A 56,362-nucleotide genomic window follows, 5' to 3' on the forward strand; every position below is an offset into this window, starting at 1 on the left:
CTGGAACTAGGGTGAATGGATATCGGCGGGCCTGGCTCAGCACTTCCTGGGCAAGAGCTTTTAAGTCCGATTCTTGAGCTCGGCAAAGATCGGCAAATTGGGTCAGCTCCCCCTTACCTTTAAAAGGCTTTAAAAGGCCCTTTAGTGAGGCAGCCTGTTGCAGTCGCTGAAAGGCTTCCTGTTGCAGTGGCCGGAAGGCGGTCTGTTGCAGCGACCCATCATTGGAGGGAATCTGGCCCATGCTCTTTAACCCTCAACGGGGTCATCGAGATGATCATCCGTCTCGGTTTGCTGCTGACCGCGGATGATCGGTGGCGCGAAATTCGAACGGCGGGTGCCTTCCAGGATGTCTTGTGGCAGCTCACCGTACCGCTCGTACATTTTGCGGGCTGCTTCAGCCTTGGCATTGTTTGCAGCGAAGTCGTCGCGGGCAGCGCCTGAGTACTTATAGATCTGGGCCAGACCAAACAGTCTCCGCAGTACCGCTGCGCCTTCGTCGATCCAGGTTTCCATATCGTGGCGCCCGACAAGGCCAACGTGCTGGGCCAACAGAATGCGTCTGACAATTTCGTCGTAGTTCGTCAGCAGGTACACAGCCTGAAATCCCAGGGGATTGGAGATGTACAGCGGGAGGCTGACAGGCTGGATCGAGAGGTTTTCGCTAATGCTGATGGCCGGTGGAAGAGAGGCCATGGCTGTGTCCAGGCGATCTTCGATGGTCTTTAACGCTTCCTTGGAATCGTTGATCTTTTCCTCGAGGAGGATCATCCACCAGTCAGAGTAGGGATCATCCTGTTGGGCGCCTCGAGACATTCGATTGACGACAGTGCAGAACCCTGACAGACCAATGATGCCGGCTTTGAGGTCATTTTTAGGGCGCCCCATCCATATACGAGCGGCGTGGTGAGTGTGAAGGGTGAGCTTCACATCGCTGCGCAGTGAACCGATGTTGAGCCGGAAGTTATCAGCCATGGTGCAGTGTTTCCTTGGGAAGAGGATTGACGTACCCATGCTGCAATTTGGCTATAGGAGACGCAGCATTAAATACGTAGCCCGATGGAAGGGGATTTGTTGAGGCTTCTATATAGGAAGAGCTGAAACTCGCCGGTGCGGACCGAATCCCTTGCGTGGCGGCCACCTCCGGTGCCGGATGCTGTCAGGGTGTTGTGGGCCACAACACTTGCCATGTCGCCGGCACGGATGCCGGATCCTGCCAAGGTGGTGCGGGCCGCACCACTTATATGGCTGCCACCTCCGGTGCCGGATGCTGTCAGGGTGTTGTGGGCCACAACACTTGCCATGTCGCCGGCACGGATGCCGGATCCTGCCAAGGTGGTGCGGGCCGCACCACTTATATGGCTGCCACCTCCGGTGCCGGATGCTGTCAGGGTGTTGTGGGCCACAACACTTGCCGTGTCGCCGGCACGGATGCCGGATCCTGCCAAGGTGGTGCGGGCCGCACCACTTATATGGCGGCCACCTCCGGTGCCGGATGCTGTCAGGGTGTTGTGGGCCACAACACTTGCCATGTCGCCGGCACGGATGCCGGATCCTGCCAAGGTGGTGCGGGCCGCACCACTTATATGGCGGCCACCTCCGGTGCCGGATGCTGTCAGGGTGTTGTGGGCCACAACACTTGCCGTGTCGCTGGCACGAATGCCGGATCCTGGGCAAGTGATTTGGGCCGAGTCACTTGCGTGGCGGCCGCGGCGTATTTCGGTTCCTGTCAGGGTGTTGCGGGCCGCAACACTTGCTGTGTAGCTGGCACAGATTCCGGTCACGACCGCTTCGCTCTGGGCCGCGTTACCACGATATTCTGGTTGTCCACCTGACATCATGGATGTGTACCCCGATTAGGCTTCAGCAGATGCAGCATTCCGCTGAGTGTGTGTTTTGCGGTTTGTATCGACTCAGGGCTACGCGTCTGCGTTAGCGTCTTCGTCGGCTGCTCTGCGCCCTCTGGCGGGGCTGAAGCGTCTTGACGCTCGGGGCTCGCTTTTGCCTTGTCGTCAGGGTTCCATTGGCTGTTGAAATCGCCGCGAACGGCCATGCCGACGAGCGTCATTAAGTATCCAAGCGGGTTTCGGACCCCTCCCGAGTCACAGCGGTGGACCCATTGTTTGATGAGCGCGGTTTTCAACTCTGCTGGAACCTTTTGCAGCGCCAGGACCGCGTTCTGTTTTTGCTCGACCGGTAGTCGATGCAGTGCACCGAGCAAATCGGCAGCGATGTCGTTTGGTGTGGGCGGTACATGTACAGAGCTTTTACAAACATCTTTGTGTGTATCTGTATACGTACTATATGAGTTCGGATGCCGAACTAAGTCCGAACTCAGTGATTTACGGCTGAGTTCGGCATCCGAACTCTGCTCCAAAGCGATTCGCTCTTCGCCTTTTTCACTGAGTTCGGTATCCGAACTCAGTGGAGATAGAGCTATATTTTGCTGAGTTCGGATTCCGAACTCAGTCGCTTTAAGAACGACTGGAGCCTGCGCTTTGGTCCAGGCCTGGCTATTCATGCGGGATTCGATGATGTCCAGCCTGCTAGGTAAGCGTTGGCCAACATCAGGATCAGCTGCAAATTCCTTCCAGGCAATTTCTGCCACTTCGCGAATCACCTTGGTCTGGTGCTGCATTGACTGCGCGAGTAGCTGCAAGTAGTCCTTGTCGAACTCTATAGCTTCGGCCGGTGTGACCGGTTCGTCGTGAAGCAGGTAGACGTTGCCTTGCACTTGTCCACTCAGATCATTGCGCACCCGTCGCCCCAGGCTAAGCCAACGGGTGAGACGTAAGGTCACTAATGCTTTTGATACAGTTTCACGCGAGGCAGGCCTACCGGGTTGCATACCCAAATATGGCCGCAGTTGGTCATAGGTAGGGAACGCCGTAAGGCCGTCGTCATTGATCAGTAGGCGAAATACCTGCCAGGTGTTTCTTTCAAGCGGGGTTAAGCGATCATCCAAAAGCAATCGGCGAGGAACCGTTTCGTGTGGGTTCCCGCTGAAAATAATTCCGGAGTAGGGGGAAGACCCTTCAATCCCCGGAGGCGCCGACTCTTTTTTCTGAAGCAAATGAGCTTCAAGGTGACCCGAGGCCGAGTCTAAAAGCGTCGACAAGGGAAGCCGAGACAACCTCATAATACAGAGTCACCTTCCACCGATGTCGCTGCAGGCTGTGCAAGTCGTTGAGAAGACACAAGCTGTAGCCTTCTCGGAAGGCCAGGGTTTGCAGGAGGGTAAAGCCCTTCCTTTATCCAGGACTGAATGCGATGCCAGATGATGGCCAGGCTGAGGTTTTCGTGGGTCTCATCTGGGCTAGTATCCTGTGGAGCATTGAGTTCCTCGGCGACCAACATGGCGATGTCCAGCAACGCGAGACTGTCGCCAAGCTCTACCTGATGCTCTTGCATTAGGTGCGTCCATCGGTACCAAAGCTGAGCGTCCATCTCCTCACTGAATTCGCGCCAACGGCCACGACGTGCCGTCACGCCGATCATTAGGCGTTGAAGGGCCACATCCTGCGGAGACAGCCCGAAGAACTGTTGCAGCATTTGAGTGGTCGCGCCAAGTCGCAGCGCACGTTCAATCATGCGCACTTCTTCATCAGAACGCTGCGCGCCTGACAGTAGTTTTTTTACCATGTCCCCATCAATGGTGACGTTGCACCAAGACACGGGAGTGTTAAGCAGCAAGCTCAGTACTGAAGGTTGTTGGAGCTGAGCCAATATCTCTGGCTCCAGGCCCATTTCGATGCAGCGCCGAAGTTGGCCATTACGCATGTGATGAAGCACCTGTGACAGGATTGCTTCATTTATTGGTGTCTTGGACATGACGACTCCCCCTTGTAGAGTCCGTGTGTTAACTGGCTGAATTCGGACCGTTGTTGGCGACTGACTGGATTTCCAGGTCAATCAAACGTCTTGCGAGACGAATAATGCGGAACAGCTTCACTAGAGCGCCGTCGCTGAGACGGCATTCACTTTCAGGGGGCTGATCTTTTGTGTGAGGCTGGCCCAGTAAGATCTGGCCCAGTCCGGCTGCGAACTCAAAGTCAGCCAACGCGTCGATTTGAAGCTTGGGTTGCTGCTGAATCATTTTCAGTACGATGGCCATCGAGCCGCTCAAAGACTGGAGCAGCGTCAAGGTATGTTGGGCTGTGGCAGTAATTTCGACTTCCGCTTCGGGGTGTCGGTAGCTGAACCCGACGCCACCATCGATATCGATAAATTGACCTGGGGCTTTGACCGAGCTGGCTATTTCGCGAGCCAATTGAGCGATGTGCTGACGCAGGGTCGCGGTATTGTCTATTTCGCGTTCGATGTACCAAAGGTCAGAAATGGGATTGAGTCCGCCAGCTTGAACAGGGATGGCCACCAAGGCATTGGAGGCGAAGTCGGGCAAGACCTCACCGTCAAGCGCAGCGAGCTCCCGTTTCATCTTGTCGACTCTGGGAGAAGTCTTCACAGGGCTCGCAACGTGCCCATCGATACGTGCTTGGCGCTCTTGTGGGCTCATTTGCTCCTGCGGAGTTGGGGCCAGTTGCTGTTGCACCCCTTGAGGTGAAGGACTCTCTTTGGAGGGCGTCGTCTTATGTGTGCTGCCCCCGAAGTAGTAGGGGGTAGTTGTAGAGGGTTCTGATTAGCCTCAATGCCATTGTTCGAAACGTTAAGTTGAGTCCCCCCCTCAAATTGCGATGCAGGGTACTGTGGCAGCTCAAGAACCGGCGTAGACCGGCGCAATTGGTCCTGGTTCTGAGTGATTTCCAACAGTATTTGCTCGTAGCCGAGGTTCAGCGGCTTTTTAAGGTGATCTATCAGTTCGTCCTGAAATCGCTGGAATAGAAATTCTTCAGCGTCGCCCTCAAACTGGGACAGTACATCTTGGAAAAGCGTATCGAAATCAAGGTGCTGCTCCTGCTCTTGATAATTGCGATCCCAGCACTGAAGAGCTGTTTTGCGCAAAGACAGAAGCTTTATGATTCTGTCTACTCCCAGTCCAGAGTACAGCGCGCCTGGAATTGCTGGCAGTAAGTACCGAATGGTGTCGTGCATACGACTCAAGTGAGACGCGGAGACCGGGTAGCCATCCGCTGACAGCCGCCGTGAAAGCTCACGTAATGAGATAGACTCCCCTGCCTCTGTTTCATACAGCGCTCTCGCTTTGTCGACCCCAATAGCCCGCTCAATGAACAGGAGCTGGCCTTGGAGGTCGTTTTCAGCCAAGTGGCCGGTGAGCGAGATGATTTCGCCCCGAACGGCGTCCCAGGGTCGAAATAGGCAGTGAAACTTGAAGTACTTCTCGTCGCCGGTCTCACGATACAACTCGTTTAAAATTGCCAGGCGAGTGTTGCCGCCGTTGCGGATCCGGTACTTATCTTCCCCAGGTTTACGAGTGACGGGAGGTGGCGTATCGAGTCCCCGATTTCGTATCGACTCTTTAATTTCATCGTACTTCGGGTTACGAGTCGTCCTTGGGTTTTCGTCATACGGCAGCGTTTCGTCGAGAGTCAACAGCATGGGGGTATCGACGATGGGGTCGCTCATTCGCGCTGCCACCGGCGACTTCGATTCAAACGCCGGCAGCAACAGCTTATCTTTCATGGTTTGGGCCAAAGACGCTTTCATACTCTGGCTCCTGGCTGCTCATAAGCCGGGCTTGCCGCCAAAAGCTGGTCAATGATTTTCAAAGCACGATCCAGAGCAGCTTCAAGTTCGGCAGTTGTCTCCAGCCGATAAACAATTTCTGAGTTCATCGACCTGGCGTTTTCACGTGCTTCCAACGCGATGCGTTCGCGCATCCCGTCGGGCAGGCGAATAACGAATTTTTCTTCATGCAGACGCTGTGGTTTGTTACTCATGGTGGGCTCCGATGCCTAGGGTAGAAAGTGTGTTCAGCGACGTTTCAACTGATCAGTGAGTTGGGTAGGTAACCCCTTGATGACTAATGAATTGGACGCCTCGTCGTACTCGATCTTGTCCCCTAGCAGATGCGCTTCAAAACTGATGGACAAGCCTTCGGCACGGCCGGTGAACCGACGGAATTGGTTGAGAGTGCGTTTATCCAGGGGGATTTCCGGCGACAGGCCGTAGTCCTTATTGCGGATATGGTCGTAGAACGCCTTGGGGCGATCTTCATCGATCAAGCCTGACAGTTCCTCCAGGCCCATGGGTTCACCGAGCTTGGCCTGGCTGGTGGCGTAGTCCACCAGGGCCTTGGTTTTCTCGCGGGCCGATTCGTCTGGCAGGTCTTCGTTTTCAACGAAGTCGCTGAACGCCTTGAGGAGGGCGCGGGTTTCGCCCGGGCCGTCGACGCCTTCCATGCAGCCAATGAAGTCGCTGAAATACCCCGAGATCTTCTTACCGTTTTTGCCTTTGATGTACGAGATGTACTGCTTGGATTGCTTGTTGTTCTGCCACTCGGACAAGTTGATACGCGCTGCCAGGTGCAACTGGCCAACGTCCAGGTGGCGTGAAGGAGTGACGTCCAGATCGTCAGTAACCACCACGCCTTCACTGTGGTGGAGCAGGGCGACAGTTAGGTAGTCGGTCATGCCTTGCTGGTAATGGGCAAACAGTACGTGGCCACCGGTGGAGAGGTTGGACTCTTCCATCAGCTTTTGCAGATGCTCGACCGCCGTGTGGCTGAAGGCGGTGAAGTCCTGGTCACCTTCAAAGTACTGCTTTAACCAGCCGCTAAACGGGTGCGCGCCGGACTCGGCATGGAAGAAACCCCAGGCCTTGCCTTGTTTGGCGTTATAGCTCTCGTTGAGGTCGGCAAGCATGTTCTCGATGGCGACCGATTCGGATAGCTCCGAATCGCGTGCCTGGAGAACAGCAGGTGTGCCATCGGGTTTTTTGTCGATCAGGTGGACGATGCAATGACGGATAGGCATTAGATTGCCTCCTGCGAGTGTAGGGTTTGAGCTCGATCAGCACGACGAATACGGGCTTTGGCGTTGAGGCCTGAGCGGTAATCGCTTGCGGTTGATGAGGTGTAAATCGATCCAAGGCCAGATTTCGTGAACTTGATATGGCCACCTTGAGTGCGAGACACCGTCCAGCCATTCGCTTCAGCAAACTTCACGAGTACACGAAGGCTCTCGCTTTTTCCGCGTAGGAGATTGGTGGTCATAGCTCTGCATCCCTGTCTGCCAGAACGTTACCGGTCTGGATCGCGATGATTTCAGCCTGATCGCCAGGAAACTTGGTACCGAGCTCATGCAAAAAGTGACGCGTAGCCTCACGTGCTCCAGGCACGCGGAACACCACGCTGCAGTGCTGAACTTCCGCGGGGTGTTGCAGGTGAGACATGACGGCCACTTTCAGCGAGCAGCACTGGAGGTAGCGGGGCACCCAAACCGACCAGAAGTAGCTGGATAGCAAGGCGCCCGCACAGAGCAGTTCAACGGTAATTGTTGCGCTGGGCGTGTTGGTCAGCTCGACGTAGCCGAGCTTCTCAAACTCCAACAGATCCTCACGCATGCTCATTGGGACCACGGTGCTGTGGTCACGAGCAAGGCGGCCGATCGCTTGAGCTAATGCGTCGAGCTCCACCGGGTTGATCCCAGATTTATGGGCATGAGCCACAGCAGAGGCTTCGAACACGGCACCGGCATGGATACTAGGAAATAGCTCGGCGCTACTGTGCATCCGACACCTCCTGAAGCTCCTCGATGTCATAGCTATTGCAAGTAGGGCAAATAAGCTCGTCCACTTCACCGCCGGGTAAGGCTGGAGCGCCACTCACTTGATGTTTCGGGTGGTGGCTATCGCATTGAAGGCACCAGTGAGTGATGCGTACGAGAGTATTCATCGCTGAGGTGTGCTTTTTCATAGTTGAGCCCCTTGCCAGCCGGCGTTGGGACTGAGGTTGGCAAACCGGGTCTGATTGGCGATGAAGGCTGTTCGTACGGTCCCAGTTGGGCCGTTACGCGCCTTGCCGAGAATGATTTCTGCAATGCCTTTGTGTTCGCTCTGAGGGTGGTACACCTCGTCCCGGTAGACGAACATAATCAGGTCCGCGTCCTGTTCAATCGCACCGCTATCACGCAGGTCTGCGTTGATCGGACGCTTATTTGGCCGTCGCTCCAGTTCTCGGTTGAGCTGGGAAAGCGCAACCACCGGGCAATTCATCTCTTTCGCTAGGGCCTTGAGGGACTGGGATATAGCGCTGATCTCGTTGGCCCTGTTTTCCTGACCTGGGCAGCGCATGAGCTGCAGGTAATCGATCAGGATCAAGCTCGGGTGTCCGAAGCGACGAGCTGCTCGACGAGATTTAGCTCTGATTACTGCAGGCGTGAGCGCTGATGAGTCGTCGATGACCAGCCGCTCTCCATAGCCATTAATACGAGAAACCGCTGCAGTCAGCTTCGGCCAATCATCATCATCGAGCTTGCCCTTCAATAGCCTGCCCAGATCGATATGGCCTAGGATGCCCATCAATCGATACATCAGTGCTTTGGCCGGCATTTCCATGCTGAAAACCTGAACTGTACGATCAAGCTTTGCCTGCAGAGCCGTATCTATGAAGTTCAAGGCCAGAGAGGTCTTCCCCATAGACGGGCGCGCGCCGAGGATGATCAGGTCGGCTTCTTGAAAACCCGACGTCAGCTCGTCCAGGTCCTCCAGGCCTGAAGGCAGGCCGGTCACGGTGATATTGCCGTTGAAATGTTCGTCTATTTGTTCGACGACGTTCGTCAGGCATTGGTTGATATTGACGAATTCCGTTGCGCTCTTGCCTTCACCCAGAGCGAACAGTTGCTGTTCAATTGATTCTTGAACATCCTCCGCACTTGCCAACGGGTCTGTCGCCTCGCGAGAGCATTGGTATCCAAGGGACATGAGCTGTCTGAGCCGAGAGCGATTACGCACGATGGATGCGTAATGCTCGATGTTGGCTACAGACGGCGTGTTTTTGGCCAGCTCGCCCAGATAGCTCAGCCCTCCGGCTTCGTCTGGCTCCTCCAACGCGTTGTGGACGGTGACGATGTCGAACGGAATGGACTTGTCAGCAAGGCTTGCCATTGTCCGGAACAGCAACCGATGGTCGTGTCGGAAAAAATCAGAGGCATCCAGTTTGTCTGCGACGAGATCCCAGGTGTTGTTGTCGAGCAGTAGCCCACCTAACACACCTTGTTCAGCCTCTACGGAGTAGGGAGGTGAGAGGTCAAGGTGATTCATTTCCCAGACTCCTGGCCTATCTGAAGAAAACCACTCCCGTTGCGTGCCCCCAGGGCTTTGACCATGTCGACTTCAACCTTCGCTGAATTGATCATGACCTGAGCAACCTCGGCAACCGCTTTGGCCCGTTCGATTTCCATTGGTCTTTCTGGGTCCAGGAGGCTCTCGATCGCGACGAACAGGTGATTACGTAGATCTTCAATCTTGTTCTTCATGTTCAACCTCCCGGATGGTGCGTTTGAGTTTGCCGATAGCGCGTATTGCGGATTTCAGCTCTTCCGGATACCGATGAATGGTGTTCCGACGCATACGTTCTGCTCTCGTCAGCAACTCCAGGTTATTCAGGGCTATATGGGCCTTGTTGCCGTCCTTGAAGCACACGCACATGTTTATAGGGACTGGTCCGTGATGCTCCTCCCAAAGCAGTACATGCACGGCTTTCCAGTCAACGGGTGGGTAACCGGTATCGGTGATTTTCTTCTGCTGATAACCGTCAGGAGTTGTGCGCAGGCTGCCAATAGGCAGCCAGTTCCCCGGTTTATTGCCGGCCTTAAACTGCGTCTGAGTCATACGGCCAGAGGAGGGGAGCCCCTTAAGGCCCTTATTCCATGGGACGGATCCCTTGGGAAAGCGGAATTCTGCGCCCAACTTGCCGTCAAGCCGGCCACAGAGACTACTGCGAAGAAACTCGGCGCTTTTGCTCAAGCCCAGCCGTTTGGCTTTGGCATAGACCTGATAGACGCTGAGCCCCAATTCGGCGGCTAGGACCTGAGTCGGTTCATTGGGATAGCGGGCAATGAGCGAGCGCTCTTCTGCCTCACTCCAAACATGGTGTTTGTGAACCGGGGCAAGCCCAAGTTGGGATCTGGCTTGTTCCAGCGCCGCCATGGCCAAAGGTGAAAGCGAATGAGTTCTCATTGGCTCCCTCCATGCCCAAGGGCTCCTTGTGACTGCTGTCCGACACCACGATGCAGCCTGGCATGCTTGCCCTGGTCCCATCCCGCTTGCAAAGAGCGGGTGTCATGACCTTTGGCTTCGATGGGCTTGATAATGGCTAGCGTTAGTTTTGGATGATGCCATTCCAGGTAGGCTTGGATCTCCAGCGCAGTGTTTTCGTCTATCCCACCTGCAAACTGGTTCACCTTAGAGGCGACGGCATTGAGCCAGCCCTCGGCAAACAGTTGGCCGCGGTGACGTTTGGTTTTCAGTTGGCAGCGCTTCTGCTGGGCAACATGAGCTCGTCGGGCTGCGACAAGCTGGTGATGCAGCGTTGAATAGGTGTGAGCTGCCAGATCGGGTGAAATACCTTTCCCCAAGAACTTGAAGGACCAGCCAAGTAGCGGATTGAAATACGCCAAGTGGCTGCAATCGAAGGCTTGGGAACAGATTGAGGCCAGGTTGTGCAGCCAATCCTGCGGTGCCCGACGGGTTTTGGTACCCACAATGGATTCTTCGATTGTATGGGCAGCGACTTCGGTGTGTTCCAAGTTGTACTGATTCATCAAATGGCGAGCTTGACGAAGTGCAATTTCCACTTCGTTTGGGGCAGCGCCTTGTGACTTGGCCAGCGCCATGAGTTTGGCGACCTTGCTGAGGACTTTTTGCTTGTCCATCATTCACCCCCTTCCTGTTGGAGGCGGGGGGAGAGCGCCTCTGACCACAGGCGAAGTGTTTCTTCCTCATCAGCAGAGAGGTGAGTCCGGGCAAGGCAGTCCGCAACCTTCTGTTTCAGGGCATCAAGGCGGTCTTGAACACTTGACCCATCGTCGTAAGCAATCTCTTGCTCAACAGCTTGCACAACGTCATTACGAAGAGAGAGAACCGTGCTTATCCAAAAAGCACTTGGGCTGGTCCAGCCAATGAGCTTTCGAGTTCTGGCAGGCGACAGGTAATCACGGAGCCTGAGATTGAACTCCCTAGGGGAATAACCATTCCTGAAAACGTCTGCTCGATTAAGCGTCAGCGCTGTTTTAAGAATATCTAGAAGAGGGTCCAAAGCCGTTGGCTCAGGAGCAAAGGGTTCTAAATATGTTTCAGCTACCAGGCGTTTGGCTTCGGCATATCGACTTTGCTGACGGCGTTTGGCTTGGTTTTCGTCGCGGCCGCGCTTTTCCTTCGCGTGCTTAATGTTCGAGTTCACTGACTCGATAAGCTTCGCGGCGTCCTGCAAAAGCTGAAGCTGGTCAACGCTCAACTGAGCGCCAATCCGACCGGGTAATTGGTAACCGCTTGTCAGGGCTCGGATTTCTCGTGCGGTTCCACTGAGCTTGGCTTGCAAGCTGCGCAATTGCTGAGCGCTGTAGTACTTGCCAACCTCTAGGATGAGGTTTGCAGTAATACTGCGGGCGTCGGTAATGGAGGGCTTCGCCATTTCAACGACCCTCCCTCACCAAGTTAGCTACCTTTTCCTCGGTCATGGCCTCGAAGCGGTCACGCCATTCTGGAAAAAGCTCAATGGCCAATTGGCGGATCACGACAAGGGCTGCAGGGGATATGCGGTTGGAAGGCTGTCTGTATTCCAAGCGGTGTACTGGGACGCCCAGGGATGAACTGTTACGAAACACCACTGCGGAGGGGACGACGCATTCCAGAACGTTGATTTCGTCATTGTCCTGGAAAATTTCCCGTACCGACTGCTCGATCATTTGCGCGTCGGTGGTTTGGTCGAGATTGTTGACGACGATCCGCACAGGAGGGATTTTCATGCCCAGGCGCCCATAGGCGCGCAGGCCGTCCAGCATCTGCATGGATCCCCGGCTGAACTCCCGTGCAGCGAGCATATTGGGCGGAAGTGGGGATATGACCAAATCAGAGGCTAGGACCACCATTTCGAGCATTGCCGACCTGGCGCCTTGGGTGTCAATCAGTACCAGGTCGAAATGATCTTTGAAGCCCGGCATCAGGTTGGCGAGTCGCAACCGTCCGTCAGGTGCTTGCAGGATCAGGCTGTTCAGTTGGTTGTTGATGTCGTTGGAAATGACAAGCGACAGGTTTGGTATCGTGGTGCTGGATATGATCTTGGCTGATTCGGTGATATTGAATGCCAGCAGGTCGTAGATGCCTCCTTGAGCTTCATCGACCAATTGGTAATACGAGGAGAGCGAAGGCTGTGCAGGATCTAGGTCGATCATGAGCACGCGCAGGCCTGCATCCGCACAAAAAGCGCCGAGGTTGGCCTCGATGGTAGTTTTGCCTACGCCGCCTTTGGTCGAAACGACCGCAGAGATTTTCATGGTTTGGAGCCTCTAATGTGGGTTCATTAGAGGCTGCGAGGCCACGGAAACAGCTATGTGTAGCGAACACGATCCTGGGCTATGAAGCACTAAAACCAATTGTCTTTTAACCAATTGGTCGTAGGTTCGAATCCCACACGACCCACCATTTTTGAGACCAGTTAAGGCTGGAATCAGATCTTAAGATCAGAGGCCAAAAGCACTGATCGAAGAAGGCGACTGAAAGGTCGCCTTTTTATTACCGGGGTATAGCGCAGTCCGGTAGCGCGCCTGCTTTGGGAGCAGGATGTCGGGAGTTCGAATCCCCCTACCCCGACCATATTAAAAATCCTCGTATCGAAAGATACGGGGATTTTTTTTTGTCTGAAAATTATCTCAGGTTCAACACAGCACCAATGTGGGAGGGGGCTTGCTCCCGATAGCGGTGGGTCAGTTAAGTATTTTTACCTGACCCACCGCCATCGGGAGCAAGCCCCCTCTCACATTAACCGAGTCCCACCAGGGGCCGAGTTGTCAGTGCAGTTTGAGTCGCGGCTCAGTCCCCCGACCGATCTTGCTTCCCAGCATCAGCATCGCCGTGCGGAAAAAGCCATACAGCGCCATCTGGTGCATACGGTACAGCGACACGTAGAACATCCGCGCCAGCCAGCCCTCCAGCATCACACTGCCGGTCAGGTTGCCCATCAAGTTGCCCACGGCGGAGAAGCGCGACAGCGAGATCAGCGAACCGTAGTCGGTGTACTTGTAGGTCGGCAGCTCCTTGCCTTCAATCCGCAGTTTCAGCGATTTGGCGAGCAATGAAGCCTGTTGGTGAGCGGCTTGCGCGCGTGGCGGAACATTGCGGTCGGTGCCCGGTTGCGGGCAGGCGGCGCAATCGCCAAAGGCAAAGATGTTTTCGTCGCGGGTGGTCTGCAGCGTCGGCAACACCTGCAGTTGGTTGATGCGGTTGGTCTCCAGGCCATCGAGGTCCTTGAGAAAGCCCGGTGCGCGAATCCCGGCGGCCCACACTTTGAGACTGGCCGGGATCACTTGGCCGCTGCTGGTGATCAGCGCGTCGGCGGTCACTTCGCTGACGGCCGAGTTGGTCAGCACGGTCACCCCAAGTTTTTCCAGGGTTTTATGCACAGGCCCGCCAATCCGCTCCGGCAGCGCGGGCAATACCCGAGGGCCGGCTTCGATCAGGGTGATGTGCATGTTTTCCGGCTTGATACGGTCCAGGCCGTACGCTGCCAGCTCATGGGCTGCGTTATGCAGTTCAGCGGCCAGTTCGACGCCGGTGGCGCCGGCGCCGACGATGGCGACGCTGATCTGTTCAATGGTGTCGGTTTGCCCGGCGTGGGCACGCAGGTAATGATTGAGCAAGCGCTGATGGAAGCGCTCGGCCTGCTTGCGGGTGTCGAGGAACAGGCAATGCTGCGCCGCGCCCTCGGTGCCGAAATCGTTAGTGGTGCTGCCCACTGCAATCACCAGGCTGTCGTAGCTCAGTACGCGCGCAGGTACCAGCTCCCGGCCTTCTTCGTCGAGGGTGGCGGCCAGTTGGATTTTCTTCTGTTCACGGTCAAGCCCGCTCATACGCCCCAGCTGGAACTCGAAGTGGTTCCATTTCGCCTGGGCGACGTAATTGAGTTCGTCTTCCGAAGAGTTCAGCGAGCCGGCCGCGACTTCGTGCAGCAGCGGTTTCCAGATATGCGTCAGGTTGGCGTCCACCAGCGTGATGCTGGCTTTGCCGCGTTTGCCCAGAGTCTTACCCAGGCGGGTCGCTAGCTCCAGGCCGCCGGCACCGCCGCCGACGACAATAATACGATGGGTCATGGGGATATCTCGCAAGGCTAAAAGAAATCGGAGCAGTTACCCTCGCGAGCGCCAGGCAGCTCATAGCGTCAGGTAACTCAAAAGGCGGCTCAGCAAACCGAGCCCGATCACCACCACCAGCACCACACCAAGGAGCAGCCACGGCCTGAAAGGCTTGCGCTCGACTCTGTGCTGGGAGAGTTGCAGGTACTCTTCGACATGCTGTTGGTCATCGGGTTTCAGGCGGCTGGTCATAAAGGCCTCGTCAGGTAGACGTTGCAAAAGGGCGCCACGTTACAGCCGGGGCATCAAAGGCTGATGCCCACATCGAACACTATGCTGCGGCCCAGGTTGTTGCGCAAGAAATCCGGCGCGTCCGGATGTGCGAACAGTACCCGCGCAAAGGTTGGGCCCACCAGCGACAGCGAGCGCCAGCCCTGGCGCAGATATTCGGTAGGCGGTGGGAAGTGGCTGTTGAGGTCCAGCACTTCGCGTTTGAGGCTGGTGAAGGCGATGAGGTCCAGTTCCCCCAGGTCCATTCCGCGTTCCTTGTAGTTATGCGCTTTTTTACGCAGGGTTGGGGCCAGGCGCAGCAGGAACTCGTGGGCAGGGATGCGCCTTGGCTTGGCTTCGCGTCGCACCAATTGGCTCAAGGAGAAGGCGCTGCGTCGGCGCAGCAATTCGTCGCGCCATTCGTCGTTCAGCCGGCGGCCTTCGTCCAATACAAAGAACACCTCGAAACTGGCGTCGCGAAACAGCACGTCCGGCGGTTCCTGTCCGGCGGCGTGAAACTCCTCGGCGCGATAGGGCACGTTCAAGCCTTGCAGCAGGCGCTGACAGACCCAACGCTCACGCTCCCATTTGCGGGCATTGGACAGGAACGCGTTGGCTTGTTCGGCTGCTACGGTGAGCAGGCGCAAATAATCTGAGTCATCCATAGGCGTAGCTTAGCGTTCAAATGATGACCGCAGGAAGACTCGTTGCGGGCCCAGCGTTGCTCAGCCTTACAGCTGGCTACCCTGTAACCTGGCGATGTAATCTGACCATCCGGCGGCGACTCTGGAAACGAGGCGTTCATGTACAGGATCAATGCGGCCAGGCCCATGACGGGCTATGAGGCGGCTAGGCAGGTGAAACGATGATCGGCGCGGCGGTACTGACGCCGCAGACCCTTGGCATCGGCTGGTTGTTGTATGCCCCGCTGGTGATCTGGGCGATCTGGCGTGCGCCTTGGGTCGAGTTGTTTGCCGACCGACGGCGCCAGCATTTGCTGTTCGGCACGGTGTTCGCGATGTTCACGTTATGGCTGGTGCGGCGGGATTTCGATACGGGGGTGTCTTACCATTTTATCGGCATGACCGCCGTGACCTTGCTGCTGGACTGGCCGTTGGCGATCGTGGGTGGGTGTGCCGCGCAGTTGGGTTTGGTATGGCTGGGGCGTCAGGATTTCGCCGCAGTCGGGGTGAACGGCCTGCTGTTGATTGGGCTACCGGTGCTGGTGACCGAAACCTGTGCGGCGCTGGTAGAGCGGGCGCAACCGCGAAACCCTTTCGTGTACATCTTCTGTTCCGGCTTTCTGGCTGCCGCCTTGTCGGCGTTGCTCTGCCTGTTGGCCGGCCTGGGACTGCTATGGTTCGATGGACGATTTGCGATGCCGGAATGGCTGGAAGACTTTGTAGGCTACCTGTGGCTGATCATCTTTCCCGAAGCGTTTATCAACGGCATGGTGATCAGTGCCCTGGTGGTGTTCTGCCCTGAATGGCTGGAGACCTTCAACCGCACCCGCTATCTCTCGGCACCGTGGAAGGATGACGATTCGCGGGGTTGATCCAGATCAAACACCGGATGGCCGCACGGGCCCATGCTCGGCGAAATTTCAGGAGCACGAATCATGAGTGTGTACGAATGGGCACGGCAAGAGTTGCGCAGGAGCCAGGATGCCGCACAGGAAATCGGGTTTGATCCGGGCCTGACCCTGCGCGCCATGCTCAGCGCGGTGGTGGAGCAGAGCAAGGGCGTGCGCAGCTTTGAAGACCTGGCCGACGAGTTGCAATACCTTGCGGAAAACCTCGACGACCAGCAGGAATACGCCTTTATGCGGCCTTAGTGGCGCGGCGGCAGGTCTTCGGAAAACAACTCGTCTTCGGCGTCCGGGGCCACCGGGATCTTATGTTCTTCAGCAGCCCAGGCGCCCAGGTCGATGAGTTTGCAACGGTCCGAGCAGAACGGCCGGTTGAGGTTGTCGGGTTTCCATTCCACGGGGGCGCCGCAGGTTGGGCAATCGACGGTCAAGGGTTGGCTCATGATCGGCCTCCACGCAAAGTAAGGTAAAAGTGGTGCAGTCGCTCGACCTCGCCGTGCAGCCAGGCAAGGTCCTGGTCATTGACCAGTACGTCATCGGCATGGTTCAGGCGGTCTTCGCGGCTCGACTGGGCCTTGAGAATGGCCTGTACCTGCTGCTCGCTGATGCCGTCGCGCTGCAGGGTACGCTGAATCTGCAGGGATTGCGGCACGTCGATCACCAGGATGCGCTGGGTCATGCTGTATTGACCGGACTCGATCAGCAGCGGAGAGACCAGAATCGCGTAGGGTGACCGGGCGCGCGCCAGGTGGTCGCGAATCTCTTCGGCGATCAGCGGATGCAACAAGGCTTCCAGCCAGAGGCGTTCTGCGGGTACGTCAAAAATCAATTTTCGCAACGCGGCGCGGTCCAGCTGGCCGTCCGGCTGCAGCACACCGCTGCCGAAATGTTCGGCAATGCGTGCCAGTGCCGGCCGGCCGGGCTCTACCACCCAACGGGCGGCATGATCGGCGTCGATCAGGTCGACACCCAACTTGGTGAAGTGTTCGGCCGCAGCGCTTTTACCGCTGCCGATCCCGCCCGTAAGGCCGAGAATCCAGGGTGTTGCAACAGGAGTGGTCATCTGAAACCGACAGACTGCAAATAGAAGTCGGTTATTTGACCACCCCAGAGCAATGCAATCCAGCCGGCAATTGCCAGGCAGGGGCCAAATGGCATAGGCACTGATGCTCGCGTCTTGCGCCAGCGCATCAGGAGCAGCCCGGCGAACACGCCGAGCAGTGACGCCATCAGCAGCGTCATTGGCAGGATTTGCCAGCCACCCCAGGCCCCTAACAACGCCAATAGCTTGAAGTCGCCATGGCCCATGCCATCCTTGCCGGTGACCAGCTTGAACAGCCAGAACACGCTCCACAGGCTCATGTACCCAAACACCGCGCCCCATAGAGCCTCGGGCAGTGTCGCCAGCAGGCCCGCGCTGTTGACCATAAGCCCCAGCCATAGCAGTGGCAGCACCAATGCATCCGGCAGCAGTTGGTGATCCACGTCGATCAGGCTCATGCCCAGCAATCCCCAACTCAGCAACAGCACCGCGCCCGCCTGCCAGCTGAAACCGAAGTGCCAGGCGACAGTCGCGCTGATCAGCGCGCATGCCAGTTCGGTGAGGGGGTAACGCGCGCTGATGGTTGCATGGCAATGGCTGCAACGCCCCTTGAGCATCAGGTAGCTGAGCACGGGGATGTTTTCCCAGGGGCGAATCCGCTGGTCGCAGCGCGGGCAGCACGAGCCGGGGTGCATGAGGTTATAGACCGGCCCCGCCGGTACGACGGGCAGGCCGAGAATTTCATGGGCCTGGGCGCGCCATTCCCGCTCAAGCATTTTGGGCAGGCGCCAGACCAGCACATTGAGGAAACTGCCAACGATCAGGCCCAGCAGCAGCGCCACGCCCACAAACACCCAAGGCTGCTCGCCGAGCAACGCGCTCAAAATGCCGACCCTAGTTGAAATACCGGCAGGTACATCGCAATCACCAACGCCCCGACGATGCTCCCCAGCACGACCATGATCAGCGGTTCCATCAGGCTGGTAAGGTTATCGACGAGGGTTTCTACGTCGGCCTCGTAGTGGCTCGCGACCTTTTCCAGCATGCGGTCCAGCGTGCCGGACTCTTCGCCGATTGCCGTCATCTGGATCGCCATGCCGGGAAACAGGCCGCTGGCGGCCATGGATTGGTTCAACTGCATACCCGTGGATACATCGTGGCGCATATGTTCGATTGCCTGTTTGAAAGGGCCGTTACCGACGGCGCCGGCCACTGAGCCCAGGGCCTGCACCAGGGGAACACCTGCCGCAAAGGTGGTTGAAAGCGTGCGGGCGTAGCGGGCGACGGCTGCTTTGTTCAACAGTTTGCCTGCCAGGGGGATTTTCAACAAACCCGCCTCCAGCCCGAGGCGAAAACCCGGCGAAACACGGTAGGCGTGGCGCCAGGCGCCTATTGCCACCCCCAGGCTCAGCGCCAGCATCCACCAGGCCTGTCGCAGAAAGTCGGAGAGGGCGATGACCCCCAGGGTAAAACCGGGCAATGGGCTGTCGACCCCGGCAAACAGGGTCTGGAACTGCGGCACCACCTGCATCAGCAACACTGCGCTGACCAGGCTGGCCACCACTAGTACGGCGAGAGGGTAGGTCATGGCTTTCTTGATTCTGGTCTTGAGCCGTTGGCTTTTTTCCAGATGAATGGCCACTCGCTCCAGCAGTGTTTCCAGGGCCCCTGCCTGTTCACCGGCGGCAATCAGGTGGCAGTACAGCTCATCGAAATAACGGGGGTATTGGCGCAGCGTGCTGGCCAGGCTGTTACCGGTGGCGACGTGTTGTTTCAAACCCTCGACCAACTCACGCAGCGCTCGGTTCTCGACGCCCTCGCGGATGATGTCGAAAGCTTGCATCAAGGGGATGCCAGCCTTCAACAGCGTCGCCAACTGGCGGGTGAACAAGGCAATGTCGGCGGACTGAATCGGCGGAGCCAGGCTTGGCAGGCCCGACGATTTCCTGCGCACACGCTCGGGGCAGATGCCTTGCTGGCGCAGTTGCGCCTTGATCAGCGCCAGGTCATGCCCCGTGGTTTGCCCGCACACCCGGCGGCCTTTGCGGTTGATGCCTTGCCAGGTGTAGATCGTTGAGGTGTCGTTCATGTCGCCTTCGCACATGCAGGTTGAGAATTTACAGCTTAGTCAGAGGGCGGATGCAGGCCAGGCTGGCGTTGGCCGATAAAATGTCAGATTGTGCGTCTGGTACGCGATGGGCCACGCAGGGATGAGTACACTGGCGCCGCTGCACAATACGGGGCGCAGGACGCGCCTTGTCATGGTTCTATTCTGGAGAGTGAAAGTGATGCGTCAGAAAGGCTTTACCTTGATCGAATTGTTGATCGTCGTGGCGATCATCGGCATTTTGGCCACGATTGGCTTGCCCATGTACACCAAGCACCAGGCCAAGGCCAAGTTCACGGCGGGGTTGGCGGAAATCAGCGCGTTGAAGGCCGGCTACGAGGATGTCATCAACCAAGGCACGGTGCCCAAGCTTGATCTGATCGGCGGCAACAGTCCCACCGCCAATTGCAAGATCGACGTGACAGGCGATGTTGCGACGGGTAGCGGCTCCATCAGCTGTGAAATCCTTGATGCGCCTGCGCTCGTGCTGGGCAAGACCATCACCTTAACGCGCAGCGCCAACACCGGCTGGACCTGTGTAACCACGGCCGATGCGCAATACGTCGCCAAGGGCTGTGGCGCCAACGGAGCATGACGGCGACCGGGCGGTGAGCGAGCCGGTTGCCGCATGTTCAATGCGGTGCTAGCTTTAGCCCACCGCCCGTGTAGCTCAGCCGGTAGAGCAGCGCACTCGTAACGCGAAGGTCGCAGGTTCGATTCCTGTCTCGGGCACCAAGGCAGCACTGTTTCAAGGGCCTGTTTCAAGGGCCTGTTTCAAAGGCAATGTTTTCAGATGATCCCAGAATGGTTCTGAAGGCCAGACGAGCGGGTATTCGCGCCCACTCTTTTGTATCTGCGCAACCTTGATGACCCAGATGCATCCCCATTCCTCGATCTAAGAGAACGACATGACCACGACTGAGATGACCCAGGAAGTTCGGCACCAAGCAGCCCTCGACAAATACCTCGAGGCAACGCCGCAGCTTAAAGAAGAGATCAAGGACCTGAGCGCGGATGACCAGCGTGATCAGGTCCAGTGGGCATTCGAGGACGAGGCAGAAAGCCAGGGCCTCCAGCCTTGGGAACTGACCCTCAAATACACCTCTACACCGGAAGAATTCGAAGCCACACGCCTTGTCTTGCACAAGGAGGCCGCCGAAGTGCTGGGCGTCGAATGGGAAGAGTACTGCGAGATGAACAACCTCGTAGTTTGAAGGCAGCCTGTAGGAGCGAGCTTGCTCGCGAAAAACGTTAACGATACCGCGTGAACTCTGAATGCACGCGGTGCCTTTGAGTTTTTCGCGAGCAAGCTCGCTCCTACAGTCAGGGCGCTTTAGATACTCAACCGCATCGACAAATCCACCGCCTTCACATCCTTGGTCATCGCGCCAATGGAGATGTAGTCCACGCCGGTCTCGGCGATGGGCAGCAGGGTGCTTTCATTGATCCCGCCGCTGGCTTCCAGCTTGGCCTTGCCCGCGTTCAGCCGCACGGCTTCGCGCATGTCGTCCAGGCTCAGCTCATCCAGCATGATGATGTCGGCGCCCGCCGCCAAGGCTTCGCGCAACTCCTCAAGACTCTCCACTTCGATTTCCACCGGTTTGCCCGGCGCGATCTTGTGGGCGGCGCCAATTGCCTGGGCAATGCCTCCGCAGGCGGCGATATGGTTTTCCTTGATCAGGAAAGCGTCATACAACCCGATGCGATGATTGTGGCAGCCGCCGCAGGTGACCGCGTATTTCTGTGCCAGGCGCAGGCCCGGCAGGGTCTTGCGGGTGTCCAGCAGCTTGACCTGGGTGCTGGCGACGAAATCCGCCAGGTATTGGGCGCGGGTGGCGACGCCGGACAGCATCTGCAGGAAATTCAGCGCACTGCGTTCACCGGTGAGCAGCGAACGCGCCGGGCCTTCAAGGTGAAACAGCGGCTGGTTGGGGCTGACACGCTCACCATCGGCGACCTGCCAATGCACTGCGACTCGCGGGTCCAGTTGGCGGAATACCGCATCCACCCAGGCGGTACCGGCGATAACGGCGGCATCGCGGGTAATGATCGTGGCCTTGGCCAGCCGTTCGGCCGGGATCAGCTGTGCGGTGATATCGCCACTGCCGATGTCTTCCAGCAGTGCGCGGCGCACGTTGGCTTCTATTTCGGCGGTGAGGTCAGCAAGACGCAGATTCGGCATAACAGGCTCCACAGACAAAGTGTCGCGATTATAGGGGTTGTGTGGATTGGAACCCAGGCTGGTCGGTCATTTAGCGCGCAGGGGCAGAGTTTGCTGGCGCAACCCCCCTCATTTGCCAGATAATCTCGCGCCTTGCAATTGGCGTCATAGCTTTGACGTCCTGATGGTGACCAGGTATTGGCAGCGCCCAGAGGGCTTGCCTGCGTTCCTTGCCCATCTCAACACCCGCCGTTTCAGGAGGCCAGGATGCACAATGACGGGAAGGTGGTGCCGATCAAGCACGCTCAAGCCACGCCATCGCCGCTCGCACGTCTGCCGGTGGTGGTGTTGCAGGTGCGTGATAAAGCCGCGCAACACCTGCAGCAGGGGTTGCAGGAACTGTTCGATAACGCCGACGACACATTGTTCGAAATGGCCGACAAGGCCCGTAGCATCGTCGACCAGCATATTTTCTTCGAGGCCATGCGCGACCTGCGCCTCAAGCGCAAGAACTTCGAACGCATGTTCATGGAACAGCTGTTTGCGGCCTTCGCCAACCTGGGCCAGGCCGATAGCGTCGGGTTGCATCCGGTGCCGGTGGTGTCCTACGAGGTGACCAGCGGTACGCGGGCGGATGCGCGGGAAAAAGCCGTAGCGCTGGAGGCGATGCTCGGTCGCGTGCAACACCGTGACGGCTTGGCGCTCGGGCAATTGAGCGCGCGGTTGAGTGAGGTGTTGGGCAGGTGCATGAGCGATCATGAGAACCCACTGGGCCCGGCACGGCTTTGCCAGTTTTTTCTGCAGGCGGGCCGCAGCCTGGGGGTGGAGATCCGGGTCAAGCTGATCATGCTCAAGCTGTTCGAGAAATATGTCCTCAGCGATGCCGACCAGCTCTATGGCGACGCCAATCAATTGCTGGTCGCTACCGGGGTGCTGCCTGGACTCAAGAGCGTGCCCTCCCGTCGTGCCGGCGGGCGTGCGGCGCGTGAGCTTCAATACCACGCCCGTGCGCCGGCTGCCGAACCGCCGTGCGACGAAAATGGCCAACAAGCCTTTGCCGCGTTGCAAGCCCTGCTGGTCGCGGTGCGCGGTAGCGTAGCGCCGACGCTTGAAGCCACTGCACAACCGCAACCCATCGCCACCCGAGACCTGCTGCGTCTGCTTTCGCATTTGCAACAATATGTACCGGAGCCTGCGGCGGAGGACGACTTCGACCTGCGCAACCAACTCGAACAGCTGCTGACCCGAGTCAGCGTCAAGAGCGGCAAGTCGCGGGTGGTGGAGACGGCAGACGAGGATGTGATCAACCTCGTCGCCCTGCTGTTTGAGTTCATCCTCAATGACCGCAGTCTGCCCCACGCTTTCAAGGCCCTGATCGCGCGCCTGCAGATCCCGATATTGAAAGTCGCCGTGCTGGACAAGAGCCTATTCAGTTGCGCCGGGCATCCGGCACGCCGCTTGCTCAACGAGATCGCCAGTGCCGCCCTGGGCTACAGCCCGCAGAATGGCGATCAGAACGACAGCCTGTACCTGCGTATCGAACAGGTCATCCAGCGCCTGTTGACTGAGTTCGTTGAAGACCCGGCGATTTTTTCGCAGTTGTTGACGCAACTGAGCACATTCATTGAAGAAGAGCGTCAGCGCAGTGCGTTGCTCGAACAGCACACCCGTGACGTCGAGCAAGGGCGCCTGCGTACCGAAGTGGCCCGCCAGCGTGTGGCCCAGGCGCTCAACCGGCGGTTGTTGGGCAAAGCCTTGCCGCCATTCGTGGTGCAGTTCCTGCAGCAAACCTGGAGCCAGGTACTGTTGCTGGCCACTCTCAAGCATGGCGAACAATCGGTGCAATGGCAGACCGAACTACGCACCATGGACGACCTGATCTGGAGCGTCGGGCTGCGCGAAGACACCGAGGCCGGCCGGCATTTGCTCGAGCAATTGCCAGGGTTGCTCAAGGCATTGCGCGACGGGTTGGCCGGTGCGGCGTTCGATCCTTTCAGTACGCGTGAGTTCTTTTTGCGCTTGCAGGCCTTTCACGTTCAGACCTGCGAAGGCGAGGGCGACGACAGGCTGATTGAAGTCCGCGAGCCCTTGGTTCTCGGCAGCCAGTTGTCGGACGCCTTGGAAGACCTGCCCGACGATGACCCGGCCCTGCTCAAGGTTCACCAGTTACGGATCGGCGGTTGGGTGGAGTTCCAGCAGGGCCCGGACACTGTGCTGCGGTGCAAGCTCACCGCGATCATGGCGCCAGCTAATCGTTACATTTTCGTCAGTCGCGCGGGGCTCAAGGTGCTGGAGCAAACCGCCGGCCAATTGACCATGGCGTTCAAGCAGGGCGGCCTGCGCAGCCTGGACGAGGGTTTGCTGTTCGAGCGCGCGCTGGCTGCGGTGGTTGGCAACCTGCGTCAACTCAATCGCGGCAAGTGATCGCAACGGCAGGGCGGAACGCGGCATACTGGTAACACTTCGTCTCATTCAAGGAGCCTGTATGCAGTTGGACCCCGTCAGCGGTTGGTTCGAGGGCATTCGCCATTGCCCTTCGCCCAACTTCAACGAGCGCCCGGCAGGCGAGATATCGCTGTTGGTGATACATAACATCAGCCTGCCCCCGGCGCAGTTCGCCACGGGCAAAGTGCAGGAATTTTTCCAGAACCGCCTGGATGTCTCGGAACACCCCTACTTTGAAGGCATTGCCAGCCTACGGGTGTCTGCGCATTTTCTGATTGAGCGCGACGGCACGGTCACGCAATTTGTCGCATGCTGCGACCGGGCCTGGCATGCAGGCGTGTCCAGCTTTGACGGGCGTGAAGTGTGTAATGACTTCTCCGTGGGGGTCGAACTGGAAGGCACCGACGAGCTGCCGTTCACCGATGCCCAATACGCGGCGCTGATTGACCTGACGCGCCAGTTGCTCGCAGCCTACCCTGGGATCACTGCCCAACGTATCTGCGGTCACAGCGACATCGCCCCCGGCCGCAAAACCGACCCGGGCCCGGCTTTTGATTGGATGCGCTTTCGCAGCGCGCTGCAGGATGGAGGATATAAACAATGAGTTTCCTGGTGCTGGTGCTGGCGGTGTGGATCGAGAAGTTCTCGGCCTTGCGCCAGCGGTTGCAGCGCGACGGCGGCTGGCTGCGTGAGCTGGCCAAGCTTGAATCGAGCCCGCGCATGGGTACGCGGCCCTGGCTGATCCTGCTGGTGTTGGTGGTGCTGCCCGTGGCCTTGTTGGGCTTGTTGCTGCTGGTGCTGGAGCCTGTGGCCTATGGCTTGTTGGCGTTGCCGGTGCACGTGCTGGTGGTGATCTACAGCCTGGGCCGTGGCGATCTGCTGGCCGCGCTGGGGCCGTTTCGTGATGCCTGGCGGCGGGGCGATCTGCAAGCCGCCGAGCATGTGGCCGAGCGCGATCTGACGCTGGGTGCCGACAACGGCGCGCAATTGCTCGAGCGTGTTCAGGGCTATTTGCTGTGGCAGGCCTACCAAAGCTTTTTCGCGGTGATTTTCTGGTATTTCCTGCTGGGCCCGGTGGCCGCTCTGGCCTACCGCCTGCTGGCGCTGGCCAGTGAACACAGCCAGAACCCGCTGGTGGCCGAGCGTGCCACGCAATTGCGCCATGCCTTCGACTGGCTGCCGGTGCGCTTGCTGGCGGCGAGCTTTGCCCTGGTGGGCAATTTCGTCGGGGTCAGTCGGGTGATGCTCCACGAACTGCTGAACTGGGATATCAGCGCAGCACAGTTGGTGGAAAAAGTCGGCCTGGCCGCCGCAGAAATACCGCCGCCAGCGGTGGGCGCCGAGGGCATAAACAGCCTTGATCGCCTGTGGGAACTGCTGCTGCGTGCGGCGGTGCTGTGGTATGCCGGCTTTGCCATCTGGACTGTGTTGCCCTGATCCATTCGGCAGGGGTTAACCCCCTGCCGTTAACCTTACGTTACAAAACTCCCTTTCAAATTGAGCTATACAGACAGAGCGCCAAATAGTGGCTATCTGCCGCCGCCCTGCGCCTCAATAAAAATAAAAGAAAGGGGGATCACCCGTGAAGCGCTTGCTCTATCCCGCCGTTGCATTGATGAATCGCCTGAGTTTCGGCATGAAATTCAGTCTGATCAGCGTGCTGTTCCTGCTGCCGATGCTGGCTACCAATTACTTTCTGGTGCGTGACGCCTGGGCTGAATTCCAGGGCACCCGCATCGAACTGCAAAGCCTCGATCTACTCGGCAGCAGCCTGATGGTGCGTCGCGAGCTGGAAGCGCTCAATAACCAGGTACAGATCAATACGACCCTCGGCCAGTCCGGCAAGGCCGGCGACCTTGAAGCCAGGATCGCTGCCGTGGAGCAGAGCGTGCTCAACCGTGTGCAGGGGCTCAGCGCAATGGCTACCCAGCCTGAGCAGGTTGCGGCCTTCGACACCAAGCGTGACGAACTGATTGCCGCGTTCAAGGCTCAGCAACAGGAAACCTCACTGCTCAACAAAAGTGCGTTGATCGGAAAATTGCTCAACCAGGCCCAGATACTCAGCCAGATCATCGCCAGTCAATCCGGCTTGAGCCGTGATCCCCAGAGCGATCTGCGCCAGCTCAGCGACCTGATCACCGCCGTCACTCCACAAGTCACTCAGCTGCTGGGGGAGGGCCGGGCGATGGGCGCGTATTCCCTCGGCCAGGGTTTTATCAATTCATCCTCCAGCACACGCTTCGACGAACTGCTGCAGCAGCTGGAAAAACTCCAGGGCGAATATGCCTTGAAGCTGCAGGACGCGCTTGGCGCCAGCCATGCCGCGCAGGCAGCGCTCGATACTGCGGCGCAGGCCAGCCGGGCCAGCCTCAAGCAGGGTGCGGAGGTGTTCGAAGAACAAGTGGTGGTGGCTGAAACCCTCGACACACCGTGGCAGGGCTTTTACGACGGCGTCAGCCAACTGATGGCCAAGACCTATCAACTGGATGACGCCACCCTGGCATTCCTCAAGCAGCAACTGGAGCAACGCCTGGCACAAAAGCGCCTGCACATGCTGCTGCTGGTCACGGCGCTGGCAGCGGTGTTTGCGCTGATTTTCTATTTATACGCGGGCTTCTATGCGTCCACGCGCATGACCTTGCGTAGCCTCGGGGCGATGATGGACAAGGTCGCGGCGGGCGATATGACTGTCACCTTCGTTGCCGACAGTCGCGATGAGCTGGGGGACCTGGGCCAGGTATTCAATGGCACCGTGGCCAAGATCCACGACTTGATCGAACGCGTCGGGCACACGGTCGCCCAGGTCGAGTTGCAAGCCGGGCAGGTACAAACGGTTTCGGCGCAGAGCAACCAGGCAGTGGCCGGCCAGCGCAGTCAGATCGAGCAGGTGGCGACGGCGATGAACCAGATGTCGTCCACCGCACAGGAAGTCGCGCGCAGTGCCGCCGCCGCCGCCGGCAGCGCCCGCAGTGTCAACGATGAAACCGTCAGCGGCCGTGGGCTGGTGCAATCCCAGCAAGGCAGCATCGCGCGCCTGGCCACGGAGATCGATGAGTCGGTGCGGGTGATCAACCAGTTGGCGGCCGACAGCCAGGCCATCAGCAGCGTCCTGGAAGTCATCAAAAGCATCGCCGCGCAAACCAACTTGCTGGCGCTCAACGCGGCTATCGAGGCCGCGCGCGCAGGTGAGCAGGGGCGTGGCTTTGCAGTGGTGGCCGATGAGGTGCGTACGCTGGCCCAGCGTACCCAGCAGTCCACCGAAGAAATCGAGCAGATGATCGGGCGCCTGCACAGCGGCGTCGGCGCAGCGGTCAAGGCCATGGGCGCCAGCCATGACACGGCCAGTGGCACGGTGGGGCAGTCGGAAAAAGTCCAGCAGGCTTTGGAAAACATCCTTGGTGCGGTAGGAATGATCGTCGATCAGAACCAGCAGATCGCCGCCGCCGTGGAGCAGCAAACGGCCGTCGCCCATGAGATCGATCAGAATATCGTCGCCATTCATCGTGCGGGCGAACACGCGGCGCAGGGCGCCGACCAGACCGAAGCGGCCAGCCGCGAGTTGTCGCTGCAGGTGACGCAATTGAAGCAATTGATTGGCGCGTTTCGCGTGTAGGAATTTTCGTTCGGATTTGATGCTGTTGGGTGTGGTGCATGTCCTGTTTTTGCTGACGGCCTTTCAAAGTACTGCGAATAGGTGAAAATTTGTATCACCTGGTCACGGTCTCAAGGAGGCACGGCGATGGCCGCTGTAATCGGCATCAAAGGGCATTGCGCCCACTGCGACATGACGTTTGAACTCAAACCCTGGCAACTGAACGCCATTGCCATCGACGAACCCTTTGTCTGTACGTATTGCCACGCCTGCCTGCAGCTGTGTTGCCAGAAACAGCTGCGCCAATTCCGCGCCCTGGACCAATGGGCGCTGGTGCGGCCGAGCATGATCATGCTGACATGCGCGACCTTGCTGGCGGCACTGTTTGCTGAATGGCTGGGGCTACTCACGGTGATCGGGCAGTTCAATATTTCCCTGACGACGCTGTTGATCCATTGCCTGGTGCTGCGCTACGCCCGTCATCGACAAAGGATGACCTTGAACCTGCAAGCTGTCAGCCCGCTACCAATTGAACACCTCGCACGCATTGCGTGTGCTCGCCTCAGCCAGCCGTGAAGCGCTGATACCCATCCGTTCGGCCAGGGCGTCGCAGATAGCCGGCAAGTGCTCGGGGCTGTTGCGCTGGCCCGGGTACATGGCCGGGGCCATATCCGGGGCGTCGGTCTCCAGCACCACGGCTTCCAGGGGCAATTGGGCCAGCACCTTGTGCATGCGCAAAGCCTGCGGCCAGGTGGCGGCGCCGCCCAGGCCCAGCTTGAAGCCGAGCTTGATGTACTCGCGGGCCTCTTCCCGGCTGCCGGCGAACGCATGGATGATGCCGCCGCGCGGCAGGCGGATGCGCTTGAGCGTGGCGATCACTGCCGCGTGGCTGCGGCGTACATGCAGCAAGGCCGGCAGTTGAACGTCCACCGCCAGTTGCAGCTGGGCCTCAAACAGCGCTTGCTGACGCTCGCGGTCCAGGTGCTCCAGAAAATAATCCAGGCCGATTTCACCCACGGCGCATAGCTGCCGATGGCCCTGCAGCCGCGTCAGCCAGTCGCCCAACTCCAAAAGGTCGGCGGGGCGATGCTCATCGAGATACACCGGGTGCAGGCCGAAGGCGGCGAACAAGCCTTCATCCTCCAGCACCAGATCCCATAACCTTTGCCAATTTTTCTGATAAACACCGAGCAGCACCATGCGCCTCACACCCTGATCGCGGCTGCGAGCGAGGACTTCGTGGCGATCGCCATCGAAGTCCGCAAAGTCCAGGTGGGTGTGGGTGTCGATCAGCTCCACGCTCAGGCCTCGTGAATGCGCTGCTTGAAGGTGCGGCTGATCCCGTGCACGCCGGGCTGGTAGTGTTCTTCTTCAATGGCGGCCAAAGCCAGGCGCAGGGCGGTGTCGGCGATCAGTTGATGTTGCTGGGCCATCGCATTGACCGGTAGCGGCAGGAAGTCCAGCAACTGTGTATCGCCGAAGGTGCCCAGGCGCAACGGCCGCGACTTGAGTGGGACGTCGTGCAGTGCATCGAACACGCCTTGCAGCAGTACGTAGGACGTGGTCACCAGGGCGTCAGGCAAGTGCCCCAGGCGTTGCAGTAATTGCTCCATCAGCTGTCGCCCGCAGTCTCGGCTGAAGGCTTCGCCCTGTTCGATGATCACCTCACCAGTAAAACCGTGCAGGGCTTCACGGAAGCCTGCGGCACGTTCCTGGCTGATGCTCAGCTCCGGGCGCGCGCCGATCAGCGCGATTTGCTTGGGCAACGGTTGCAGCAGGCTGCTGGTGAGTTGCTGGCAGGCTTGGCGGTCATCGCTGACCACCGAGCAGAACTCGCTGGGCTCCATGACCCGGTCGATGGCGATCACCGGCAAGCCTTTGGCCTGCAGCTCGCGATAGCTATCATCGCTGGCTGGCAAGCAGCTGGCGACGAACAACGCATCGCAACGCCGTGCGCGGAACAGTTGCAGCAGTTGGCGCTCGCTGTCGGCCTCATCGTCGGAGCTGGCGATCAGCAATTGATAGCCGCGCGCCCGCGCGCCCTGTTCAAGCAACTTGGCAATGCGTGCGTAACTGGGGTTTTCCAGATCCGGCAGGATAAAGCCCAAGGTGCGCGTGTGCCGGCTGCGCAATCCGGCGGCTTGTGGGTTAGGCGTAAAACCATGGGCCTGGACCACGGCCCGCACTCGCTCGACAGTCGCGTGACTGATGCGCTGTTGTTCGGCCTTGCCATTGATGACATAGCTGGCGGTGGTCACGGACACACCGGCCAGACGTGCGATATCACTGAGTTTCAAACCGGGATTTCCTTGTTTTTTAGAGCGTGCCCCGACATTTTGTTCAATCCTAACCGATTCCAGCGTGCGACCAATGTCCCACAGCAGGCGCCGAGTGGCCCTTCAAGCTTGCGCAATTAACGCGTAATCTGCCATAAATTCTAGATTAAACGTTTCAGCAAGCGTATTTTTACGATGTTCGCCACTGAGTAGCTACTGCCAATTGACTGCTCAGTCAGTTGTTTCCGAACACCGCTAAGCTGATTTATTCAAAACAATACCTAGTGCGCACCTCGCACTAACTAGGAGAACGGCATGCTCGAGCTCACTGTAGAGCAGATATCCATGGGCCAGGTGGCGGTGGATAAATCTGCTGCCTTGCACCTGCTCGCTGAAAAACTGGTGGTCGATGGTTTGGTCGCCGATGGTTATCTCAGTGGCTTACAAGCCCGTGAAGCCCAAGGCTCGACCTTTCTCGGCCAAGGCATTGCCATTCCCCACGGCACCCCGGAAACCCGCGATCAGGTGTTTTCCACCGGCGTGCGCCTGTTGCAGTTTCCCGAAGGCGTGGACTGGGGCGATGGCCAGGTCGTCTACCTGGCCATCGGCATCGCCGCCAAATCCGATGAACACCTGCGCCTGCTGCAACTGCTGACCCGCGCCCTGGGTGAAACCGACCTCGGCCAAGCGTTACGCCGTGCCGGTTCCGCCGAGGCCTTGCTGAAGTTGTTGCAAGGCGCGCCGCAGGAACTGGCGCTGGATGCACAGATGATCAGCCTGGGCGTATCGGCCGATGATTTCGAGGAATTGGTGTGGCGCGGCGCGCGCCTGTTGCGCCAGGCCGACTGCGTGAGCAACGGCTTTGCCGCCGTGTTGCAGCAAGTCGATGCGCTACCCCTGGGGGATGGCCTGTGGTGGCTGCACAGCGAACAGACGGTCAAGCGTCCGGGCCTGGCGTTCGTCACGCCGGACAAACCCATGCGCTACCTGGGCCAGCCACTTAATGGCCTGTTCTGCCTGGCCAGCCTGGGCGAAGCGCATCAGGCGCTGCTTGAGCGCCTGTGTGCCTTGCTGATCGAAGGACGCGGCCAGGAATTGGGCCGCGCCACCAGCAGTCGTGCCGTGCTTGAAGTGCTGGGTGGCGAGCTGCCGCCCGACTGGCCCAGCGCCCGCGTCACCCTGGCCAACGCCCACGGCCTGCACGCGCGTCCGGCGAAGATCCTGGCGCAACTGGCCAAGCAGTTTGACGGCGATATTCGCGTGCGTATCGTCGACGGCCCGGTCGGCGCCGTATCGGTAAAAAGCCTGAGCAAGTTGCTGAGCCTCGGCGCGCGGCGTGGCCAGGTACTGGAATTCGTCGCCGAGCCGACGATCGCGGGCGATGCGCTGCCGGCGCTGTTGGCTGCCATTGAAGAAGGCCTGGGCGAAGAAGTCGAGCCGCTGCCGACGGTCAGCGCCCAGCCCGCCACCGCCGATATCGAACCGGTCATCAGCGCGCCGCTGCCCGGCAGCCAGATCCAGGCAATTGCCGCCGCGCCCGGTATCGCCATCGGCCCCGCGCATATTCAGGTGCAACAGGTGTTCGACTACCCGTTGCGCGGTGAGACCTGCGCCGTTGAGCGCCAGCGTCTGCACACCGCGCTGAGTGAGGTGCGTCGCGAAATCGAAGGCCTGATCGAGCGCAGCCAATCCAAGGCCATCCGCGAGATCTTCATCACCCATCAGGAAATGCTCGACGACCCGGAACTCACCGACGAAGTCGACACCCGTCTCAAGCAAGGCGAAAGCGCCGAAGCCGCGTGGATGAGCGTGATCGAAGCCGCCGCCAAGCAGCAGGAATCGTTGCAGGACGCCTTGCTCGCCGAACGCGCCGCTGACCTGCGCGATATCGGTCGCCGCGTATTGGCGCAACTGTGTGGCGTCGACACCGCTCGGGAACCTAATGAGCCCTACATTCTGGTAATGGACGAAGTCGGCCCTTCGGACGTCGCACGCCTGGACCCGGCCCGTGTCGCCGGCATCCTCACCGCCCGTGGTGGCGCCACGGCCCACAGCGCCATCGTCGCCCGTGCCCTGGGCATTCCTGCGCTGGTTGGCGCCGGGGCGGCGGTGTTGCTGCTCAACGCCGGCACGCCTTTATTGCTCGACGGCCAGCGCGGCCGCCTGCACGTCAACCCCGACACCGCCACCCTGCAGCGCGCGACGGTGGAGCGCGACACCCGCGAACAACGCCTGCAAGCCGCCTCGGCGCAACGCCATGAACCGGCGCTGACCCGCGACGGCCACGCGGTGGAAGTGTTCGCCAATATCGGCGAAAGCGCCGGGGTTGCCGCTGCGGTGGAACAGGGCGCCGAGGGCATCGGGCTGTTGCGTACCGAACTGATTTTCATGGCCCACCCGCAAGCGCCGGACGAGGCCACCCAGGAAGCCGAATACCGTCGCGTGCTCGACGGCCTCGACGGGCGTCCGCTGGTGGTGCGCACCCTCGACGTGGGCGGCGATAAACCGCTGCCATACTGGCCGATTGCCGAAGAAGAAAATCCCTTCCTCGGTGTGCGCGGTATTCGCTTGACCTTGCAGCGCCCGCAGATCATGGAAGCGCAATTGCGTGCATTGTTACGCTCGGCGGACAACCGGCCGTTGCGCATCATGTTTCCCATGGTCGGCAGCGTGGATGAATGGCGCGCCGCCCGGGATATGACCGAGCGCCTGCGCCTGGAAATCCCGGTGGCCGACCTGCAACTGGGGATCATGATCGAAGTGCCGTCGGCCGCGCTGCTAGCGCCGGTGCTCGCCAAGGAAGTCGACTTTTTCAGCGTCGGCACCAACGACCTGACCCAATACACCCTGGCCATCGACCGTGGCCACCCGACCTTGTCGGCCCAGGCCGATGGCCTGCACCCGGCCGTCCTGCAATTGATCGACATCACCGTGCGCGCCGCCCATGCCCATGGCAAATGGGTCGGCGTGTGCGGCGAGTTGGCGGCCGACCCGCTGGCGGTGCCGGTGTTGGTCGGCTTGGGGGTGGATGAGTTGAGCGTGTCGGCGCGCAGCATTCCCGAAGTGAAGGCGCGCGTGCGCGAATTCAGCTTGAGCGAGGCCCAGGGCCTGGCGCAAAAAGCACTGGCGGTGGGTTCGCCCGCCGAAGTGCGTGCCCTTGTGGAGGCCGTGTAGATGGCAAAGATTCTGACCCTGACGCTGAACCCGGCGTTGGACCTTACGGTGCGCTTGGCGCACCTGGCGCCCGGCGCAGTCAACCGCAGTGAAACGCTCATCACCCATGCTGCCGGCAAAGGCGTGAACGTGGCGCAGGTGCTGGCGGACCTCGGCCACGAGGTCAGTGTGGGCGGCTTTCTCGGCGCGGATAACCCCCAAGCTTTCGAAGCCCTGATCGCCAGCCGTGGGTTTGGCGATTCGTTCATCCGCGTGCCGGGCGAAACCCGCAGCAACATCAAGATTGCCGAGCACGATGGCCGGGTGACCGACATCAACGCACCGGGGCCGTTGGTGAGCGAGCAGGCGCAAAAAGAGCTGCTCAAGATGATCGCGATGGTCGGCCCCGAATTCGACGCGGTGGTGGTCGCCGGCAGCTTGCCGCGTGGCGTGAGCCCGCAATGGTTTCAGGCACTGATCGAGCAATTGAAAAACCTCGGTTTGAAAGTCGCCCTGGACACCAGCGGCGAAGCCTTGCGCGCCGGGTTGAAGGCAGGCCCATGGATGGTCAAACCCAATACTGAAGAGCTCGCCGAAGCGCTGGACAACGCCACCGATGCCATCAGCCAGCTGCATCAACAGGGTGTGGAACATGTGGTGGTCTCGGACGGTGCCGCTGGCGTGAGCTGGTACAGCGCGGGCGCAACCCTGCATGCCACGCCACCCAAGGTGACGGTTGCCAGCACCGTAGGCGCCGGCGATTCGCTGCTGGCGGGCATGCTCCACGGCCTGCTGCGCGACGAAGCGCCCGAGCAGACCCTGCGCCGCGCCACGGCGATTGCCGCGATGGCGGTGACGCAAATCGGTTTCGGCATCAGCGATGACGCGCAGTTGGCGCGCCTTGAAAGCGGTGTCGATGTACACGCGCTGACAGAACAATAAGAGGGTTTGTGATGAAGTTAGCCATTGTTACCGCCTGCCCGAACGGCATGGTTACCAGTGTGCTGTGCGCCCGCTTGCTGGACGCCGCCGCACAGCGCCAGGGCTGGAGCACCAGTGTCGAAGTGGTGGACGCGCAACGCCCGGACAGCCAGCTGTCCCAGGCGACCCTTGATGACGCTGAGTGGGTGTTGCTGGTCAGCAGCACGCCGGTGGATATGCACCGTTTTGTCGGCAAGCGCGTGTTCCAGAGCACGCCGGCCCAGGCGTTGGCGGATGTCGACGCGGTGTTGCGTCGCGGCGCGGAGGAGGCGCAGGTGTATGTGGCGACCGAGGCGCCGGTCGGGAATGTCCCGCGCATTGTCGCGATTACCGCTTGCCCCACCGGCGTGGCCCATACGTTCATGGCCGCCGAGGCCTTGCAGCAGACCGCCAAGCGCCTGGGCTACGACTTGCAGGTCGAGACCCAGGGCTCGGTCGGTGCGCGTACGCCATTGACGCCTGAGGCCATCGCCAACGCCGACGTGGTGCTGCTGGCGGCGGACATCGAAGTCGCTACCGAGCGCTTCGCCGGCAAGAAGATTTACCGCTGTGGCACCGGCATTGCCCTCAAGCAATCGGAAGCCACGCTCAACAAGGCGCTGGCCGAGGGCGTGGTGGAAAGCGCCGCCAGCGGTGCGGTGGCCAAGTCGGAAAAAACCGGCGTGTACAAACACCTGCTCACCGGGGTGTCGTTCATGTTGCCGATGGTGGTGGCGGGCGGCCTGTTGATCGCCTTGTCCTTCGTGTTCGGCATTCATGCCTTTGAGGAGAAGGGCACCCTGGCGGCGGCACTCAAAACCGTCGGCGACCAGGCATTCATGCTGATGGTGCCGTTGCTGGCGGGCTACATCGCCTACTCGATCGCCGATCGCCCCGGCCTGGCGCCGGGCATGATCGGCGGGTTGCTCGCGGGCACCCTGGGCGCTGGCTTCATTGGCGGGATCTTCGCCGGTTTCCTCGCCGGCTACAGCGTCAAGCTGATCTCACGCGCGGTGCGCTTGCCGCAAAGCCTGGAGGCCCTCAAGCCGATTCTGATCATCCCGTTGCTGGCAAGTTTGTTCACCGGCCTTGCGATGATCTATCTGGTCGGCCCTCCGGTGGCACGCTTGCTGACCGGGCTGACGGATTTTCTCAGCACCATGGGCACCACCAACGCGGTGCTGTTGGGCATCCTGTTGGGCGGCATGATGTGTGTCGATCTGGGCGGGCCGATCAACAAGGCGGCGTATGCGTTTTCCGTCGGCCTGCTGGCGGCGTCGAGCGGCGCGCCGATGGCCGCGACCATGGCGGCCGGCATGGTGCCACCGATTGGCATGGGCATCGCGACGTTCCTGGCCCGGCGCAAGTTCGCCCAGACTGAGCGCGAAGCCGGCAAGGCTGCGATGATTCTCGGCCTGTGTTTTATCTCCGAAGGGGCCATCCCGTTTGCGGCCAAGGACCCGCTGCGGGTGATCCCTGCCAGCATTGCCGGCGGCGCGCTGACGGGGGCACTGTCGATGTACTTCGGGTGCAAACTGGCCGCGCCTCACGGCGGGTTGTTCGTGCTGGTGATTCCGAACGCGATGAACCATGCGCTGCTGTACCTGTTGGCGATTGTGGCCGGCAGTGTGCTGACCGGGTTGGTGTATGCGCTGATCAAGCGGCCGGAGGCGGCCGAACTGACGGTCGCTGCTGCCAAGGGCTGATGAGGTTTGAAAATGTGGGAGGGGGCTTGCCCCCGATAGCGGTGTGTCAGCCAGTCTATTGGTAGCTGACACACTGCCATCGGGGGCAAGCCCCCTCCTACATTTGATCTTCAGTGTCTGTAAGGGCGGTGTCATATCTGCTTCATCCCATCATGCTTAAGTTGTCCTTTTGATACTCAAGAGGGCACCTGCATGAGCCACTTCGATCTCGGCCGTCGCCGCGTGATGCAAGCTGTAGGCGCCGGCCTGTTGTTGCCGGGACTGGCGCCGGCGGTGATTGCGTCGGTAAAGGACCGACCGCTGCTCACCGATGGCGTGCAGTCCGGTGACCTGCTGGGCGACCGCGCGATGATCTGGAGCCGCAGCGACCGCCCGGCGCGGATGGTGGTGGAGTGGGACACCCGCAGTGTGTTTAGCAACCCACGCCGGTTCGTCTCGCCCCTGGCCGATAACCGCAGCGATTTTACGGCCCGCGTTGAACTCACCGGGCTGCCCGCCGACCAGGCGATTTTCTACCGCGTGCATTTCGAAGACGCCCAGACCGGCATCGCCAGCGAGCCGTGGTTCGGCCACTTGCGCAGCGTGCCGCAACAGCGTCGCGACATCCGCTTTGTGTGGAGCGGCGACACCGTCGGCCAGGGTTTCGGTATCAACCCGGACATCGGCGGCATGCGCATCTACGAAGCCATGCGCCTGCGCCTGCCGGACTTCTTTATCCACAGCGGCGACACCATCTACGCCGACGGCCCGGTGCCGGCGCAACTGGCCACTGAGGGCGGGCGCATCTGGCGCAATATCACCACCGAAGCCAAGAGCAAGGTTGCCGAAACCCTCGAAGAATATCGCGGCAATTACCGCTACAACCTGCTGGATGAAAACGTGCGGCGCTTCAATGCCGAGGTGCCGCAGATCTGGCAGTGGGACGACCACGAGGTGATCAACAACTGGTCATCAAGCAAACAGTTGGACGAGCGCTACCAGACCCGCGACATCAACACCCTGGTCGGCCGCGCGCGCCAGGCCTGGCTGGAATATTCACCCATGCGCCGGCAAAGCGCCGACGCTGGCGGGCGGATTTACCGCAAGCTCAGTTATGGTCCGCTGCTGGATGTGTTCGTGCTGGACATGCGCAGTTATCGCGGGCCCAACGACGACAACCTGGGCGGCGCAAAACCCTTCCTGGGGCGCGACCAGCTGGACTGGCTCAAGCGCGAACTCAAGGGATCCCAGGCGCAGTGGAAAGTGGTCGCGGCCGACATGCCCATTGGCCTGGGTGTGCCGGACGGTGAAGTCAGCCCTGGCGTGCCGCGCTGGGAAGCGATCGCCAACGGTGATCCCGGCCCGGCGCAGGGGCGTGAGCTGGAAATTGCCGAGCTGCTGGGCTTCCTGCGCGCACACCAGGTGCGCAACCACGTGTGGCTGACCGCTGATGTGCACTATTGCGCGGCGCATCACTACCACCCGGATCGGGCGGCGTTCCAGGATTTCGAACCGTTCTGGGAGTTTGTTGCAGGGCCATTGAATGCAGGCAGCTTCGGGCCGAATCCGTTGGACAAGACCTTTGGGCCAGAGGTGGTGTTCGAAAAGGCACCGCCTGCGCAAAACACCTCGCCGTTTGCCGGGTTTCAGTTTTTTGGCGAGGTGCAGATTGATGGGCAGACGGCGGAGTTGACGGTGATCCTTCGGGACTTGGACGGAGTCTCGGTGTTCGAACAAAAACTGCAACCCGTCTGAAAACTGTGGGAGGGGGCTTGCTCCCGATAGCGGTGGATCAGCCAGCCTATTTTTAGCTGGTCCACCGCCATCGGGAGCAAGCCCCCTCCCACATTTTGATCTTCAGTGTCTGTGAGGGGTCAGTACACATCCCGGCGATAGCGGCCTTGCTCGATCAAACGCTCTACCGTTTCACTGCCGAGGATATCCACCAGCGCCTGATCCACCCCCGTCGCCATCCCCTGCAAGCTGCCGCACACATAAATCGCTGCGCCCTCGGCCAGCCATTTGCGCAACACGTCCGCCGATTCACGCAGGCGATCCTGCACGTAGATTTTCTCCTCCTGGTCCCGCGAGAACGCCAGGTCCAGCAGGGCCAGATCACCACTGGCCAGCCAGCCTTGCAGTTCTGCCTGGCACAGGTAGTCGTGGGCGATATGGCGTTCGCCGAACAGCAGCCAGTTACGCTGCTGACCGTCGGCGATGCGCGCCTTGAGCAAGCTGCGCAAGCCGGCCAGGCCCGTGCCGTTGCCCAGCAGGATCAGCGGCACCGCTGCTTCGGGCAGATGGAAACCGCTGTTGCGGCGCAAGCGCAGGCTGATGCCCGCGCCGATGGCTGCGTGTTCAGTCAGCCAGCCGGAACCCAGGCCCAGGCTGCCATCCGGGTGGCGTTCCTGGCGCACGATCAGCTCCAGCACACCGTCGCTGGCAATCGAGGCGATCGAATATTCACGCAGGCCCAGCGGTATCAGCGCATCGACCAGTGCCTGGGCATGCAGGCCGACCAGATGGGTGCGGTTGTCCGGCAACTGGCGCGTGGCCAGGGCCTGGTTGAGCGTTTGCGCCAGGCCCTCAATCAGCACGCCATCGCTGCCGGCCAGGCCCAGCCCTTCCAGAAAGTGCTCGACCGCTCGCGGGCTATTGCGTGGCAGGATTTCCACCAGGTCACCGGCCTGCCAACTGAGAGGAGAGGGCGGAGTGAGGCCGAGCAGGTAGACGGGTGCGCCGACGCTGCCAGGGTTGAGCAGGGTGCGTTGGCGCAGGGTCCAGTGTTCGAACTGGGCGGTCTGCCAGGCCGCTGCCGCCGTGTGGCCGGTGAGCTGGCCGAGCTGCTGTTGCCAGGTCAGCAAGGCCTCGGTATCGCCGCTGTCTACTTCCACCGGCGCAAACAGCGGGTTGCCGCCCTGGTGGGTCAGCCAGAAATGCAGGCGTCGGGCAAAGCCGCAGAAGTGTTCATATTGCCTGTCACCCAGGGCCAATACCGAGTAGTTCAAGCCCTTGAGGGACACGTCCTGGCCGAGCACGCTGCGTTCGAAGCCACGGGCGCTGTCGGGGGCTTCGCCGTCGCCGAACGTACTGACCACGAACAAGGCATTTTCCGACTGGCTCAGGTCGTGCTGGCTAAGCGTGCCCAAGGGCTGCACCTTCACCGGCAGACCTGCTGCCTGCAATTGCCCGGCCGTCTGCCAGGCCAATTGTTCGGCGAAACCGCTCTGGCTGGCAAAGCCGATCAACCAGGCCGGGGCATCGCTGGAGTGGGCGTCAAGACCCTTGCGTGCGTCCCTTACCTGGCGTTTTTTGCGGCGCCGGTCGAGGTACAGCAACCAGCCGGTAATGAAGAACAGCGGCATGCATAACGCGCTCAGGGTGAGCACGATCCGCCCTGCCAGGCCCCAATAGCTGCCGGTGTGCAGGGCATAGACGCTGGTCAACAACTGCGACTTATAGCTTTTGCTGGCGTAGCGCTCATGGGATTTGACCTCGCCGGTGGCCGGGTCCAGGTTGATCTGGTTCAGTGCACGGTCATGGGGTGAGTCTTCCAGCAGGTAATACACGGTGGCCGGTTGCCCGGCGACGGCCGGCAGCCGGATGTTGTAGGCGCTCAAGCCAGGCCCGGCGTTGCTGTAGATGCTGCTCCAGATGGCCTCATAGTTGGTCACGTAGTTGGTCACGGGCGCAGGGCCAGCCGGTGGCGGGCCGCGTTTGAGCGTGCGCTCGTTCTGCGGCGCGTCGGACAGCAGTTGGGTCACGCCACGGTTGTACCAGTCGTACGACCAATACAGCCCGGTCAGTGCCGCAAGCAGATAAAACAGCAGGCACCAGGTGCCGAACACCGAGTGCAGGTCCCAATTGAAGCTGCGGCCCTTTTTACGCCAGTCCAGGGTCAACCACACGCGCCAGTTCTTCACCTGGCGCGGCCAGCGCAGGTACAGGCCGGAGAGGCAGAAGAACAGCAGGATCAGGGTGCAGGCGCCAGTGATCGTGCGCCCGGTGTCGCCCATCGCCAGGAAGCGGTGCAACTGCAGGATAAAGCCGAATACATCCTGGCCGACGGCGTCGCCCAGGTAGTCGCCGGTATACGGGTCGAAGTAGCGTAGCGGGCCCCGGCGCTCGCCCGGTGGCGGGGTGAAGGACACGCGCCCGGCATTGCCGCTGTCGCGTTCCACCCAGAGCATCGCCACGGCCTTGCCTTCGGTGGCTTCCAGTTTGCGCACCAGTTCGGCGGGCGGCAGTACCCCGGCTTCGCGTTTTTCGACATGCAAGACGTGCGGGTTCAGCGCCTGCAGTATTTCATCCTGGAAGGAGTACGCAGCCCCGGTGATCCCCATCAAGGCCAGCACCAGCCCGGCAGTGATGCCGAAGAACCAGTGCAACTGGAACAGGGTTTTCTTCAACACGTCGGACCGCCTCGCTCAACTGTTTATGAATGTCACGGCGCGCATTATGCCGTGGCTTATCGAGAAATATTCTGTTTAGCATGCAAAAGCCCCACGCATCCGATGCGTGGGGCTCAAGTCATGGCGCGCTTGCGCTTAGAAGTGGAAGCTGGTGGTCAGCAACGCCGTACGACCGGCCGCCTGGTTGGCGAAGTGCGAGGCGTAAGCCTTGTCGTAGTAGGTTTTGTCGGTCAGGTTCTGCACGTTCAATTGCAGGTCGACGTTTTTAGTCAGCTTGTAGCTGGCCATGGCGTCGTAGCGGGTGTAAGACGGCACGTACACCGTGTTTCCCGCATCGCCGTAAACCTCGTCGACGTAGAAGGCGCCGCCGCCGACGGTCAGCTTTGGCGTGATGTCGTAGGTGGTCCACAGACTGAACGAGTTCTTCGGCGTGTTGGGCATCTGGTTGCCAGCGTTGGAACCGGCGCTCACCACGCCGTTACGCCCGTTGAGGCCGGACTTGACCAGTTCGCTGTCCAGGTAGGTGTACCCGGCGAACACTTGCCAGTGCTCGGTCAGCTTGCCGCTGGCGGACAACTCGACGCCGTCGACCCGTGATTCGCCGGCGTTCTCGTAGGTGAGGGCATCGACCAGGACGCGGGTGTTTTTCTTCTCGGTACGGAACACGGCGGCGGTCAGCGACAGGCGGTCGTGGAACAGGTCCCACTTGGTGCCCAGCTCGTAGTTGACTGTCTCTTCCGGCTGCAGGTCGCTGATGGCGGCACCGGCTGACAGCGGGTTGCCATCGGCGCCTTCACCCACCAGGCCACCGGCCGGGGTGGCCGACGTCGCGTAGGAAGCGTAGATACTGCCATTGTCCAGCGGCTTCCACACCAGGCCCGCCTGCCAGTTGAAGAACTGGCTGTCATCCTTGGTTTTGCTGCGCCCGGTGGTGGCGTTGGTGTTGGCTTCGGTATCGAACGTGTCGTAGCGCAGGCCGACGTTCAGCAGCCATTGCGGATCCAGCTCGATGGTGTCGAACACGTAGGCCGCGCGGCTGGTGGCCTTGGTGTTGGTGCCGTTGTAGTTGCGCGCGACGCTGCCGTTCCAGGCATCGTCCGGGTTCGGGTTGCTCAGCGAGGTGCATTGGCCACCCAGGCTGCCTTTGGCCACGGTGCACACCGGGTTGGCGTTGGGGCTGACGGTATAGCCGCTGACACGGGTTTCTTCACCGGTGAATTCCAGGCCGGTGGAGTAGGTGTTCTTGAAGCCCAGCGCCTGGAAGCTGCCGAACAGGTCGGTCTGGTTGGTGGTCGTGGTGGTGGTGGACACGCGGCTGTTGGCACGACGCCACACAGTGCCGAACTTGTTGACGTTGAGCTTGCTGTCATCCGGCTGGGTGAGCACATAGTCCTGGCCGGTGCTGCCGTGGCGCAGGGTGTTCTTCAGCGTCATGTTGTCGTTCAGGTCGTGCTCGATGGAGAACGTGCTGATGTCGGCGCGGGTCTTGCGGAAGTCGCGACTCTTCAAACCATAGAAATTGTTGCTGTCGCCGCCGTCGTTGGGTTTGTCATGCCCATGGGCCGTGGCGGTCGACGAACCGTAGCCATACGGCATTCCCGAATCCGGCAGGTCGTCGCTTTCCATGTGGTAGTAGCTGAGGTTGACGCGGGTCGGTGTGCCCAGGCCAAAGGTCAGCGACGGCGCCACACCCCAACGGTCGTAATTGATCGCGTCGCGACCGGCCACGTTTTGTTCGTGGCTCATCAGGTTCAGGCGAAATGCCGCGCTGTCGTCGAGGAACTGGCGGTTCACGTCGAGCACGTAGCGGCGGGTCTGGTCGGAACCGTAGGTGAAGCCGCCGTTGGTGAAGTCCCGCGCTTGTGGGGTTTTGCTCACCAGGTTGAGGCTGCCCCCGGCTGAGCCGCGACCGCCGAAGGACGAGTTGGGGCCCTTGCTGACTTCGATCGATTCAATGTCGAAGATCTCCCGGCTCTGGCCGCCGGTATCGCGCACGCCGTCCAGGTAGGTGTCGCCTTGGGCGTCGAAACCACGGATGAACGGACGGTCGCCCTGGGGGTTGCCGCCTTCACCGGCGCCGAAGGTAATCCCCGGTACGGTGCGCAGGGCATCCTGCAGCGAGGTGGCGGCAGTGTCTTTGAGCACTTGCTGCGGGACCACGGTGACCGAGCGCGGTGTGTCTACCAGCGGTGCGGTGTATTTCTGCGAAGCGGCTTTTTCTACCTGATAGGAGGGGGTGACCTGCTCCTGACCGGTAATGTTGGTGGCGCCGAGGGAGATAGGGTTGCGCTCGCCTTGTTGTTCGGTGTTCTCAGCCGCCTGCGCCAAGTGGGCGGCTGAGCTGGCGCTGAGGGCTACGCCGATGGCCGAAGCCAGCATGCGTGGTGAACTGGCGGTGGTTGTTGGTGTGATGCGCGACATGACGTGTCCTTTCCCCAAGGATGTAAGGTCGCGGAATATAGGGCTAACAAGACTTTCTATCAATTGCGATACATTGCTATTCGCATCGAATTTACATTCTTTACACTTTTTGCTTACGGTTTTTACGGACTCGTTCGTCTCGACGTTTTACACAGAGGATAAGAATCAATACCATTGGCACCCCTCTGATCGCAGGTATTGCCCCATGTTGCTGCATATTCCCGGCCTGTTCTCGCGCGAGGAAGTGCAGCGCATTCGCCAAGCCCTGGAAGCGGCCGAATGGGCCGACGGCAAAGTCACCGCCGGCCATCAATCGGCCAAGGCCAAGCACAACCTGCAATTGCCCGAAGGCCACCCGTTGGCCAAGGAAATCGGCGCGGCGATGCTGGAGCGCTTGTGGAGCAACCCGTTGTTTATGTCAGCGGCGTTACCGCACAAGGTGTTTCCGCCGTTGCTCAACTGTTACACCGCCGGTGGCAGTTTCGACTTCCATATCGACAACGCCGTGCGTCAACCCAAAGGCAGCCACGAGCGCGTGCGCACCGATCTGTCGTCCACGCTGTTCTTCAGCGACCCCGACGAATACGACGGCGGCGAGCTGGAAATCCAGGACACCTTCGGCCTGCAGCGCGTCAAGCTTCCCGCCGGCGATATGGTGCTGTACCCCGGATCCAGCCTGCACAAGGTCAACGCGGTGACACGCGGCGCGCGCTACGCCTCGTTTTTCTGGACCCAGAGCCTGGTGCGCGAAGACAGCCAGCGCACCCTGCTGTTCGAAATGGACGGCGCCATCCAGCAACTGAGCCGCGACGTGCCTGATCACCCGGCGCTGATCCAGCTCACCGGCACCTATCACAACCTGCTGCGTCGCTGGGTCGAGGTCTGAGATGGGCTTTTTATTGCGTCGCCAGGAAGTGCTCAGCGTCGAGCAGCTGCAATCGATGCTCGATGATTCCCCGGTGCGCGCGGCCCAGGCGATCTTGATCGCGGCCAGGGAAGGCGTGGTCGATGCCCAGGCCTTGCTCGGGCAGATCCTGCTGGAAGGACGCGGCATCGCACGGGATGAAGCACTGGCGTTGCGCTGGTTCCGGATTGCCGCCCAGGGCGGGCATTTGATGGCGCGCAATATGATTGGGCGGTGTCTGGAGCATGGTTGGGGTTGCACGGTGGATGAGGCGGCGGCTGCGCGTGAATACCGGCTGGCAGCAGAGGCCGGGTTGGATTGGGGGCAGTACAACTATGCCAACCTGTTGGCGACCGGCCGTGGCGTTGTGCAAGATCAGGCCCAAGCGCTGATGCTTTATCGCCAGGCGGCAGAGCAGGGCCATGCCAAGTCGATGAACCTGGTGGGGCGCTATCTGGAAGACGGGCAGTATTGCCCGAGGGATTTTGAAGCGGCCGTTGAGTGGTACCGGCGTTCAGCCGAAGCCGGGGATTTTCGTGGGCAGTTCAGTTATGCGGCGGTGTTGGCGGATAGAGGGCAGGTCGAGGCGGCGCTGGACTGGCTACGTAAGGCGTTGGCAGGCGGGAATCTCAAGTTCTTACGGATAGCACACCAGACGCTGGCGGCGGCCAACCATCCACAGATTCGCGCGATGGCTGAAGCCTTTCGACAACGCGCTGCCCATCTCTCTTAGCTCATCTGAGCCAGACCGGGGCACAAAAAGCGGGCGCTGAAGGATCATCGGTATGCGTCGCGGTCAGGTTTTCTGGCGGCGGCAGCGCTGCGTGAGCTATCTGCCTGACGCAATGCGCGACATTCCACCTGACAGCCATAAAAAAACCCATGACACGTCATGGGTTTTTTATACGCAGCGTGCTTACACGTAAAACGACTTCAACGGCGGAAACCCATTGAACTCAACCGCGCTGTAGCTGGTGGTGTACGCACCGGTCGACAGCCAGTACATGCGGTCACCAATGGCCAGATTCAGCGGCAGGCCGTACTTGTAGTTTTCGTACATGATGTCGGCGCTGTCGCAGGTCGGGCCGGCGATGACCACTTCTTCCATCTCGCCTTTCTTCTCGGTCCAGATCGGGAACTTGATGGCTTCGTCCATGGTTTCGATCAGGCCGGAGAATTTGCCCACGTCCGTGTACACCCAACGCTCGACGGCGGTTCGCGATTTACGCGCCACCAGCACCACTTCACTGACCAGGATGCCGGCGTTGGCGATCAACGAGCGGCCGGGCTCGAGGATGATTTCCGGCAGCTCATCACCGAAGTCTTCCTTGAGGAAACGGATGATTTCCTCGGCGTAGGTTTCCAGGCTGTTGGTGCGGGTGATGTAGTTGGCCGGGAAGCCGCCGCCCATGTTGATCAGCTTCAGATGAATGCCGTCTTCTTCCTTCAGGCGCTCGAAGATCACTTTGACCTTGGCGATCGCCGCATCCCATACGCTTATGTCGCGCTGCTGCGAGCCGACGTGAAACGAGATGCCGTAAGGCACCAGGCCCAGGTCGCGGGCGAGGATCAGCAGGTCCATGGCCATGTCGGTCTGGCAGCCGAACTTGCGCGACAACGGCCAGTCAGCCGTGGTCGAGCCTTCGGTGAGGATACGCACATAGACTTTCGAGCCCGGCGCGGCCTTGGCGATGTTGCGCAGGTCGGCTTCGGAGTCGGTGGAGAACAGGCGCACGCCTTTCTCATAGAAGTAGCGGATGTCCTTGGACTTCTTGATGGTGTTGCCGTAGCTGATACGGTCGGCGCTGACGCCGCGGTCCATGACCTTGTCCAGCTCGTAGATCGACGCGATGTCGAAGCTCGAGCCCTTGTCTTTCAACAGGTCGATGATCTCGACGGCCGGGTTGGCCTTGACCGCGTAATACACCTTGGCGAATTCGAAACCGGCGCGCAGGTCATCGTAGGCCTGGCTGATCATCGCGGTGTCGATCACCACGAACGGGGTTTCTTGCTTGTCGGCGAACGCCTTCATTTTGTCAAACGTGGCGCGCGCGAAATAGTCTTCGACGTTGATCGACATGCTGGGAACTCCTAAGGGCAAACTGTAGTAATCAATGGGTGCAACTGAACGTCCTCCGTATCCCCACTTTGGTTCGCCTACTTCCCAAGGCATGTCGCCGAAAGCAAAAAGGCCATGGGATACGCTTCCCTTGGCCTTGCTGTCTCGTCGTCAGTACTTGAGCCGGATGGATCGTTTCCAGCATGGACGTTCGGCGCGAACTTTAGGGCGTGAGGGGCTTGAGATCAACTAAAAATGTCGCGTTTTTGCACGCGTTCGTCGCGCGACCCCGTGCAGCTACTATGTAACCGACCGGTGTGACGGATTGATGTTCCCCGGATGGGTGAATTGAGTGCATTTCCCTGACACCCTGCAGAGCCAAATGTGGGAGGGGGCTTGCCCCCGATAGCGGTGGGTCAGCCAATACCTCAGTGACTGACCCACCGCTATCGGCAGCAAGCCCCCTCCCACATTTTTAACTGTGTTGTGCCAAGTCAGGCCAGTGCGGTCTCAGCTGGGGAAACAATGCTGGTCTTGCCCCCACGCGACTTACCGGAACTCAGGTACTCGGCAATCGACTCCTGCGTCACCTCGCCCAGGAACACCCGCTCGGCATCCATCACCGGCAACCACGAACGGTTGAACTCGTACATCCGCGACAGCAGGATGCGCAAGTGCTCGTCATACGCGGCGGTGGCGTTGAATTCGCGCAGGTACTGGCCGCAGGTACCGGTCTGACGGTGCAAGTCGCGACGGCGTACATAGCCCAGCGCCTTATTCTCGGCGCAGGTGACCACCACATAGCGGCGGTCGTGCTCGTCCATCAGCTCCAGTGCATCGGCCACCGGTGTTTCCGGGCTCACCGACGGCGCGTTGTCCGCTGCATCTTCGGCCTTCACCAGCAGCAGGCGCTTGAGGGTGCTGTCCTGGCCGACGAAATTGCTCACGAACTCGTCCGCCGGGTGCGCCAGCAGCGTATCGGGATGGTCGATCTGCAGCAGCTTGCCGGCGCGGAAGATCGCAATCTTGTCACCCAGCTTGATGGCCTCGTCGATGTCGTGGCTGACCATGATCACGGTCTTGTTCAGCGCACGCTGCATCTCGAAGAATTCGTTCTGGATCATCTCGCGGTTGATCGGGTCGACCGCGCCGAACGGTTCATCCATCAGCAGCAACGGTGCATCCGCCGCCAGGGCGCGGATAACGCCGATGCGCTGTTGCTGCCCGCCCGACAATTCACGCGGATAGCGATGCAGATACTGCTTGGGTTCCAGCTTGATCATGCTCATCAGCTCGCGGGCGCGGTCGTGGCATTTCTGTTTGTCCCAGCCGAGCAGCTTGGGCACCACCACGATGTTTTCTTCGATGGTCATGTTCGGGAACAGGCCAATCTGCTGGATCACGTAGCCGATATTGCGACGCAGGGTCACTTCATCGAGGTCGGTGGTGTCTTCGCCGTTGATCAGGATCTTGCCCGAGGTGGGCTTGATCAGGCGGTTGATCATTTTCAGCGTGGTGCTCTTGCCACAGCCCGAAGGGCCGAGGAACACACAAATTTCGCCTTCGTTGACGGTCAGGCTGACATCGTTGACGGCGGTGACAGTCTTGCCGTTGCTTTGAAAAGTCTTGGACAGGTTTTGAAGTTCGATCATTTGAGCAATCCTTTTGGAGTCAGCGAGCGTTGCAGCCATTGCAAGAGCAGGTCGGCGAAGATGGCCAGGAGACTGACCAGCACGGCGCCGACGATCAGCATCGACATGTCGCTGCGGCTGATGGAAGCCAGAATAAGTACGCCCAGGCCGCCGGCACCGATGGTGGCGGCGATGGTCATCACGCCGATGTTCATCACCACGGCGGTGCGCACACCGGCGAGGATCACCGGCACGGCAATCGGCAGTTCGACCATGCGCAGGCGCTGGGCGAAGGTCATGCCAATGCCCTTGGCGGCCTCGCGAATGCCCGGTTCAACACCGGTGAGCGCCAGGTAGGTGTTACGCATGATTGGCAACAGGGAGTAGAGGAACACGGCGGTGATCGCGGGCATCGGCCCCAGGCCCTGGCCGAACTTGGAGTAGAACGGCAGCAGCAGGCCGAACAGCGCGATGGACGGTACGGTCAGCAGCACCGTGGCGCTGGCCTGCAGCGGGCCGGCCAGGGTCGGGAAACGCGTCATCAGGATGCCCAGGGGCACGCCGATCAAGATCGCGAGGACAACCGCGACGCCGACCAGGGTGATGTGCTGCCAGGTTAGTTGCAGGACTTGGGCCCAATCAAGGTGGGAAAAGGCGTTGAGAAATTCCATGTCTTTTCCTCTTATTGATTGATCGGATGCTGGCGCAGGAAATCTGCGGCAACAGCGGACGGGCTTTCATGGTCGACGTCGACCCGCGCATTCAGCTGGCGCATGGTTGCGTCGTCGAACAGCGCGGCCAGTGGCTTGAGCTCGGCCGCCAGCTGCGGGTGCTGGTCGAGGTATTCCTGGCGGATCACCGGGGCGGCGGTGTAGTCCGGGAAGTAGTGCTTGTCGTCTTCGAGCAGCTTGAGTTTGAAGGCATTCAGGCGACCGTCGGTGGTGTAGACCAGGCCGGCAAACACTTGGCCATTGCGCAACGCGGTGTAGACCAGGCCTGCGTCCATCTGCCGGGTGTTTTTGCGCGTGAGGTTCATGTCGTACAGCGTGACCATGCCGGCCAGGCCGTCGGAGCGGTTGGCGAACTCGGTATCCAGGGCGACCAGGCGGTGTTCCTGGGTGTCTGCGGCCATGGCGTGGGTGAGGTCACTGATGCTGTTGATCTCGGGATGTTCCTTGGCGACTTTTTCCGGCAACGCCAGGGCGTAGGTGTTGCTGAAGCGCGACGGCGAGAGCCAGACCAGGCCTTTTTTTGCGTCGAGTTCCTTCACGCGAGCGTAGGACTGTGCGCTGTCGAGTTTCTCGTCGATGTGGTTGTACGCCACCAGCGACACGCCGGTGTATTCCCAGATCAGGTCCAGTTGCCCGCTTTCCTGGGCGCTGCGCGCCAGGTTACTGCCCAGGCCACCCGTCACGCGGGCGTCGTAGCCTTTGGTGCGCAGGTACTGGGAGGTGATTTCGGCGAGCAGGGTCTGTTCGGTGAACACCCGTGCGCCGATGCGGATTACCGGTTTTTCAGCGGCTTGCGCAAAACCTGCAAACAGCAGGGCGCAGCTCAATATCAGGGTCAGTTTTTTCATGTGATTTCCTTTGCCAAGCCTTAAGACGGACGCAACCCGCGTTCCAGCCAGAGGCGGCTGGCCATGGTCACCAGGCCGTCGAGCAGCAATGCCAGCAGTGCGGTGCATGCCGCACCGAGCAGCAGTTGCGGCTGGTTGTTCAGGGCGATGCCGGGGAAGATCAGGCTGCCCAGGCTGTTGGCGCCGATCAGGAACGCCAGCGGTGCGGTGCCGACGTTGATCGCCAGGGCCACACGCACGCCACCGATGATGATCGGCACGGCGTTGGGCAACTCCACGCGAAACAGCACCTGACGTGGCGTCATGCCGATGCCGGTGGCGGCTTCTCTCAGCGAGCCTTGAACGTTTTTGAGGCCTTCGTAAGTGTTGCGCACGATGGGCAGGAGGGAGGCGAGGAATAGCGCGAAGATCGCCGGGCCGCTGCCGATGCCGAGGACGCCGAGGGCGATGGCCAGTACGGCCAGGGGAGGGACGGTGTTGCCGATGTTGAAGATCTGCATGAAGCGTTCTGCACGCCCGACCATGTTCGGTCGGCTGAGCAGGATGCCGGCGGGAAGGCCCACAATCAGGGCGGCCAGCATGGAAACTAAAACCAGAATTAGATGAGCTTGCAGGTAAAACAACAAATCGTCGCGGTACAGTTCGATCGTGTTGATACCGATCCAGTGGACCAGCAGGGCCAGGAGCGCGACGACAACCGCGCCTCCTATCAGCCCTTTGCCATAGCGAATAGCCACAGGCGGACTCCTTTTTTTCTTTTGTCGGCGAACACATTCTCCGGTGGCAATGCCATGGCTGGCTGCCTCTGAATGAGTTCGCGAAAAGCAGCTCGCCGATACTGGCAACGCAGTATGCGATCGAGCCATGAGCGCAGCCTCGTCAGGCTAACTTGCTGATTTTTCGGCCCCTGTTCCGAGTGCGATAGCAGGGGAGTGGACGTCTCTACCTTTTAAAAGGTTCCACACTTGGGAGCATTTAGCCACCCCCAATGGGCTCAACGGTGGTCTGTAACCCTGGGTTTGCGCTATACTCGCCGCCCTTTTTTGACTCACCTGCCAGGCGATTTCCCATGACCCACCAGGCCGCCGAAGTCGCGAAACGCCGCACTTTCGCTATTATTTCTCACCCCGATGCCGGTAAAACCACCATCACCGAAAAGCTCCTGCTGATGGGCAAGGCAATCGCGGTGGCCGGCACGGTGAAATCCCGCAAATCCGACCGCCATGCGACATCCGACTGGATGGAGATGGAGAAACAACGGGGTATTTCCATTACCACGTCGGTCATGCAGTTCCCGTATCGCGACCACATGGTCAACCTGCTCGACACCCCGGGCCACGAAGACTTCTCCGAAGACACCTACCGCACCCTCACTGCGGTGGACTCAGCGCTGATGGTCCTCGACGGCGGTAAAGGCGTCGAGCCACGCACCATCGCGTTGATGGATGTGTGCCGTTTGCGCGACACGCCGATTGTCAGCTTCATCAACAAACTCGACCGCGATATCCGTGACCCCATCGAGCTGCTGGATGAAATCGAAGCCGTCCTGAAGATCAAGGCCGCGCCGATCACCTGGCCGATTGGTTGCTACCGCGACTTCAAGGGCGTGTACCACCTGGCCGACGACTACATCATTGTCTACACCGCCGGCCACGGGCACGAACGCACCGATGTGAAAATCATCGAGAAGCTCGACTCCGACGAAGCCCGCGCCCACCTGGGCGACGAGTACGACCGCTTTGTCGACCAGCTCGAACTGGTACAGGGCGCCTGCCATGAGTTCAACCAGCAGGAGTTCCTCGACGGTCAACTGACTCCGGTGTTCTTCGGGACGGCCTTGGGCAACTTCGGCGTCGACCACGTACTCGACGCCGTCGTGAACTGGGCGCCAAAGCCCCTTGCCCGTGTTGCCAACGAGCGCACCGTGGAACCGGTCGAAGAAAAATTCACCGGCTTCGTGTTCAAGATCCAGGCGAACATGGACCCCAAGCACCGCGACCGCATCGCCTTCATGCGCATCTGCTCCGGCCGCTACGAAAAAGGCATGAAGATGCGCCACGTGCGCACCGGCAAGGACGTGCGCATCGGCGATGCCCTGACGTTCTTCTCCTCCGAGCGTGAACAGCTCGAAGAAGCCTACGCCGGCGACATCATCGGCCTGCACAACCACGGCACCATCCAGATCGGCGACACCTTCACTGAAGGCGAAGCACTGGGCTTCACCGGCATCCCGCACTTCGCCCCGGAACTGTTCCGCCGCGTACGCCTGCGCGACCCGCTCAAATCCAAGCAACTGCGCCAGGGCTTGCAACAGTTGGCCGAAGAAGGCGCCACCCAGGTGTTCTTCCCCGAGCGCAGCAACGACATCATCCTCGGCGCCGTGGGTGTGCTGCAGTTCGACGTGGTCGCCAGCCGCCTGAAAGAGGAATACAAGGTTGAGTGCTCCTACGAGCCGATCACCGTGTACTCCGCGCGCTGGATCGATTGCAGCGATAAGAAGAAGTTGGAAGAGTTTTCCAACAAAGCGGTGGAAAACCTGGCGATCGACGGCGGTGGTCACCTGACTTACCTGGCGCCGACCCGGGTCAACCTGGCGCTGATGGAAGAGCGCTGGCCGGATGTGAAGTTCAGGGCGACGCGTGAGCACCATTAAGGGCTGAGCGGTAAAGAACAGGGCGAAGCTGTGATGGCTTCGCCCTTTTTTATGCCTGCTGCAAAGCCAAAATGTGGGAGGGGGCACACTGTAGGAGCGAGCTTGCTCGCGAAAAACGTCCAGGCAACGCGTTCATTCTGGATAAACGCGGGGGCCCTGAGTTCTTCGCGAGCAAGCTCGCTCCTACAGTATTGAGGGCTTGCCCCCTCCCGCATTTGATCTTCATAACGCCATGAATTGGCGAGAACCCGGCTTCGGGTCTAGCGTTTACCCACCGACTGTAAAGGAGACTACCGTGCGAAATGCTCAACGCGTCATCCCTCTGGTGTTGCTGGCCATCCTGGGAGTGACGGCCCTTCCGGCATTGGCCGACGCCGGGGCGCCCCAGTGGAAAGACACCGGCCCGGTCACCAAGAAAAAGCAGAACGAGGTCAACTCGGGCAGCTGGAAACCGCAGCCCCAGCCCACAGATGTCAAAGATCCGGAAAACCCCATCAATGAAGGGGAAGACAGTGTGACCTTCGACGACGGCGAAACTTGATTCCCTCTCAGGGTCACAGCGATTCCTGGCATGGCATGCAAAAGGGCGAAGCTGTCATGGCTTCGCCCTTTATTGCGTTTAGGAAATGACGGTGAGTTACGGTAGGTTTTGCCCCACTCGCAACAGTTTCAATGCCAGTTGGGTGCCCGCCTGGATGTATTCAACTTGTGCATACATCGCATCTTTTACATAGGCTTCCCCCAAGTCTGTAACTTCCTGCAATGCAGCATACTCGGCACTCAGGTACAGCAAATGCATGGAGATATCCATCGAGTTCTGAAACGATTTAAGCGTGTTATTTGGCCCTAATTCGTCAATGACCTTCTGCCAGCGAAGGTCGGCTTCGGCTTGGAGTGTCTTGTATTCGGCCAATGAAACCTCATCATCGGCATAGATGTCGTTAAGAAGGGTTTCCAGGGATTTGGAGATAGAAAGCTTTTCGCGGATTACAGTCATGAGATAGCCCGTTTGCTAATGAGGAGAGGCGGACATTCTTAATCAGGCTTTATGGAATTAGAAGCGCGTTATGGTTGTTTTTTAGTTGCTGTTACATATTTAAGAAGTTTTCTTTTTGGCTTGAAGTTAGAGCGTGGAAGTCGTGTGGGAAGTTTGTAATTGTCTGGGTGGAAAACTGCCGCGACGATTCGGACGAAGGCGACAGCCAGACAGAGGCCGTGCGCAAAAAGAAGCCCCTCCCGCCCGGCTGATGCGCAACCTGACGGGAAGGGCTGTAGAACTCAGACTTTGATCGTTCCCACGCTCCGCGTGGGAATGCATCCCTGACGCTCCGCGTCACCTCAACGGCGGGACGCGGAGCGTCCTAGGCGGCATTCCCACGCGCAGCGTGGGAACGATCGTCAGGCCACGAACTGCTCCGCATAGTGGCAAGCCACCTGGCGATTATCCAACGGCCGCAACAGCGGCTCCTCGGTGCTGCAGCGTGCCGTCGCGTACGGGCAGCGCTTGTGAAAGGCGCAACCCGACGGCGGGTTCAGCGGGTTGGGCAGCTCGCCGACGATCTTGATCTTCGGCTTGTTCGGGTCCGGGTGGATGGTCGGCGTGGCCGACAGCAGCGCCTGGGTGTATGGGTGCAAGGGGCGGGCGTAGATGTCTTCCTTGGGGCCCACTTCCACCGGGCGGCCGAGGTACATCACCATCACGTCATCGGCAACGTGTTGCACCACGGCCAGGTTGTGGGAGATGAACACGTAGGCCGTGTTGAATTCCTGCTGCAGGTCCATGAACAGGTTGAGTACCTGGGCCTGGATCGACACGTCCAGTGCCGAGGTCGGTTCATCCGCCACCAGAACTTTGGGTTGCAGCATCATCGCCCGGGCCAGGGCGATACGCTGGCGCTGGCCACCGGAGAACATGTGCGGGTAGCGCTGATAATGCTCAGGGCGCAGGCCCACTTGCTTCATCATCGCCTGCACTTTCTCGCGGCGTTCGGCGGCGGACAGGTTGGTGTTGATCAGCAGCGGCTCGCCTAGCTGATCACCGACTTTCTGCCGTGGGTTCAACGAGGCGTACGGGCTCTGGAACACCATCTGCACGTCTTTGCGCAATTGTTTGCGCTGGGCCTTGTCGGCGCCGGCCACTTCCTGGCCGGCGATTTTAAGGGAGCCGGATGACGGCTCTTCGATCAGCGTGAGGGCGCGGGCCAGGGTGGACTTGCCGCAACCCGACTCGCCCACGACGGCAAGGGTCTTGCCGGCTTCCAGTTCGAAAGACACACCATTGAGGGCACGCACCGTAGCGTGGCCCTTGAACAGGCCACGGGACACTTCGTAGTGACGGGTCAGGTCGCGGGCGGTAAGAACGACGGCCATTACGCCACCTCCTGGTTCAAGGGGTAGAAGCAGCGCGCAAGGCTGTTGGTTTTCGGGTCGAGCGCAGGGCGCTCGGTACGGCAGTTCTCACGCACATACGGGCAGCGCGGCGATAGCAGGCAACCTTGCGGGCGGTCGTAACGGCCGGGCACGATACCCGGCAGCGTGGCCAGGCGTGTGGCGCCCAGGCTGTGCTCGGGGATCGCCTTGAGCAGCGCTTCGCTGTAAGGGTGCGCTGGAATGTCGAACAGTTGCGGGACCTGGCCGACTTCAACGGCCTGGCCGGCATACATCACGCACACGCGCTGGGCGGTTTCAGCCACCACCGCGAGGTCGTGAGTGATCAGCACCAGGCCCATGTTCTGCTCTTTTTGCAGGGCCAGCAGCAGGTCCATGATCTGCGCTTGAATCGTGACGTCCAACGCGGTGGTCGGTTCGTCGGCGATCAGCAGTTTGGGCTCGCCGGCAATCGCCATGGCGATGGCCACGCGCTGGCTCATACCGCCGGAGAGTTGGTGCGGGTAGGCATCCATACGGCTGGAAGCGCCAGGGATTTCCACTTTTTCCAACAGTTCGATGGCGCGCTTGCGCGCTTGCTTGCCGGACATTTTCAGGTGCAGGCGCAGCACTTCTTCAATCTGGAACCCCACGGTGTAGCTGGGGTTCAGCGCGGTCATCGGGTCCTGGAACACCATCGCCAGGTCTTTGCCGACGATCTGACGACGCTGACGGTTGCTCAGCTTGAGCATGTCCTTGCCGTCGAAGTTCAGGGCATCGGCAGTGACGATGCCGGGGTGCTCGATCAGGCCCATCAGCGCCATCATGGTCACGGATTTACCCGAGCCCGACTCGCCAACGATTGCCAGGACTTCGCCCTTGTCGACGGTAATGTCGAGGCCATCGACCACTGGCACGGCGGTCTCGTCGCCGAAGCGAACGTTGAGATTCTTGATTTCTAACAGTGACATGGGAATCTCCTCAGGCGGCGTTCTTGAGTTTCGGGTCCAGCGCGTCGCGCAGGCCGTCACCCATCAAGTTGATTGCCAGCACGCTGAGCAAAATGGTCAAGCCCGGCAAGCTCACTACCCACCAGGCGCGTTCGATGTAGTCGCGGGCCGATGCCAGCATGGTGCCCCACTCCGGCGTTGGCGGTTGTACGCCAAGGCCGAGGAAGCCCAGGGCGGCGGCATCGAGGATCGCCGACGAGAAACTCAAGGTGGCCTGCACGATCAGCGGCGCCATGCAGTTGGGCAGCACGGTGATGAACATCAGGCGGGGCAGGCCGGCACCGGCCAGGCGCGCGGCGGTCACGTAGTCGCGGTTCAGTTCGCCCATCACCGCAGCGCGGGTCAGACGCACGTAGGACGGCAGCGACACAATGGCGATGGCGATCACGGTGTTGATCAGGCCAGGGCCGAGGATGGCGACAATCGCCACGGCCAGCAGCAGCGATGGCAGGGCCAGCATGATGTCCATCAAGCGCATGATGGTCGGGCCCAGCAGGCGCGGGAAGAACCCGGCGAACAGGCCGAGCAGGATACCCGGGATCAGCGACATCACCACGGAGGACAAGCCGATCAACAACGACAGGCGCGAACCCTGGATCAGGCGCGAGAGCAAATCCCGGCCCAGTTCATCGGTGCCCAGCAGGAATTGGATCTGCCCGCCTTCCAGCCATGACGGCGGAGTGAGCAGGAAGTCGCGGTATTGCTCGCTCGGGTTATGCGGTGCAACCCAAGGGGCGAAGATCGCGCAGAACACGATCAGCAACATGAACAGCAGGCCGGCAACCGCGCCTTTGTTCTTGGAGAAGGCTTGCCAGAATTCTTTGTACGGAGACGGGTACAGCAGGCTCTGATCGACTGCTGACACTGGAGTAGAGGTAGTCATGGTCATGATCTCAGCGCTGGTGACGGATGCGTGGGTTGGCGAAGCCGTAGAGGATGTCCACCACGAAGTTCACCAGGATCACCAGGCAGGCGATCAACAGAATGCCGTTTTGCACCACCGGGTAGTCCCGCGCGCCAATGGCTTCGATCAGCCATTTGCCGATGCCGGGCCACGAGAAGATGGTTTCGGTCAGTACCGCACCGGCCAGCAACGTGCCGACTTGCAGGCCTACCACGGTCAATACCGGGATCAGCGCATTGCGCAGTCCGTGCACGAACACCACGCGCGCCGGCGACAGGCCCTTGGCCTTGGCGGTCCGGATGTAGTCTTCGCGCAGCACTTCGAGCATCGACGAACGGGTCATCCGCGCAATCACCGCCAGCGGGATGGTGCCCAGCACGATGGCTGGCAGGATCAGGTGGTGCAGGGCGTCCCAGAACGCGTCCGGCTCGTCGGCCAGCAAGGTATCGATGAGCATGAAGCCGGTGCGCGGCTCGATGTCGTAGAGCAGGTCGATACGCCCGGAAACCGGGGTCCAGCCCAGGCTTACCGAGAAGAACATGATCAGGATCAGGCCCCACCAGAAGATCGGCATCGAATATCCCGCCAGGGAGATGCCCATCACCCCATGGTCGAACAGGGACCCTCGTTTCAAGGCCGCGATCACCCCGGCCAACAGGCCCAGGATACCGGCGAACAGCAGGGCGGCGATGGACAGTTCCAGGGTCGCCGGAAAGAGTGCGGTGAACTCGGTCCACACGCTGGTGCGGGTACGCAGCGATTCGCCAAGATCGCCCTGGGCGAGCTTGCCGACGTAATCCAGGTATTGCGCATACAACGGCTTGTTAAGGCCAAGGCGCTCCATTGCCTGGGCATGCATTTCGGGGTCAACCCGCCGCTCGCCCATCATGACTTCTACGGGGTCGCCTGGAATCATGCGAATCAACGCAAAGGTCAGCA

At 60.1% G+C, this 56,362-nt stretch carries 54 protein-coding genes, 2 tRNA genes and 1 pseudogene (2 of these 57 only partly in view); 19 read left to right on the top strand and 38 right to left on the bottom strand.

Going from position 1 to position 56,362, the window contains the following annotated elements; all coding sequences use genetic code 11:
- The 16 genes and pseudogenes from C4J91_RS04340 to C4J91_RS04420 all read right to left on the bottom strand — a co-directional run.
- A protein-coding gene (locus C4J91_RS04340; protein ID WP_008437334.1) for a DUF3158 family protein crosses the window boundary here: on the bottom strand, positions 1-241 show its 5' portion. It extends 299 nt beyond the left edge of the window; 241 of the gene's 540 nt are visible here — the first part of the coding sequence; the start codon lies at positions 239-241; its stop codon lies off the left edge, out of view.
- 5 nt (positions 242-246) lie between these two features.
- Positions 247-972 (bottom strand): PFL_4669 family integrating conjugative element protein, encoded by a 726-nt coding sequence (locus tag C4J91_RS04345; protein WP_008437331.1) that lies wholly within the window; start codon positions 970-972, stop codon positions 247-249.
- 68 nt (positions 973-1,040) lie between these two features.
- On the bottom strand, positions 1,041-1,631 hold the full coding sequence (locus C4J91_RS04350) for a hypothetical protein (protein ID WP_124356005.1): 591 nt from the start codon (positions 1,629-1,631) through the stop codon (positions 1,041-1,043).
- A gap of 203 nt (positions 1,632-1,834) precedes the next feature.
- Positions 1,835-3,136, bottom strand: a complete 1,302-nt coding sequence (locus C4J91_RS04355; protein ID WP_019816979.1) for an STY4528 family pathogenicity island replication protein — start codon at positions 3,134-3,136, stop codon at positions 1,835-1,837.
- Positions 3,133-3,828, bottom strand: a complete 696-nt coding sequence (locus C4J91_RS04360) for a DUF2857 domain-containing protein (RefSeq protein WP_008437329.1) — start codon at positions 3,826-3,828, stop codon at positions 3,133-3,135. The genes C4J91_RS04355 and C4J91_RS04360 overlap by 4 nt, the downstream gene beginning before the upstream one ends.
- Positions 3,829-3,856: 28 nt before the next feature.
- A pseudogene (locus C4J91_RS27955) lies at positions 3,857-5,622 on the bottom strand (ParB family protein).
- Complete coding sequence (locus C4J91_RS27960) at positions 5,619-5,855, bottom strand: Arc family DNA-binding protein (protein ID WP_008437327.1); 237 nt, start codon at positions 5,853-5,855, stop codon at positions 5,619-5,621. Before C4J91_RS27960 ends, C4J91_RS27955 begins: the two are co-directional and overlap by 4 nt.
- A gap of 33 nt (positions 5,856-5,888) precedes the next feature.
- Positions 5,889-6,890, bottom strand: coding sequence for a nucleoid-associated protein YejK (yejK, locus tag C4J91_RS04375; RefSeq protein ID WP_008437326.1), 1,002 nt, complete (start codon positions 6,888-6,890; stop codon positions 5,889-5,891).
- The gene (locus C4J91_RS27705; RefSeq protein WP_008437325.1) at positions 6,890-7,129 is read right to left on the bottom strand and encodes a type II toxin-antitoxin system HicA family toxin; all 240 of its coding nucleotides are present in this window, start codon (positions 7,127-7,129) and stop codon (positions 6,890-6,892) included. Before C4J91_RS27705 ends, yejK begins: the two co-directional genes overlap by 1 nt.
- A complete protein-coding gene (locus C4J91_RS04385; RefSeq protein WP_008437321.1) occupies positions 7,126-7,647 on the bottom strand; it encodes a hypothetical protein in 522 nt (173 codons plus the stop codon). The genes C4J91_RS27705 and C4J91_RS04385 overlap by 4 nt, the downstream gene beginning before the upstream one ends.
- A 180-nt stretch (positions 7,648-7,827) precedes the next feature.
- The gene (gene dnaB, locus C4J91_RS04395) at positions 7,828-9,177 is read right to left on the bottom strand and encodes a replicative DNA helicase (RefSeq protein WP_008437319.1); all 1,350 of its coding nucleotides are present in this window, start codon (positions 9,175-9,177) and stop codon (positions 7,828-7,830) included.
- A complete protein-coding gene (locus tag C4J91_RS04400; RefSeq protein WP_008437317.1) occupies positions 9,174-9,392 on the bottom strand; it encodes a hypothetical protein in 219 nt (72 codons plus the stop codon). The genes dnaB and C4J91_RS04400 overlap by 4 nt, the downstream gene beginning before the upstream one ends.
- On the bottom strand, positions 9,376-10,095 hold the full coding sequence (locus C4J91_RS04405; RefSeq protein WP_020301295.1) for an HNH endonuclease signature motif containing protein: 720 nt from the start codon (positions 10,093-10,095) through the stop codon (positions 9,376-9,378). The genes C4J91_RS04400 and C4J91_RS04405 overlap by 17 nt, the downstream gene beginning before the upstream one ends.
- On the bottom strand, positions 10,092-10,793 hold the full coding sequence (locus C4J91_RS04410; RefSeq protein WP_008437315.1) for a DUF2786 domain-containing protein: 702 nt from the start codon (positions 10,791-10,793) through the stop codon (positions 10,092-10,094). The genes C4J91_RS04405 and C4J91_RS04410 overlap by 4 nt, the downstream gene beginning before the upstream one ends.
- The gene (locus C4J91_RS04415) at positions 10,790-11,548 is read right to left on the bottom strand and encodes a hypothetical protein (protein ID WP_008437314.1); all 759 of its coding nucleotides are present in this window, start codon (positions 11,546-11,548) and stop codon (positions 10,790-10,792) included. The genes C4J91_RS04410 and C4J91_RS04415 overlap by 4 nt, the downstream gene beginning before the upstream one ends.
- 1 nt (position 11,549) lies before the next feature.
- A complete protein-coding gene (locus C4J91_RS04420) occupies positions 11,550-12,410 on the bottom strand; it encodes a ParA family protein (protein WP_008437313.1) in 861 nt (286 codons plus the stop codon).
- Between the two features lie 242 nt (positions 12,411-12,652).
- On the opposite strand from C4J91_RS04420, the gene C4J91_RS04425 reads away from it, so the two are divergent.
- Positions 12,653-12,729 (top strand) — tRNA-Pro (locus C4J91_RS04425).
- Positions 12,730-12,923: 194 nt separating this feature from the next.
- On the opposite strand, the gene C4J91_RS04430 is transcribed toward C4J91_RS04425, so the two are convergent.
- From C4J91_RS04430 to C4J91_RS04440, 3 genes are read right to left on the bottom strand one after another with little or no spacing between them, the layout of a single operon-like run.
- Complete coding sequence (locus C4J91_RS04430; protein WP_124361239.1) at positions 12,924-14,222, bottom strand: NAD(P)/FAD-dependent oxidoreductase; 1,299 nt, start codon at positions 14,220-14,222, stop codon at positions 12,924-12,926.
- 60 nt (positions 14,223-14,282) lie between these two features.
- Positions 14,283-14,456 carry a DUF3094 family protein gene (locus C4J91_RS04435; protein ID WP_124361240.1) on the bottom strand — a complete coding sequence of 58 codons (174 nt, stop codon included), beginning with the start codon at positions 14,454-14,456 and terminating at the stop codon, positions 14,283-14,285.
- A gap of 53 nt (positions 14,457-14,509) precedes the next feature.
- Positions 14,510-15,139 (bottom strand): DUF1780 domain-containing protein, encoded by a 630-nt coding sequence (locus C4J91_RS04440; protein WP_083360208.1) that lies wholly within the window; start codon positions 15,137-15,139, stop codon positions 14,510-14,512.
- 200 nt (positions 15,140-15,339) lie between these two features.
- Between C4J91_RS04440 and C4J91_RS04445 the strand changes: the two genes are divergently transcribed.
- Complete coding sequence (locus C4J91_RS04445) at positions 15,340-16,029, top strand: energy-coupling factor ABC transporter permease (RefSeq protein ID WP_124361241.1); 690 nt, start codon at positions 15,340-15,342, stop codon at positions 16,027-16,029.
- A 63-nt stretch (positions 16,030-16,092) separates the two neighbouring features.
- A complete protein-coding gene (locus tag C4J91_RS04450) occupies positions 16,093-16,308 on the top strand; it encodes a hypothetical protein (RefSeq protein ID WP_124361242.1) in 216 nt (71 codons plus the stop codon).
- Here C4J91_RS04450 and yacG read toward each other — a convergent pair.
- From yacG to C4J91_RS04470, 4 genes are read right to left on the bottom strand one after another with little or no spacing between them, the layout of a single operon-like run.
- Positions 16,305-16,505 (bottom strand): DNA gyrase inhibitor YacG, encoded by a 201-nt coding sequence (gene yacG / locus C4J91_RS04455; protein WP_065887991.1) that lies wholly within the window; start codon positions 16,503-16,505, stop codon positions 16,305-16,307. The two genes, C4J91_RS04450 and yacG, sit on opposite strands and share 4 nt — an antisense overlap.
- Positions 16,502-17,125, bottom strand: coding sequence for a dephospho-CoA kinase (coaE, locus tag C4J91_RS04460; protein WP_124361243.1), 624 nt, complete (start codon positions 17,123-17,125; stop codon positions 16,502-16,504). The genes yacG and coaE overlap by 4 nt, the downstream gene beginning before the upstream one ends.
- The gene (locus C4J91_RS04465) at positions 17,122-17,988 is read right to left on the bottom strand and encodes an A24 family peptidase (protein WP_124361244.1); all 867 of its coding nucleotides are present in this window, start codon (positions 17,986-17,988) and stop codon (positions 17,122-17,124) included. Before C4J91_RS04465 ends, coaE begins: the two co-directional genes overlap by 4 nt.
- Complete coding sequence (locus C4J91_RS04470; protein ID WP_124361245.1) at positions 17,985-19,193, bottom strand: type II secretion system F family protein; 1,209 nt, start codon at positions 19,191-19,193, stop codon at positions 17,985-17,987. The genes C4J91_RS04465 and C4J91_RS04470 overlap by 4 nt, the downstream gene beginning before the upstream one ends.
- A gap of 199 nt (positions 19,194-19,392) precedes the next feature.
- On the opposite strand from C4J91_RS04470, the gene C4J91_RS04475 reads away from it, so the two are divergent.
- The 3 genes from C4J91_RS04475 to C4J91_RS04485 all read left to right on the top strand — a co-directional run bounded on the left by C4J91_RS04475 (position 19,393) and on the right by C4J91_RS04485 (position 20,425).
- On the top strand, positions 19,393-19,806 hold the full coding sequence (locus C4J91_RS04475) for a pilin (RefSeq protein WP_124365102.1): 414 nt from the start codon (positions 19,393-19,395) through the stop codon (positions 19,804-19,806).
- Positions 19,807-19,870: 64 nt separating this feature from the next.
- Positions 19,871-19,946, top strand: a tRNA-Thr gene (locus tag C4J91_RS04480).
- Positions 19,947-20,119: 173 nt separating this feature from the next.
- Positions 20,120-20,425 (top strand): DUF6388 family protein, encoded by a 306-nt coding sequence (locus C4J91_RS04485; protein ID WP_124361246.1) that lies wholly within the window; start codon positions 20,120-20,122, stop codon positions 20,423-20,425.
- 119 nt (positions 20,426-20,544) lie between these two features.
- On the opposite strand, the gene nadC is transcribed toward C4J91_RS04485, so the two are convergent.
- Complete coding sequence (nadC, locus tag C4J91_RS04490; protein WP_124361247.1) at positions 20,545-21,393, bottom strand: carboxylating nicotinate-nucleotide diphosphorylase; 849 nt, start codon at positions 21,391-21,393, stop codon at positions 20,545-20,547.
- A 246-nt stretch (positions 21,394-21,639) separates the two neighbouring features.
- Between nadC and C4J91_RS04495 the strand changes: the two genes are divergently transcribed.
- The 5 genes from C4J91_RS04495 (at position 21,640) to C4J91_RS04515 (ending at position 27,985) form a co-directional block, all read left to right on the top strand.
- On the top strand, positions 21,640-23,796 hold the full coding sequence (locus C4J91_RS04495) for a DUF1631 domain-containing protein (RefSeq protein ID WP_124361248.1): 2,157 nt from the start codon (positions 21,640-21,642) through the stop codon (positions 23,794-23,796).
- A gap of 61 nt (positions 23,797-23,857) precedes the next feature.
- A complete protein-coding gene (gene ampD, locus C4J91_RS04500) occupies positions 23,858-24,421 on the top strand; it encodes a 1,6-anhydro-N-acetylmuramyl-L-alanine amidase AmpD (protein ID WP_124361249.1) in 564 nt (187 codons plus the stop codon).
- Positions 24,418-25,254: a regulatory signaling modulator protein AmpE gene (ampE, locus tag C4J91_RS04505; protein ID WP_124361250.1), complete on the top strand. Its 837-nt coding sequence runs from the start codon at positions 24,418-24,420 to the stop codon at positions 25,252-25,254. Before ampD ends, ampE begins: the two co-directional genes overlap by 4 nt.
- A gap of 145 nt (positions 25,255-25,399) precedes the next feature.
- Complete coding sequence (locus C4J91_RS04510; protein WP_124361251.1) at positions 25,400-27,430, top strand: methyl-accepting chemotaxis protein; 2,031 nt, start codon at positions 25,400-25,402, stop codon at positions 27,428-27,430.
- Between the two features lie 126 nt (positions 27,431-27,556).
- On the top strand, positions 27,557-27,985 hold the full coding sequence (locus C4J91_RS04515) for a hypothetical protein (protein ID WP_124361252.1): 429 nt from the start codon (positions 27,557-27,559) through the stop codon (positions 27,983-27,985).
- Here the strand turns inward: C4J91_RS04515 and C4J91_RS04520 are convergent.
- Positions 27,932-28,708, bottom strand: a complete 777-nt coding sequence (locus C4J91_RS04520) for a TatD family hydrolase (protein ID WP_124361253.1) — start codon at positions 28,706-28,708, stop codon at positions 27,932-27,934. The genes C4J91_RS04515 and C4J91_RS04520 overlap by 54 nt on opposite strands.
- Before the next feature lie 2 nt (positions 28,709-28,710).
- Entirely contained in the window at positions 28,711-29,706 is a 996-nt protein-coding gene (cra, locus tag C4J91_RS04525; RefSeq protein ID WP_124361254.1) for a catabolite repressor/activator, read from the bottom strand.
- Between the two features lie 294 nt (positions 29,707-30,000).
- Here cra and ptsP point away from each other — a divergent pair, with 294 nt between their 5' ends.
- The 4 genes from ptsP (at position 30,001) to C4J91_RS04545 (ending at position 37,238) form a co-directional block, all read left to right on the top strand.
- A complete protein-coding gene (gene ptsP, locus C4J91_RS04530) occupies positions 30,001-32,859 on the top strand; it encodes a phosphoenolpyruvate--protein phosphotransferase (protein WP_124361255.1) in 2,859 nt (952 codons plus the stop codon).
- Positions 32,860-33,780, top strand: a complete 921-nt coding sequence (pfkB, locus tag C4J91_RS04535; RefSeq protein ID WP_124361256.1) for a 1-phosphofructokinase — start codon at positions 32,860-32,862, stop codon at positions 33,778-33,780.
- An 11-nt stretch (positions 33,781-33,791) separates the two neighbouring features.
- Positions 33,792-35,504 (top strand): PTS fructose-like transporter subunit IIB, encoded by a 1,713-nt coding sequence (locus C4J91_RS04540; protein WP_124361257.1) that lies wholly within the window; start codon positions 33,792-33,794, stop codon positions 35,502-35,504.
- A gap of 192 nt (positions 35,505-35,696) precedes the next feature.
- Positions 35,697-37,238 (top strand): alkaline phosphatase, encoded by a 1,542-nt coding sequence (locus tag C4J91_RS04545; RefSeq protein ID WP_124361258.1) that lies wholly within the window; start codon positions 35,697-35,699, stop codon positions 37,236-37,238.
- Positions 37,239-37,357: 119 nt separating this feature from the next.
- On the opposite strand, the gene C4J91_RS04550 is transcribed toward C4J91_RS04545, so the two are convergent.
- On the bottom strand, positions 37,358-39,895 hold the full coding sequence (locus tag C4J91_RS04550) for a sulfite reductase flavoprotein subunit alpha (RefSeq protein WP_124361259.1): 2,538 nt from the start codon (positions 39,893-39,895) through the stop codon (positions 37,358-37,360).
- A 135-nt stretch (positions 39,896-40,030) separates the two neighbouring features.
- Positions 40,031-42,316 carry a TonB-dependent siderophore receptor gene (locus C4J91_RS04555; protein WP_124361260.1) on the bottom strand — a complete coding sequence of 762 codons (2,286 nt, stop codon included), beginning with the start codon at positions 42,314-42,316 and terminating at the stop codon, positions 40,031-40,033.
- Between the two features lie 205 nt (positions 42,317-42,521).
- Here C4J91_RS04555 and C4J91_RS04560 point away from each other — a divergent pair, with 205 nt between their 5' ends.
- Entirely contained in the window at positions 42,522-43,202 is a 681-nt protein-coding gene (locus C4J91_RS04560) for a Fe2+-dependent dioxygenase (RefSeq protein ID WP_124361261.1), read from the top strand.
- Between the two features lies 1 nt (position 43,203).
- Positions 43,204-43,953, top strand: a complete 750-nt coding sequence (locus tag C4J91_RS04565) for a tetratricopeptide repeat protein (RefSeq protein WP_124361262.1) — start codon at positions 43,204-43,206, stop codon at positions 43,951-43,953.
- Between the two features lie 183 nt (positions 43,954-44,136).
- On the opposite strand, the gene C4J91_RS04575 is transcribed toward C4J91_RS04565, so the two are convergent.
- The 5 genes from C4J91_RS04575 to C4J91_RS04595 form a co-directional block, all read right to left on the bottom strand.
- Positions 44,137-45,300: a type III PLP-dependent enzyme gene (locus C4J91_RS04575; RefSeq protein WP_124361263.1), complete on the bottom strand. Its 1,164-nt coding sequence runs from the start codon at positions 45,298-45,300 to the stop codon at positions 44,137-44,139.
- Between the two features lie 473 nt (positions 45,301-45,773).
- Complete coding sequence (locus C4J91_RS04580; protein ID WP_003171711.1) at positions 45,774-46,931, bottom strand: betaine/proline/choline family ABC transporter ATP-binding protein; 1,158 nt, start codon at positions 46,929-46,931, stop codon at positions 45,774-45,776.
- Positions 46,928-47,581, bottom strand: a complete 654-nt coding sequence (locus C4J91_RS04585) for an ABC transporter permease (protein WP_124361264.1) — start codon at positions 47,579-47,581, stop codon at positions 46,928-46,930. Before C4J91_RS04585 ends, C4J91_RS04580 begins: the two co-directional genes overlap by 4 nt.
- Positions 47,582-47,592: 11 nt before the next feature.
- Positions 47,593-48,489, bottom strand: coding sequence for a glycine betaine ABC transporter substrate-binding protein (locus C4J91_RS04590; protein WP_124361265.1), 897 nt, complete (start codon positions 48,487-48,489; stop codon positions 47,593-47,595).
- A 20-nt stretch (positions 48,490-48,509) separates the two neighbouring features.
- Entirely contained in the window at positions 48,510-49,226 is a 717-nt protein-coding gene (locus tag C4J91_RS04595) for an ABC transporter permease (protein WP_124361266.1), read from the bottom strand.
- Between the two features lie 332 nt (positions 49,227-49,558).
- Here C4J91_RS04595 and C4J91_RS04600 point away from each other — a divergent pair, with 332 nt between their 5' ends.
- The gene (locus C4J91_RS04600) at positions 49,559-51,142 is read left to right on the top strand and encodes a peptide chain release factor 3 (protein WP_073524000.1); all 1,584 of its coding nucleotides are present in this window, start codon (positions 49,559-49,561) and stop codon (positions 51,140-51,142) included.
- 295 nt (positions 51,143-51,437) lie between these two features.
- A complete protein-coding gene (locus C4J91_RS04605; protein WP_124361267.1) occupies positions 51,438-51,683 on the top strand; it encodes a hypothetical protein in 246 nt (81 codons plus the stop codon).
- Positions 51,684-51,779: 96 nt separating this feature from the next.
- On the opposite strand, the gene C4J91_RS04610 is transcribed toward C4J91_RS04605, so the two are convergent.
- The 5 genes from C4J91_RS04610 to C4J91_RS04630 form a co-directional block, all read right to left on the bottom strand.
- Positions 51,780-52,139: a hypothetical protein gene (locus tag C4J91_RS04610; protein WP_124361268.1), complete on the bottom strand. Its 360-nt coding sequence runs from the start codon at positions 52,137-52,139 to the stop codon at positions 51,780-51,782.
- A 401-nt stretch (positions 52,140-52,540) separates the two neighbouring features.
- Positions 52,541-53,512, bottom strand: coding sequence for a peptide ABC transporter ATP-binding protein (locus tag C4J91_RS04615; protein ID WP_124361269.1), 972 nt, complete (start codon positions 53,510-53,512; stop codon positions 52,541-52,543).
- On the bottom strand, positions 53,512-54,480 hold the full coding sequence (locus tag C4J91_RS04620) for an ABC transporter ATP-binding protein (RefSeq protein WP_124361270.1): 969 nt from the start codon (positions 54,478-54,480) through the stop codon (positions 53,512-53,514). The genes C4J91_RS04615 and C4J91_RS04620 overlap by 1 nt, the downstream gene beginning before the upstream one ends.
- 10 nt (positions 54,481-54,490) lie before the next feature.
- The gene (locus tag C4J91_RS04625) at positions 54,491-55,402 is read right to left on the bottom strand and encodes an ABC transporter permease subunit (protein ID WP_057724524.1); all 912 of its coding nucleotides are present in this window, start codon (positions 55,400-55,402) and stop codon (positions 54,491-54,493) included.
- 10 nt (positions 55,403-55,412) lie between these two features.
- Positions 55,413-56,362: the 3' portion of an ABC transporter permease subunit gene (locus C4J91_RS04630; RefSeq protein WP_124361271.1), read on the bottom strand. It continues 61 nt past the right edge of the window; 950 of the gene's 1,011 nt are visible here — the last part of the coding sequence; its start codon lies beyond the right edge, outside the window; its stop codon occupies positions 55,413-55,415.

The organism is Pseudomonas sp. R3-52-08 (assembly GCF_003851745.1).
Taxonomy (GTDB): Bacteria; Pseudomonadota; Gammaproteobacteria; order Pseudomonadales; family Pseudomonadaceae; genus Aquipseudomonas.

Bases quoted from the DNA above. Each gene is read 5' to 3' on its own strand.
- C4J91_RS04485 (WP_124361246.1), top strand. From the start codon at position 20,120: ATGACCACGACTGAGATGACCCAGGAAGTTCGGCACCAAGCAGCCCTC.
- C4J91_RS04440 (WP_083360208.1), bottom strand. From the start codon at position 15,139: ATGGATGACTCAGATTATTTGCGCCTGCTCACCGTAGCAGCCGAACAA.
- C4J91_RS04435 (WP_124361240.1), bottom strand. From the start codon at position 14,456: ATGACCAGCCGCCTGAAACCCGATGACCAACAGCATGTCGAAGAGTAC.
- C4J91_RS04560 (WP_124361261.1), top strand. From the start codon at position 42,522: ATGTTGCTGCATATTCCCGGCCTGTTCTCGCGCGAGGAAGTGCAGCGC.
- C4J91_RS04515 (WP_124361252.1), top strand. From the start codon at position 27,557: ATGGCCGCTGTAATCGGCATCAAAGGGCATTGCGCCCACTGCGACATG.
- nadC (WP_124361247.1), bottom strand. From the start codon at position 21,393: ATGCCGAATCTGCGTCTTGCTGACCTCACCGCCGAAATAGAAGCCAAC.
- C4J91_RS04565 (WP_124361262.1), top strand. From the start codon at position 43,204: ATGGGCTTTTTATTGCGTCGCCAGGAAGTGCTCAGCGTCGAGCAGCTG.
- yejK (WP_008437326.1), bottom strand. From the start codon at position 6,890: ATGCCTATCCGTCATTGCATCGTCCACCTGATCGACAAAAAACCCGAT.
- pfkB (WP_124361256.1), top strand. From the start codon at position 32,860: ATGGCAAAGATTCTGACCCTGACGCTGAACCCGGCGTTGGACCTTACG.
- C4J91_RS04615 (WP_124361269.1), bottom strand. From the start codon at position 53,512: ATGGCCGTCGTTCTTACCGCCCGCGACCTGACCCGTCACTACGAAGTG.
- C4J91_RS04590 (WP_124361265.1), bottom strand. From the start codon at position 48,489: ATGAAAAAACTGACCCTGATATTGAGCTGCGCCCTGCTGTTTGCAGGT.
- C4J91_RS04355 (WP_019816979.1), bottom strand. From the start codon at position 3,136: ATGAGGTTGTCTCGGCTTCCCTTGTCGACGCTTTTAGACTCGGCCTCG.
- C4J91_RS04475 (WP_124365102.1), top strand. From the start codon at position 19,393: ATGCGTCAGAAAGGCTTTACCTTGATCGAATTGTTGATCGTCGTGGCG.
- C4J91_RS04405 (WP_020301295.1), bottom strand. From the start codon at position 10,095: ATGAGAACTCATTCGCTTTCACCTTTGGCCATGGCGGCGCTGGAACAA.
- ampD (WP_124361249.1), top strand. From the start codon at position 23,858: ATGCAGTTGGACCCCGTCAGCGGTTGGTTCGAGGGCATTCGCCATTGC.
- C4J91_RS04345 (WP_008437331.1), bottom strand. From the start codon at position 972: ATGGCTGATAACTTCCGGCTCAACATCGGTTCACTGCGCAGCGATGTG.
- C4J91_RS27960 (WP_008437327.1), bottom strand. From the start codon at position 5,855: ATGAGTAACAAACCACAGCGTCTGCATGAAGAAAAATTCGTTATTCGC.
- C4J91_RS04420 (WP_008437313.1), bottom strand. From the start codon at position 12,410: ATGAAAATCTCTGCGGTCGTTTCGACCAAAGGCGGCGTAGGCAAAACT.
- C4J91_RS04450 (WP_124361242.1), top strand. From the start codon at position 16,093: ATGAGTGTGTACGAATGGGCACGGCAAGAGTTGCGCAGGAGCCAGGAT.
- C4J91_RS04620 (WP_124361270.1), bottom strand. From the start codon at position 54,480: ATGTCACTGTTAGAAATCAAGAATCTCAACGTTCGCTTCGGCGACGAG.
- ampE (WP_124361250.1), top strand. From the start codon at position 24,418: ATGAGTTTCCTGGTGCTGGTGCTGGCGGTGTGGATCGAGAAGTTCTCG.
- C4J91_RS04415 (WP_008437314.1), bottom strand. From the start codon at position 11,548: ATGGCGAAGCCCTCCATTACCGACGCCCGCAGTATTACTGCAAACCTC.
- C4J91_RS04385 (WP_008437321.1), bottom strand. From the start codon at position 7,647: ATGCACAGTAGCGCCGAGCTATTTCCTAGTATCCATGCCGGTGCCGTG.
- C4J91_RS04610 (WP_124361268.1), bottom strand. From the start codon at position 52,139: ATGACTGTAATCCGCGAAAAGCTTTCTATCTCCAAATCCCTGGAAACC.
- C4J91_RS04495 (WP_124361248.1), top strand. From the start codon at position 21,640: ATGCACAATGACGGGAAGGTGGTGCCGATCAAGCACGCTCAAGCCACG.
- C4J91_RS04625 (WP_057724524.1), bottom strand. From the start codon at position 55,402: ATGACTACCTCTACTCCAGTGTCAGCAGTCGATCAGAGCCTGCTGTAC.
- C4J91_RS04600 (WP_073524000.1), top strand. From the start codon at position 49,559: ATGACCCACCAGGCCGCCGAAGTCGCGAAACGCCGCACTTTCGCTATT.
- C4J91_RS04360 (WP_008437329.1), bottom strand. From the start codon at position 3,828: ATGTCCAAGACACCAATAAATGAAGCAATCCTGTCACAGGTGCTTCAT.
- C4J91_RS04430 (WP_124361239.1), bottom strand. From the start codon at position 14,222: ATGACCCATCGTATTATTGTCGTCGGCGGCGGTGCCGGCGGCCTGGAG.
- coaE (WP_124361243.1), bottom strand. From the start codon at position 17,125: ATGACCACTCCTGTTGCAACACCCTGGATTCTCGGCCTTACGGGCGGG.
- C4J91_RS04540 (WP_124361257.1), top strand. From the start codon at position 33,792: ATGAAGTTAGCCATTGTTACCGCCTGCCCGAACGGCATGGTTACCAGT.
- C4J91_RS04575 (WP_124361263.1), bottom strand. From the start codon at position 45,300: ATGTCGATCAACGTCGAAGACTATTTCGCGCGCGCCACGTTTGACAAA.
- C4J91_RS04400 (WP_008437317.1), bottom strand. From the start codon at position 9,392: ATGAAGAACAAGATTGAAGATCTACGTAATCACCTGTTCGTCGCGATC.
- C4J91_RS04580 (WP_003171711.1), bottom strand. From the start codon at position 46,931: ATGATCGAACTTCAAAACCTGTCCAAGACTTTTCAAAGCAACGGCAAG.
- C4J91_RS04410 (WP_008437315.1), bottom strand. From the start codon at position 10,793: ATGATGGACAAGCAAAAAGTCCTCAGCAAGGTCGCCAAACTCATGGCG.
- C4J91_RS27705 (WP_008437325.1), bottom strand. From the start codon at position 7,129: ATGACCACCAATCTCCTACGCGGAAAAAGCGAGAGCCTTCGTGTACTC.
- C4J91_RS04555 (WP_124361260.1), bottom strand. From the start codon at position 42,316: ATGTCGCGCATCACACCAACAACCACCGCCAGTTCACCACGCATGCTG.
- C4J91_RS04470 (WP_124361245.1), bottom strand. From the start codon at position 19,193: ATGAACGACACCTCAACGATCTACACCTGGCAAGGCATCAACCGCAAA.
- C4J91_RS04445 (WP_124361241.1), top strand. From the start codon at position 15,340: ATGATCGGCGCGGCGGTACTGACGCCGCAGACCCTTGGCATCGGCTGG.
- C4J91_RS04545 (WP_124361258.1), top strand. From the start codon at position 35,697: ATGAGCCACTTCGATCTCGGCCGTCGCCGCGTGATGCAAGCTGTAGGC.
- ptsP (WP_124361255.1), top strand. From the start codon at position 30,001: ATGCTCGAGCTCACTGTAGAGCAGATATCCATGGGCCAGGTGGCGGTG.
- yacG (WP_065887991.1), bottom strand. From the start codon at position 16,505: ATGAGCCAACCCTTGACCGTCGATTGCCCAACCTGCGGCGCCCCCGTG.
- C4J91_RS04585 (WP_124361264.1), bottom strand. From the start codon at position 47,581: ATGGAATTTCTCAACGCCTTTTCCCACCTTGATTGGGCCCAAGTCCTG.
- dnaB (WP_008437319.1), bottom strand. From the start codon at position 9,177: ATGAATCACCTTGACCTCTCACCTCCCTACTCCGTAGAGGCTGAACAA.